Genomic DNA, 55,968 nt, shown 5'->3' with positions numbered 1-55,968 from the left:
GAAGGAGGAAGGGCCCGTGCAGCAACAGCACGCCACCGGTCGGGAGTCGGACGTAGGGGCTGCGGGTGGCCCGGTCGGCGGCCGGGTCCCACAGGTCCGGCAGGACGCGGCCGTCGCCGCCGGCTTCGAGGGGGCCGAACACCTCGCGCCACAGGGCGTTGGTGTCGTACCAGCCGCTGTAATAAGACTCCACGTCCTGGTGGCCGTGCTCCAGTCGCACGGAGGCGGGGCGCAGAAAGCCCTCCGTGCCCACGACGAGCGAGGAGCGGCCGCGTATGCGCAGTGCCTCGGAGACACGCCGGGCGAGGTCTCCCGGGCGGGCGGCCGGGGCGCCGTCGAAGGCGATGCGCGGCCAGGGACTGCCGTCGGCGGGCTTCAGGTCGAGCAGGCGCTCGGCGAGCAGGTCGCCGAGCCGGTCCCAGGTGATCGCTTCCAGTCGCACACGGCCCATGATGCGCCAGGCCACGACAGGACGTGTCATGCCCGCGAGCGCCGCAGACACCGGGCAGGAGGCGGTAGAACGACAGGTGCCGCGATCGCCGGGGTCTCCTCCGGCGGATGCGGTGCGCGCCGCCGTCAGCGGGAATGAACCCTCCATGGTCCATGAACCCCCTGTGGTCCCGGGACCCCGTATGGTCCCGCGCGCGACGCTTCCGCCCCACACCGGACTTCTCGTCTTCCAGCCCCTCAAGCGGCGGCACTGCGCCGAGTGCCGGCGAGGGCCGCTGCCGCTGCTCGTCCTCGAGGACGGCGCCCCGCGCTGCCTCGACTGTGCCGACCTCGGGCATCTGGTGTTCCTGCCGAGCGGCGACACCGCGCTGACGCGCAGATCGCGGGAGGAGAGCGCGCTGTCGGCGGTGGTGGTGCGGTTCAACCGGCGCAAGAGCCGGTACGAGCGGCAGGGCGTTCTCGTCGAGGAGGCGGCGCTCGCGCGGGCCGAGCAGCGGTGTCTCGCGGACGCCGAGGCGCGACAGCGGCGCCGGGTGCGGGACGCGCGGCGCCGGGCGGCTCAGGACGCCCTGGTCGCCCAGGTGTTCGCGGCGGAGATACAGCGGCTGTTTCCCGGATGTCCGGCCGACCGTGCGCGGGCCATCGCCGCGCACGCCTCGGAGCGGGGCAGCGGGCGGGTGGGCCGCAGTGCGGCCGGGCGGGCGCTGGCGGAGGGGGCGGTGACCTCGGCGGTCGTGGCGTCCGTACGGCATCTGGACACGCCGTACGACCGGCTGCTGATGAGCGGGGTGCCGCGGCACGAGGCGCGGCGGCGGATCGCGGCGGCGGTGGAGACGGTGCTGAGGGGGTGGACCGAGGCGGGGCTCGGTTCCGCCGGGTGACCGGTCGGGGGCCACGACAGCGCGGCCGGGCGGGCGTACGCCGTTCGGCCGTGGTCACTGTGCTCGTACGGGATTTCACTTGTGGTGAGGAAGGGTGCCGGGGCAGGATGCCGGCTCGACGGGCGGGAGAGGCTTACATGATCGACGGACCGTACTTCGTGCTGACGGTGCTGGGTGTGCTCGGGACCGGCCTGGTGGCCGGGGTGTTCTGTGGCTTCTCGACCTTCGTCATGCGGGGCCTGGCCACGCTGCCGCCCGCGCATGGGGCAGCCGCGATGAACGCGATCAACGTGGCCGCGGTGACACCGCCCTTCATGATCGTGTTCCTCGGGTCGGCCGTACTGTGCGCGGTGATCGCCGTGGTGACGTTCGTACTGTGGCCGGACGAGGGGACGGTGGAGCTGCTGGTGGGCAGCGCGCTGTACCTGTTCGGCTCGTTCGGGGTCACCATAGTCGCGAACGTGCCGCGCAACGACGCGCTGCTGAAGCTCGACCCGGGCACCTCTCAGGCGGCCGCGTACTGGCCGGCGTATGTGCGCGAGTGGACCATGTGGAACCACGTCCGCACGGTTGCCTCGGCCGGGGCGGCGGTGGCGTACGTGCTGGCCCTCACCTGAGCACTCCGGCAGGTGCTGTCCCGTCCCCTGCGGGTGCGCCGCCGCGGACGTATCGTGGCCGGAAGGAGTGCCGCCCGACGACGCACGGCCTGTCACACGCGCACGCAAGGAAGACGGCCATGGCCGACCCCAAGGGTTTCATGACCACCCCCCGCCAGGACTGGCCGCGCAGGCCCGTCGAGGAGCGGGTCCGGGACTGGGACGAGGTCTACGTCCCCGGCGCCCTGCTGCCGATCATCAGCAAGCAGGCCGACCGCTGCATGGACTGCGGCATCCCCTTCTGCCACGAGGCCTGCCCGCTGGGCAACCTGATCCCCGAGTGGAACGACCTGGTGTCGAGGGAGGACTGGCGGGCGGCCGCCGACCGGCTGCACGCCACGAACAACTTCCCGGAGTTCACCGGCCGGTTGTGCCCGGCGCCGTGCGAGGCGGGATGCGTTCTGGCGATCAACCAGCCTGCCGTCACCATCAAGAATGTCGAGTGCGCCATCGCCGACCGGGCGTGGGAGGAGGGCTTCGCGCCGTCGAGGCCGCCGGAGCGGCTGTCCGGCAAGACGGTCGCGGTGATCGGTTCGGGACCCACCGGGCTGGCCGCGGCCCAGCAGCTGACCCGGGCCGGGCACACGGTCGCCGTGTACGAGAGGGACGACCGGCTCGGCGGGCTGATGCGGTACGGCATCCCCGCGTTCAAGATGGAGAAGCAGCATCTGGAGCGGCGGCTGGAGCAGATGCGGGCCGAGGGGACCAAGTTCCGTACGTCGACGGCGGTCGGGCGGGACATCAGGGCCGATGAGCTGCGGACTCGCTACGACGCCGTGGTGCTCGCCACGGGGGCGACCGCGTGGCGCGAACTCGACGTGCCGGGGCGTGACCTGACGGGCATTCACCAGGCGATGGAGTATCTCCCGCTGGCCAACCGGGTGTGCGAGGGCGATCTGGAGACGTCCCCGCTGTCGACCGCCGGGAAGCACGTCGTCATCGTCGGCGGCGGCGACACCGGGGCCGACTGCCTGGGCACGGCCGTCCGGGAGGGCGCCGCGTCCGTGACCCAGCTGGACATCTACGCGCTGCCGGACACCGAGCGCGACGAGGACACCGAGCCCTGGCCGACGTATCCGGTGCGGGTCTACCGGCTGTCAGCCGCGCACGAGGAGGCCCGTGACCTGCGGACGGCTCGGGTGGCCGACGCGGACGCGCGGCTGTTCGCGGCGTCCACGCTGCGCTTCGACGGTGATGCGGCGGGCCGTGTGCGGTCGCTGCACCTGGTCGAGGTGGACGCGCGGCGCCGCCCGGTGGAGGGCAGCGGGCGGACGCTCCCGGCCGACCTCGTGCTGCTCGCCCTCGGCTTCTCCGGGCCCGACCGGAAGGACGGGCTCGTCGACCAGCTGGGGCTGGAACTGGAGCCCCGCGGCACGATCGCGCGTGACGCCGGTTTCGCCACGAACGTGCCCGGCGTGTTCGCCGCGGGGGACGCCGCCCGGGGCCAGTCGCTCATCGTCTGGGCGATCGCCGAGGGGCGGGCCGTGGCGGCGGCGGTCGACCGCCATCTGACGGGTAGTTCGACCCTCCCGTCGCCGATCGGACCGTACGACAGGCCCATGGCGGTGTAGGAGTGGCCACTTCCCGGATCACGTCGGGGTCGTACGACCGGCATGTACGGCGTATGCGGCAGCGGTACCGCGGCTGCCGCCCGGCACCGAGGCGTCCACGGTCAAGGCCGCCGACCGGCTGGTCATCGCCCTCGGCGCGTTCCGGCGCTCGGAGAGCTATGCCTTGCGTCCCACCGCTCCGTATCCCGGAATCACCCCGTCGTCCTGCCCGGGTACGGGCTCGCCCAGGTCGGGGTGCCAGCGGTGGGGCATCTCGACGCCGGGCTCGACGAGGTCGAGGCCGTCGAAGAAGCGGGTGAACTCCTCGCGGGAGCGCAGGGCCAGGGTGACACCGGCGGCGCGGAGCTTCTCGGTGGCCGCCTTCGACTCCTCCGGCGTGAAGTCGGCCGTGGCGTGGGTGATGACCAGGTAGCTGCCGGAGGGCAGTTCGGCGAGCAGCCGGCGGACCAGATCGTGTGCGCCGTCCTCGTCGGAGACGAAGTGCAGCAGCGCGATGAGCGACAGCGCGACGGGCCGGGTGAGGTCCAGGACCTTCCTCGCGCCCTCCAGGATGGCGTCCGGGTCGCGCACGTCGGCCTGGAGGTACTCGCTCGCCCCCTCGTCCGTGCCGCGCAGCAGGGCCGCCGCGTGGGCCAGCACGATGGGGTCGTTGTCGCAGTAGACGATCCGGGCGTCGGGGGCGGTCTCCTGGGCGACCTGGTGGAGGTTGGGCTCGGTCGGGATGCCGGTGCCGACGTCCAGGAACTGCCGTACGCCGTTGCGGGCCAGCCAGCGCGTGGCCCGGTGCATGAACGCGCGGTTGACGCGCGCCATGACCGGAACCCTCGGGTCGAGGGTGAGCATCTGCCGGCCCATCTCCTCGTCGACCGGGTAGTTGTCCTTGCCACCGAGGTACCAGTCGTACATCCGCGCCGGATGCGGTCTGCTCGTGTCGATCGCGACGGCCGAGGTGGGGTCCTGCCCGGTCATGAGGCACTCCATAAGACACAAGGGGTGATCAATTCAGCACCAGCGTAAGGAAGTTGAGCAACACAAACGGCGGAAGGCGAGAATGGCCATCACATCAGGACAGCAGGAAGTCCGCCTCCCCCGCCTTCGCCCCTTCGATGAAGGCCGTCATCTCGTCCGTGGTATAGATCAGCGCCGGACCGTCCGGGTCGGTGGACTGCCGCACGGCGATCCGGCCGTCGGCGAGCTTCATCGCCTCCAGGCAGTTCCCGCCGTTCCCGCCGCTCCACGGCTTGTGCCAGCCTTCGCTGCCCAAGTCGCGCGCGGGCATGCCGTTGTAGACGTGTTTGCGCGGCTTGATGCGATCCATTCACAGCTCCTTGCGGAGATCCCTGAGGATCTCCTTCGTGCGATGTGCCGTAGCGGCCTGCGCCGCCATGCGGTCCATGACCTCGAGGTGGGTCGCCACCTCGGCGCGCGCGTCGAGGTAGACCGCGCCGGTCAGGTACTCGCTGTAGACCATGTCCGGCAGTTCGGGCATGGCAAATCGGAACAGCACGAACGGCCCGTACGTGCCCGGGTGCGGCCCGCCGGCGAACGGGGCGACCTGCAACGTCACGTTGGGCAGCTTCGTGGCCTCGAGCAGTTTGTCGATCTGGGCACGCATCACCTCCGGCCCGCCGACCGGGCGCCGCAGCACGGTCTCGTCCATCACGACCCACAGCCGGGGCGCGTCCTCGCGGGTGAGCAGTTCCTGCCGCTGCATCCGCAGGGCGACATGGCGCTCGATGTCGTCGGGCCGGGTCTGGCCGATGGCGCCCGCCCGGAGCACTCCGCGCGCGTAGTCCTCGGTCTGCAACAGCCCGGGGACGAAATGGGGCTCGTAACTGCGGATGACCCCGGCCGCGCCCTCCAGGCTCACGTACATCGAGAACCAGCCGGGCAGGATGTCGTGGAAACGCTGCCACCAGCCGGGTTTGTTCGCTTCCTCGGCCAGTTGGACGAAGGCGTCGGCCTCCTCGTCGGAGATTCCGTAGGCCTTCAGGAGCAGTTGCAGATACGGGATTTTGAGCGCGACCTCGGCCATCTCCATACGGCGGACCGTGGCGGGGGCGACGCGGAGGATGCGGGCGGCCTCCTCGCGCTTCATCCCGGCGCGTTCCCGCAGGTCCAGCAGGCGCCGACCGATGACGACCTGGCCCACCGTCGGCGCGGACCGCGGTTCGCTCACGCTCCACCTCCACGAAGAGTTCTGACGAGCCGGCCACAAAAGAACGCTGACAGCCCGGCGGCGCCATTCGAAGACCTTTTCGAAGAGCCGGATATCCGAACAATCGTTCCGAACAGAGCTTCGACGATCTCAACTGGCGCCGCGCGAGGTGCTGTTGCGAGCAGTGTGCCACGGCCTTCCAGACCGTCACACAGCACTCTGCAATTTTCAGAGTGACACTTGCCAAGTGTTCACGGCGGGGCGATAGTGGCAAGCGTGATTCCGTCCGCGCCCTTAGGAACAGCCGCCGCCGCAGGCCCTCTCGGCCTGGGTGCCACCTCGGAAGCGAGCCCCGTCGGGGCCACTGCCGAGCGCCGGTTCCGTTTCGAGCTGGCCGCACATCCGGGTTCTCCCGCACAGGCCAGACGCCTGACGCGGGCCCGGCTGACCGGCTGGTCGGTGTGCGAGGACACGTGCGACAGCGCGGCCCTGGTGGTTTCCGAGCTGGTCACCAACGCCATCGTGCACACGGCGAGCACACACATAGTGTGCGAGCTGCACGACGGCGACGACCAGGTGCGGATAGCCGTGCGTGACGAGGGCTGCGCCCCGGGCCAGCCCCACGCGGCCGGCCGCACCCGGCCCGAGGAGGAGCACGGGAGGGGACTGCTTCTCGTCGACGCCCTCTGCGACGCCTGGGGTGCCCATGAGCACGGCCCCGGGCTGCTGGTCTGGGCCGAGCTGCCGCGCACGGCGGACACCGCACGCGACCCGGCGCAGCCCCGGAACGACCTGGGCTGGGGCGCCCGGCCGAAGCCGGGGCCGTCCGACGAGCCGGGCGACGGGGACGAAGCACACCGGGCACGCCATGCGAAGACCGCTCAGGATGTTCCCCCGCAGGAACGACGCCGAGAGCGGGGACCGGCATGAGCCCCGGGCGCGGCGGCCGCGTCCTGAACCTGGACACCCTGGCCCGGCTCCGGCGCGGGCTGCGGACGACGGGCCCGGCTCTGCGGCTGCCCGTCCCCGACGGCATGACCGCCCCGCTCGGCTGCGACGCGGTCGCGATACCCGCCCGTTTCGGCCGGCTGGTGATGCCCCGGCTGCCCCGCGTGGGCTGCGTCTACGCCGATCAGACGCACTGGTGGTGGCTGGTGCCGTCCGACTCCGACCACGCCCTGGAATGGCCTGCCCCGGCGCACTACGCCACCGGAGCGGTCGTCCCGGACCTCCCTGAGCTGCCCGAGCTGATCCACCGCCCGGACGGCAAGCTGCCGTACACCCCGCCGATACCGCTGTATCTGGCCCTGTGCCGCGTGACGGGGACCGCTCCGGCCTGGTCGCGGCCGGTCAGCGCATAGAGCTCGTCGAACTCGCCGGACACGCTCGGCCGGGGCACACGCACCACCCCTGCGACTCCGCGCCGTCCCACGCCTCCGACGGCCGGGTCGTGCGCCCGCGCGCCTCCGGCGCCCCGGGCTGCGCCCTGCCCCGGCGGGCTCCGCCCCGCAATAGTGACCGTTCGTCCACGAGCGGGGCACGAAATGGGAGGTCGGTCGACGGTGGGGAAGAAGCGGACCGCGCCTGAAGTGTCCGAGTCGGAGCGGCTGCTCTTCGGCGGGCCGCTGCGTTACGACATGGGCTGGAACCAGCACGCCGACGCGTTCCTGGAGCTGAACTTCCGCGCCATGATCACCAGGCTGCCGTCCCTGCTGGCGTCCAGCCTCCGGCTCGCCCGGCAGGCCGACCGGGGCGCCGCGCGGGTCGTGCTGGCCGCCGAGGCGGGCCGGGGCGTGGCGCAGGCGGTGGCACTGCTCGCCGTCAACAGCGCGCTGGCACGGCTGATGGGCGGCGGCCCGATCGAGGACCGGCTGCGCGGCGCCGTCCCCGCGCTGGTCACGGTGGCCGTCGTGATGCTGCTCGCGGCGCTGCTGCGGGCCACGAGCACCTACGCCACCGGACGGCTGGAGCCCAAGGTGGAGCGGGTGGCGACCGAGCAGTACCTGGAGCGGGCCGCGGCCGTCGAACTGGCCGCGATCGAGGACCACGCCTTCCACAAGCTGCTCGACACCGCGCAGTACGGAGCCGCCTCCGCCCGCCGGATGATCATGTACGGGACGCGGGTGATCAACGCGATGATCTCGCTGGTCGCGGCGGCCGGTGTCCTGACCGTGCTGCACCCGGCGCTCCTGCCGCTTCTGGTGACGATGACGCTGCCGAGCGCCTGGAGCGCGCTGACCGTGGCCCGGCGGCGCTACGAGTCCTTCCACGCCTGGGTGCAGCACGCCCGCGCGGGCCGGCTGCTCGGCAATCTGCTGATCGAGCCCGAGGCGGCCCCCGAGATCCGGGTGCACGGGGTGGGCGCGTTCCTGCTGCGGCACTTCCGCGCGATGTCGGAGACGGCGGAGGCCGAGCAGGCCCGGCTGGCCCGGCTCGCCGCCCGTACCGGCCTGATCGCGGCGGCCTGGACGGGCCTGGCGACGGTGGCGACGTACGCGACGCTCGGCGGGCTGCTGCTGGCCGGGGCGATGGCCCTGTCGGTGGCGGGTACGGCGGTGATCGCGATCCGGACCGGCTCGCAGAGCCTCGACACGCTCGTCGTGGAGGTCAACGCGCTGCACGAGGAGGCCCTCTTCGTCGGCGACCTGGAACGGCTGTACACCGAGGCGGCACAGCGGGCGATCCCGGTGGGCGGCCGGCCGCTGCCGGAGGACCCGCGCGAGATCCGCTTCGAGAACGTCACGTTCCGCTATCCGGGCGACTCCGCCCGCCCCGCCCTCGACGACGTGTCGCTCGCCCTCCCGCTGGGCCGGATCGTGGCGCTGGTCGGCGAGAACGGCTCCGGCAAGACGACCCTGGTCAAGCTGCTCGCCGGGCTGTACACGCCGGAGAAGGGGCGCATCCTCTGGGACGGCGTGGACGCGGCGACCGCCGACCGGCACCGGCTGGCCGAGCGGATCGCGATGGTGGCGCAGGACTTCAAGCGGTGGCCGTTCACGGCCCGGGTGAACGTCGCCCTGGGGCGCACGTCGCAGCCGGTGTGCGAGCAGCGGCTGGCCGCGTCGATCGCCGAGGCCGGGGCCGAGACGGTGATCGCGGACCTGCCGCGCGGGCTGGACACGCTGCTCGCCCGCAACTTCAGCGGCGGGCACGAACTGTCGGGCGGCCAGTGGCAGCGGCTGGGCATCGCCCGGGCGGCCTACCGCAGGGGCCGCATCCTGATCGTGGACGAGCCGACGGCGGCCCTGGACGCCCGGGCCGAGCTGGAGGTCTTCGAGCGGATCCGCGCCCTGGCCGACAGCGGCCAGACGGTCGTACTGATCACGCACCGGCTGGCGTCCGTGCGCCACGCGGATCTGGTGCACGTCCTGGACCAGGGCCGGCTTGTGGAGTCCGGGACTCCGGACGAGCTGCTGGCGACCGGCGGTCTCTACGCCGAGCTGTACGCGCTCCAGGCGGAGCAGTTCGCGCCATCACCCACGGCGGCCCCGGATCCCACCACGGTCCCGCCGGTCGCCCCGGTCCCGAAGGTGCCGGCGCCGAAGGCGGGCTGAGCCACGCCGGACTCGGGGCACGCGTCAGGCCGCGGCGTCGGCACCGTCCCCGCTGCGCACGATCACCAGGAACATGTCCGTGGCGAGGTCCATGACGACCTCGGCAGGCAGGCCCTCCAGACGCCGCGCCTGCGCGAACTCCTCCGCCGGCCAGGAGCCACGCGGCCCACCGGCGGGAAAGCTCTCGAGCACCGTTCGCCCGTTCACCCTGCACCTCCATGTCGCGCTGTACTCGTAGAGTTAAACGCCAACCATGGGGTGAACGGCTCACGAAGTGACGGTTCTGAGACGTAGTTGACACTCGTTCACCGCCGAGTGTGACGAACCTCTCAGCCTCTTGGCCTATCTGTTCACTTTCCGTATCGGTCGTCGTACTCGTCGTGATAGCGGAAGCGGTCACTTCCCGCAGGTGCCCCAAGGGCCGACGCGCGCCCCTTGGGTTCCTCCCACTCCTCCTGGATGCCCAGTGCGGGAGGTCCAGCAGGCTGGTTCGCCGAGCGGAGGCAGCCCATCCGTGCCTTGAACGGCAGGACCTTCGGGTACGGGGTCCTTGGAACGTCAGGTGTCGTAGTCCTGGATGCGCCGGCCGTGGCTGCGGTCGACGAGGGCGGGCAGGCGCTCCTCCAGTTCCCGTACCACCGCCGGGACGTCGATCGTCAGAAGCACACGGTCACGCATCAGGATCCGTCCGTCGACGATCGTGGTGCGCACGTCGGCGGAGCGGGCGCTGTGCACGAGGGTGGCGGCGAGGTCGTGGACGGGCTGGGTGTGCGGTCCGGTCAGGTCGACCAGGACGATGTCCGCCCGGCGCCCCGGCGCGATGCTGCCGACGCTGTCCCCCAGTCCCACGGCACGGGCGCTCTGGAGGGTGGCGTGGTGCAGGGCTTGGCGGGAGGTCAGCCAGCGGGGGTCGCCCTCGGAGGACTTCTGGACCAGGGAGGTGAGGGCCATCGACTCCCACACGTCGAGGGAGTTGTTGGAGGCGGCGCCGTCGGTGGCGAGCCCGATGTCGACGCCGATGTCGCGCAGGGCGCGGAGCGGCGTGGTGTCGGGCCAGGCGAACTTGAGGTAGCCGCGGGGCGCGGTGGCGACGGCCGTACGACCGGCCGCCCGCTCCAGGACGGGCAGGTCGCGGTCGACGATGCCGGTGCCGTGGGCGAGGAGCACGTCCGTGTCGAGGATGCCGGTGCGTTCCAGTACCTCGATCGGGGTGACGCCGTGGCGGGCGAGGCTGGTCTCGGTCTGCTCGCGGTTCTCGGCGGCGTGGAGGTGCACGGGCAGGCCGTGTTCGCCGGCGAGCCGGGCGGTGGCGGCGAGGTCGGTGTCGTCGACCGTGTAAGGGGAGTGCGGGGCGAGGGCGGTGGTGATGCGGCCGTCGGCAAAGCCGCGGTGCCGGAGCGCGAACTCCAGTGACCGCTCTTGACCTTCGGGGCCCGGCGAGGAGAAGTAGGCCTCACCCAGCAGCGCCCGCATGCCGCATTCCGCGACCACTTGTGCCACCGCGTCCATGGCGAAGTAGTGGTCGGCGAAGCAGGTGACGCGGCGGCGCGGATCATCTCGGCGCAGGCGAGCCGCGCCCCCAACTCGACGTCCCTTTCCGTGAGGTTGGACTCCACGGGCCAGACGACGTCGTTGAACCACTCCTGCGTGGGCAGGTCCTCGGCGAGGCCGCGCAGCGCGACCATCGGCGCGTGCGTGTGACAGTTGATCAGACCGGGCAGGGCGACCTGGCCCCGGGCGTCGAGGCGCTCGGCGGCGGCCAGGTCCGCGGCCCCGGCGGTGGTCGTCACCGCCTCGACGACGCCGTTCCGTACGACGATCGCGGCGTCCTCCTCGAACCCGATGCGCTCTTGATCGTCGTGCACGAGGACGGTACATGCGCTGATGATGAGGTCGGCGGGACTGTCCGCGGCAGAAGGCGTCATCGCGCCAACGTACGACGAGGTCGTAGGGAGGCATGAGCCGAACCTCACATCCCGTCGCGGCTCTGTCGCGGGGCGGGCCGGGCGAGCACCCTGGCCCCACCACCCCGTCTGTCGGCTTCTGAAAGGAGCCCGGCATGCTCCTCGGCACCTGGAACCTGGAGAACCTCTACCGGCCCGGCGGCCCGTACGGCCCGAAGGACGAGGCCGCGTACGGGGCGAAGCTCGCCGCGCTCGCCGCCGTGATCACGGAACTCGACCCGGCCCTGCTCGGCGTGCAGGAAGTAGGGGACCCCGAGGCCCTGAAGGACCTGGCCGGGATGCTCGACGACGACTGGCATCTCGCCCTGTCCGAGCATCCGGACAGCCGGGGCATACGGGTCGGGTTCCTGAGCCGTACGGCCCTGACGGTGCTGGCCGACACGACGGCGTTCCCGGCGGAGCTGCGTCCCGTGCAGGTGGACGACTCGGGGGTGACGGTGGCGCGGGCGGGGCGGGGCTTTCTCGCCGTCGAGGTCGAGGACGGGCCGCTGCGGGTGGCCGTCTGTCACCTGAAGTCCAAGCTGCTGTCGTACCCGAACGGCCGGTTCCAGCCGCGCGGCGAGGGCGAACGGGCCCGGTACGGCGCCTATGCCCTGTACCGCAGGGCCGCCGAGGCGACGGCCCTGCGCGCCCTCGCGGACGAGCTCCTGGACGGCGACGGGCGGGCCAGGGACGTGGCCGTACTGGGCGACCTGAACGACGAGGTGCAGGCGGCGACCACACAGATCCTGCTCGGCCCGCCCGGCTCGGAGATCGGCACGCCGGGGTTCGAGAGGGCCGACGAGGGCGATGCGGCCCGGCTGTGGGACGTGGCCCCGCTCATCCCGCCCGGACAGCGCTACTCCCGCGTGAACTCCGGGCGGCGCGAGCTGATCGACCATGTGCTGGTGAGCCACCGCCTGGTGCACCGGGTGACGGCGGCGGGCACGGGCCTGCCCGGCGAGGGCCCGCCCGGTCTGCCGTCGGTCGGCCCCGACCCGGCGCAGCGGCGGGGCGCGCCCGGGTCGGACCACGCGCCGGTGTGGATACGGGTCGGGGGCTGAGCATCATCGACGTCCCGGAGCGCCTGACCTGGGCGGTGCAGGTCCTCGACCCGGCACCCGGCGACCGGGTGCTGGAGATCGGCTGCGGCCGGGGCGTCGCCGTCGCGCTGATCCGCGACCGCCTCGTCACGGGCACCGTCACCGGCATCGACCGCTCCGCCAAGGCGATCGATGCGGCAAGCCGCCGCAACAGCGACGCGCTCGCCACCGGACGGGCCGCCTTCCACACGCGGGCGCTGGAGGACGCCGACTTCGCCACCGGCTCCTTCGACAGGATCCTGGCGGTCGATGTGAACCTCTTCCGGACCCGCCAAGCGGACCGGGAACTGGCCGCGCTGAGGCGCTGGCTCGCGCCGGGAGGCCTGCTGTGCCTGTGCTGGGAACCGCCGGACGGGAAGCGGGCCGGGGAGATCGCCGCGAAGGTGGAGCCGGCGGTCGCGGGGCACGGGTTCGCGACCGAGGTGCGCCGGGCGGCGACCGCGCGGGGCGCCGGCCTGGTGGGGGTGTTGGGCGTGGCGGTCGTGCCGGGGCGGCTATCCGGCGAGGGGCGTCCCGGGAGGTCGTAGCCCCACCCGCTCCACCGGTCCGGCGAGTTCGTCGAGGAGGGCGTGGAGGCGCTCGGTGTGCTCGGGGCCGATCCGTCCGGTGTCGTCGAGGTGAACGGCGCAGGCGGTGGTGGTGTCGACGAGGCGTTCGAGGAGGCCGGCCACCTCGTCGGCGCCCTCGGTGTGCCGGGCGAGGGCGGGCAGTTCGTGCGCGGACAGGGAGATGGCCGTCCGGGCCTCGGCGAGGGTGCGGTAGGCCTCGCGGCGCAGGGTCCAGCGGGTGGCGCGGTGGGCGGTGGGGGTGACGGGGTGGTCGTGGGTGCCGCGCCGGGAGGGCGTGCCGGACGTACCGATGCGCGGGGCGTCGGTCTCGTCGAGGACGTGAGTGAGGTAGGCGTACGCGGCCTCGCTCGCCGCGGCGAGCCGGGCGCGCACTCCCCCGCCCCGCTGTCCGGGCATCGGCAGGTGCCCGACGATCAGCACGATCGCGCAGGCCAGCAACGTCTCGCCGATCCGCCCCATGGAGGCCTGCGGCTCGCCGCCGACCATGACCAGGGCGAGGACGAGGACGGTGACGACGGCGGTCTGGGCGGCGAAGTGCCGGGTGGCGACGGGGATGAGCGCTCCGCTGAGGGCGACGAGCGCGATGAGCCCTTCGGGCCGGGGCAGGACGGCGGCGAATCCGGCGAAGACGACGGCGCCGAGCACGGTCCCGGCGGCCCGGTTCAGCACCCGCGAGGCCAGCGGCCCCAGGTCGGGCTTGACGAGGAAGACGGCGGTGGCCGGCAGCCAGTACCAGTGCTCGTGCTGCCCGTACCACTGGCCCTGGTGCAGGGCCTGGGCGGCTGCCGAACTGGCCCCGAAACAGAGGGCGACACGCAGCCCGTACTCGCGTCCGGCGCTGCCGAAGGCGGCGCGCAGCCGGTCCCTGGGCGTACGGGGCCGGGTGTGCAGATCGCCGCCCCTGCCCTGGTCGAACACCTCGGCGGCGTGCAGGAGGGCGTCGTCGAGGGCGCGCAGGGCGGGCGCCGAGCGGGAGGGGGCGGGCAGGGGCCCGGTGTGGCTGTTGCCGCGTACGGCGGCGGCGAGCCGCCGGGGCCCTTCGGAGGCCCGCTCGGCGACGGCCTCTCCGTCCCACGCCAGCGCGGTGGCGGCCTCGGCGAGGGGCAGGGCGGCGGCGTACTGCGCGTGCAGCCGCCGCTCGGCGAAGGAGGAGGCGTACCGCCGCAGCCGGGGCCCGGCGAGGGCGTCCTGCGCGTGGTCGAGAGCGGCGGTGAGCGCGGCCCGGCGACGCATGGCCTCGGGCCCGCCGACGGCGTCGAGCAGCTCGGCGACGGCGTCGTACACGGCGGCGACGGCCTTCCGCTCCCCGTCGAACCGGAAGTCCCCGGCGAGGGAGCCGGGGGTGGGCAGCACGAGCCGGAGCACCAGCAGCCACCCGGCACCCGCGACGTAGGCGAGCGCACGCTCCCACCCCGGCTCCGGCAGGGGCATCCCGGCCCCGATCGCCGAGGCGACGAGCAACTGCGTCCCGACGGCGGACGCGACGGGCCCGATCGCGCTGATGCTCCCGGCGAGGAGCCCGATGAACGTGAGGATCACGGTCAGCACGACCGCGCCGGTCTGCTGCCCGGCGTACGTCCCGGCCACCAGCCCCAGGGCACCGCCCAGCGCGGGCACCCCGATCCGCTTGACCGAAACCCGCCGGCTCCCGGGCCGGTCGTTGATCCCGGCGAGCATGGCGGCGATGGCGGCGACGACCCCGAGCGAGGTGCGCCCGACCTGCACGGCCACCAGCAACAGCGGCCCCGCGGACAAGGCCCCCCGCGTCACGGCACTCCAGGGCACCGGCCCCCGCTGAGCGCGCAGGGCGTGCGCGAGCCAGGGCGGCAACTTGAGAGGGACACGGCGGGAGGGGGACACAGGGCTCCTGTCGACTCGTCGAGGGCAGGGGTGGGCCTTCGGGCGACGGTGGCCGGGCTGGGGTGTGGGTGCCCACAGTAGGCGGGGTTCCTGGAGGGAAGGTTGCCGGAACGTGACGGAGTACGGGAAAGCCGGGTTCTTTATGAACGCAATCGGCGACGGCGGTGCCCGGTCAGCTGCGCGCCGCCTCCACGGCCCGGTTCAGGAGCGTCTCCACGTCGGTGACCTTCTGCTGGAGCTCGTCCGGAGCGCCGGTGAGGGTGCCCAGGATCGCGTCCACTTCGCGCAGGCCCGCCCGCGCGACGAGGCCCTTCTCGTTCGTGACCCACTCCCCCCGCGCCGCCAGCACCGCATGCGCCGTCTGTGTCGCGGCGAGGGCGATCGCGCCCGCGGCCTGGGTGAGGGCGCCCTTCGGCGCATGGCCCGCCTCCGCCACCTCGTGTTCGACGACGTCGAGATCGCGGTAGTGCACGTCCACGCGCCGGCCGTCGATGGTCAGCCAGGCGCCGCCGTTGAAGACGCCGCCGCCCCACGCGCCGAGCTCGCAGACCTCGCCCTCCCAGCCGACCGCACGCAGGTCGTCCGGGTCGAATTCGCCCCGGTAGTAGACCGCCAGGTCCCAGTCGCTGTCCGGGCGTTCGGTGCCCTGGGCGCGGGAGCCGCCGAGGGTGACGGCCCGGACGCCGGGGAGGGCGGCGAGGCGGTCGGCGGTGGTGTCGAGGAAGGTTCGGTCCGGGAGGGTGGTGGGCACGGGCACGGCTCCTCGGCGGGCGGGGCGGGCTCTGGTTGAAGCGTAGGGGACGGCTCGGTCGGGGTGAACCGAAATACGGGTGCGTCCGCGCGCCGGAGCCCGCATGATCGGCGGGTTGCCCTTGGCTGCCGCCCGTAGATCGGAGACCCCCTGTGATCCAGCGAGTGACTGTCCCGAGCCTGTTTCCGCCGCCCACCTACTCCCACGCATCCGTCGTCGAGGCCGGCACGCGGCTGGCGTTCCTCGCCGGGTCCGTCCCTCTGGACGCCGACGGCGAGCTCGTCGGTCCCGGAGATCCCGCGCGGCAGGCCGAGCAGGTGATCGCCAATCTGCGGGAGCAACTGGCCGCGGTGGGCAGCGACCTGGCGCACGTCGTGGCGACCGACGTGTACGTCGTGAGCGGCGAGCCGGCCGTGCTGTCGGCCGTCTGGGACGTCGTCGAGGCGTCCGGGCTCAGCGCCGGTCCGCACTCGTCGACCCTCATCGGCGTGGCGTGCCTCGGGTACACGGGGCAGCTGGTGGAGATTACGGCGACAGCGGTCGTGCCCGGCGAGCCGCCGGCCTGAGGCCTGAGGAGAACGCCATGTTGATCGAGCACCGAGGGCGGCGCCCCGTCGTCCCCGAGTCCGCGTACGTCGCCCCGACGGCCGTCCTGTGCGGGGCCGTCGTCCTCGGTGAGCGCAGCCGGGTGCTGCACGGGGCCGTGCTCACCGCCGAGGACGGGGAGGTGCGGGTGGGCTCGGACGTCGTCGTCATGGAGAACGCTCTGGTGCGGGGGCGGGCCAAGCACCCCGCGGTGATCGGTGACGCCGTGCTCGTCGGCCCGCACGCCCATGTCAACGGGGCGACCCTTGAGGACGAGGTCTTCGTGGCCACCGGCGCCTGCGTTTTCCCGGGCGCTGTCGCGAGCACCGGATCCGAGCTGCGGATCCACAGCGTGCTGCACGTCAACTCCGTGCTGCCGCCCGGCACCGTCCTGCCCATCGGCTGGATCGCGGCGGGGGCGCCCCGGGCCCGGCTCTTCGCCCCCGGCGAGCACGACGAGCTGTGGCAGGTGCAGGAGGCGTTGGACTTCCCCGGCACGGTGTACGGCATCCCGCGCGGCACCTCGATGCGGGAGGTCATGGCCCGGCAGGTGCGGTTCTACGGGGCCCATCGCGACGACGTCACTCTCGACGGCCCGTCATGAGCCAGTGCCCTTCGGGCGTCCCCACACCCTCCGTTTCGCCAGCGGCTCGGCGTAGCTCCCCACCCGGCTCGTCGTCAGCCCCAGCGCCACCAGCGACTCCGCCAGTTTGACCGCCGCGCCGACCCCGTCCACGACCGGCAGCCCCAGCTTCTCCCCGACCACCCGCTGCAACCCCGTCATGCCGGCGCAGCCCAGCACCAGTACCTCGGCCCCGGCCGCGCAGGCCCGCTCGGCGGCGGCCAGGAACGCCGTCTCGGTGCGCTCGTCGTCGCCGAGGTCGAGCACGTTCAGGCCCGTGCCGACGATCGCGGCGCAGTTGCGGGCCACACCCGCCGTCTCCAGGCTGTCCTCGATCTGGCCGACGGACCTCTCCAGCGTGGTGACGACGCCGTAGCGGCGGCCCAGCAGACAGGCCAGATGTGCCGCCGCCTCGGTGATGTCGACGACCGGTACGCCCACCAGTTCCCGGACGCCCTCGCGCCCGTGCTCCCCGAAACCGGCCATGACGACGGCGTCGTAAGGCGGTCCGTCGTACGTCCGCAGCGTGTCCAGGACGGCCGCGGCGGACAGGTAGCTGTCGAGCCAGCCCTCCGCGGACTCCGGCCCCCATGCGGGGGTCAGTCCGGTCACGGTGGTGCCCGGACCTGCGGCGGCCCGGGCACCTCGTACGATCTCCTCGGTCATCTCCTGCGTGGTGTTGCAGTTGGTGACGACGATCCGCACGTCTCTCAGACCTCCACGGCCACGCGCTCGGCGGCACGTTCGCTGCGGCACAGCACCGCGTACAGCCCGGCCGCGAGGGCCGTGCCGATGAACCAGGAGTACGGCGCCACGTCGCTGAAGTCCTTCACCAGCGCGAGCACCGCCGCGACAGCCGCCGCCGGCAGGAACGCCCACAGTGCCTTGGGGTTGACGCCCTTGCGGTAGTGGTAGCGGGAGCCGGGGGTGGCGTCGAAGAGTTCGTCCACGTTCACTCGGCCGCGCTTGACCCAGTAGTAGTCGAGCATGATCACGCCGAACAGCGGGCCGAGGAAGGCACCGAGGCCACCGAGGAAGTAGTTCACGACGGTCGGGTTGGAGAAGAGGTTCCACGGCGTGACGAGCAGGGCCGCGACCGTGCTGATCATGCCGCCGACCTTGAAGGTGATCTTCTGCGGCCAGACGTTGGCGAGGTCGTACGCCGGCGAGACGAAGTTGGCGACGATGTTGACGCCCATGGTGGCGATGGCGAAGGTCAGCGCGCCCAGCACCAGCACCCAGGTGTTGCCGATCTCGGCGACGAGGTAGGCCGGGTCGGTGATCTCCTTGCCGAACACCTCGTAGGCGCCCGCGGTGACGATGACCGACACGATCACGAAGGCCGTGGAGTTGATGGGCAGGCCCCAGAAGTTGCCGCGCTTGACCGACTTGTAGTCGGGCGAGAAGCGGGAGAAGTCGCAGAAGTTGAGCATCAGGGTGCCGTACGTGGCGAGGACCAGGCCGATCGCGCCGAACCACTGGCGCCACTGCTCGCCGACGGAGACCGGGTGCGGGGTCGAGGTGAGCGAGATCGTCCAGCCCGCCTTGGCGAGGATCCACACGGCCAGCACGATCATCACGAGCCAGATCGCCGGACCGCAGAAGTCCTGGAACTTCCGGACCGATTCCATGCCCCGGCTGATGATCGCCGCCTGGACCAGCCACAGCGCGATGAAGGAGACCCAGCCGAGCGCGTCCAGCCCGAGGAACGAGTTGTGCGTCCACGACTCCAGGCTCGGCCAGGCCGCGAGCAGCATCACGTTGACGGCGACGGAGGCCAGGTAGGTCTGGATGCCGTACCACATGATGGCGATCACGGCCCTGATCAGCGCCGGGATGTTGGCGCCCCAGACGCCGAAGGCGATCCGGCTGACGACCGGGAAGGGGACGCCGTGGCGCTGCCCGATCTTCCCCATCCAGTTCATGCCGATGTAGATGATCACGAAGCCGACCAGCAGGGACGTGAAGATCTGCCAGACGTTCATGCCCAGGAAGAGCAGCCCGGCGGCGAAGGTGTAGTTGCCGAGGTTGTGGACGTCGGACATCCACATGGCGAAGAGGTCGAAGACCTTCCAGTTGCGCTTCTTCGCGGGCGCGAGGTCTTCGTTTGTGAGCCGGGGATCGGGGACGAACGCTGGTGTGCCGGTGGCTTCGGCACGGTCGGCGAGGGACACGGGGGCCTCCATGAGCAAGGGGACGAAGGAGGACTGCTCTGTGAGGGGTTTGGTATACCAAACTGCGCACATGGTCTCCCCGTCAACCGTTCTGACCGATGTCGCTCTTGTTAACGCCGCGTAAAAGACACCTCGCGTCGGCGAGGATGGGCTTCATGACGAAGATCGAACCCCTCGGAGCGGTGCGCGAACGCGTCACGGCCGACCTGCGGCAGGAGATCATCGCGGGCAGCCTCCGTCCCGGCGATCGCCTGGTCGAACGCGAGCTGGCGGAGCGTTTCGGGGTCTCGCGCGTCCCGGTCCGGGAGGCGATCCGCGCACTGGTCGCCGAGGGCTTCGTCCACTTCGAGACGCCCCGCCGCACGGTCGTACGCCGTCTCACCCCGAACGACGTCAAGGAACTGTTCGAACTGCGCGAGGCTCTGGAGGTCTACGCCGCCGGACTCGCCGCGTCCCGCGCGACGCCGGGGGACCTGGCCGAGGTCCAGGAGCTCCTCGACCGCGCGGCCGCCGCCACCGAGGTCGGGGACGCCGAGCTGATCACGGACCTCAACAGCCGCCTGCACGACCGCATCGTGGCGATGGCCGGCAACAGCCTGCTGACCGAGGCCCTGGAACCGGTCGCCGGCCGGCTGCGCTGGATGACCCGGCGCAACGAGGAGTGGCCCCAGCTCCTCGTGGAGCACCGCGAGCTGTACGAGGCGATCGCCTCGGGCGACCCGGAGCGGGCCCGCGCGCACGCCCTCGCGCATGTACGGACCAACTACCGCTCCACGGTGCGGCATCTGTTCGGGGAGGGGGAAGCGCGCTAATCCTCTTCAGCCGGCGGTCGTCGGCAGTCCCGCCGTCCGCGCGGCCGTCCGCAGGACGTCGCGCAGCATCGCCGGGGTGAGCCGGCCGGTGAAGGTGTTGCGCTGGCTGACATGGAAGCAGCCGAAGAGCTCCAAGCCGTCCAGGCCGAACCGGGCCCCGTGGCCGAAGGCGGGCCGTGGCCGGGGCACGGACCAGCCCGCCTCGGCGAACGCGGGCAGCGCGGCCTGCCAGCCGAAGGCGCCCAGCACGACCACGGCCCGCAACGTCGGTCGCAGCAGCCGCAGCTCCTGAACGAGCCAGGGGCGGCAGGTGTCCCGCTCCTGAGGGGTGGGCTTGTTCGCGGGCGGGGCGCATCGCACGGGCGAGGTGACGCGTACGCCGTACAGCTCCAGGCCGTCTTGGGCGTGCACGGCGGTGGGCTGGGAGGCGAGGCCGACGTCGTACAGCGCCTTGTACAGGACGTCCCCCGAGCGGTCGCCGGTGAACATCCGGCCGGTGCGGTTGCCGCCGTGGGCGGCGGGGGCGAGTCCGACGATCAGCAGCCGGGCGTCCGCCGGCCCGAACCCGGGCACCGGCCGCCCCCAGTACATCCAGTCCGCATAGGCGGCTCGCTTGACCCGGGCCACCTCCTCACGCCAGGAGACCAGCCGCGGGCAGGCCCGGCAGTCCGTGATGCGCCGGTCGAGGAGAGGAAGACCGCTGGCGTCCATCACTCCACCGTAGGCGCAGGTGAGGGCGCGGTGGTCGCGGGGGCCATGGTCCTTGAGGCAGTCCGGACGCGCCGGTACGCCGGGCTCAGACACCGGCGACCCGCGCGGCTCGTTCGCCGGCGCGGCGGCGCCAGAGCAGGGCTCCGGACAGCAGCACGGTACTCGTCAGCAGCCAGGGCAGCGGGCCCGGCCGCAGTGCCCCGGCTACCAGGCCGGTGACCGCGGCTGCCAGTTGCAGGGCGAGGGATTGGACGGACAGGGCGGTGGCGCGCTGCGTGCTGGGGACCCGGCGGTGGAGCAGGTCCTTCTCGTTCGGGGAAGCCGCACCGATGCCGAGGTAGAACAGGCAGAAGCCGACGACCGCGAGGGCCGTGGCGAGCAGGTGTGTGGTGGATGCGGTGACACCGAGCAGCAGCACGCCGCCCGCACAGCCCCCGAGACAGACCAGCATGGCCCGTTCACCGCTGCCCGCCACCCGGGCGGCGAGCGGCGCGAGGTGACTGCCGACACCGCCGCAGACGAAGCCCGCACAGGAGAGTGCGGCATAGGCCATCGCGCCGGAGCCGCTCGCCCCGGTCAGCGCCACGGTTCGGCCCGGCATGAGCAGTTCGATGACGGCCAGGGCACTGCCGACGGCCGCGGCGGTGAGCAGGACCCGCCGGACCAGCGCGTCACGTCCGCCCAGCCGCAGTCCGCCCAGGACGGTGACCGGAACGCCGCGCAGCACGGAACGCAGGGTGGCCGGAGGTCGCGGCGGCTCCCGCAGGGCGGTCAGCACGTAGCAGACGAAGACGACCCTGACCGCGGCTCCCAGCAGCACGGGAACGGACAAGGGCAGCATCGCCCCGGACGTCGCCTCGCTCAGCCGGGCACCGAGACCGGTCCCTGTGCCGAACAGCCAGGGCAGGGCACCGCCGAGCAGGAGGCCGGCCGCGAGTGCGGCGGAGGTCGCGGAGCCGCCTCGCGCCAGGCCCGTCCGCAGCTCGGCGTCCGGGCCGGAATGCGCCTGGACGGTGTCGACGTACCAGGCCTCGGCGGTACCGCTGGCCAGGGCGCGGGCGGCGCCCATGAGCACCGTGCCGGCGGTGAGTACCCAGGCGGTGGTGCCGAGGCCGACCAGGGCGAAGGCGACCACGCTGAGCGCACCGGCCATGGCCAGAACCGGCCGGCGCCCGAGGACGTCGGAGAGCCCTCCCGTGGGCAGTTCCAGTGCGGCCACGGTCAGCGAGTGAGCGGCGAAGAGCCCCGCCACCGCGGCGAGGGACATGCCGCGCTCGCTGAACAGGAGGACCATCGAGGCCATGCCGAGGCCCGGCGGCAGCCATAACAGCGCGCAGACGGTGACGTACCGACGGCGAGCGGTCCATATCCCGGGCGCCTCCGGCGGCTCTCGCAGCTCTGTCATGAGGCGCTCTCGCCATCCGTGTCCTCACGGTCGTGCGGGGCGAGCGGCAGGCCGGCGGTGAGGAGCATGACGTGCTCGGCGCGCGGGTCCTGCGCGTCCCGGGCGGTCAGTTCCTCCAGCTTCCGGGCGACCGTGTCCCAGAGCTCGGTGAGCGATTCGGCCGTCAGCCGGGGCATGAGGTCGCTGATCCCGGACGGCTCCACCCACTCCTGGCCGAACCGCCCGGCGGCCATCTCCGCCTCGTGCCGGGCGAGGGACATCTCCAGGTGCTCCAGCTGCCGCCGCCGGGCCAGGCTGACGAAGGCACGGCCCGCCTCGGAGGACTCCATCGCCTCGTTGCTCCAGGACGTCACGGCGTGCCGGGCCCGCCAGCGCCGCTCCCGCCCGTCGCGGTGCTCGGCCTCGGTGATGAACGCGTACTTCGCCAACACCCGCAGGTGGTAACTGGTCGACGCCGACGACTCCCCCGTCCGCGCGGCGAGCTCACTGGCCGTGGCGGGCCCGTCCTGCCGCAGGAGCCCGAGCAGCTGGATGCGCAGGGGGTGGGTGAGGGCCTTCAGAGCGTGCGTGTCGTGCTCGGGGTCGAGTACGCGCTTGTGCTCGTCGCTGTCCATGCCGGCAGGGTAGGCGGCTATCGACATTCGACAAAAGACTTTTTGCAAAACTTGTTTTGCAGAACTGCCTGGGGGACGATTCCTTGCCCGGACGGCCCGAAATCAGGTGACTCGAAGGACTAAGGTCGGGGACATGGCTTCCGAAGGCGCGGAGAACGACGGGACGGGCGACACGAAGGCCGTGGACCCGAAGGTCGCGGCGGCGATCGCCGCCGCCGAGGCGGCCGGGCCCCAGAGCGGCGAGACCGTCCGCGTCGACAGCTGGATCTGGGCCGTTCGCCTCGTCAAGACCCGTTCTCTGGGCGCCACCGCATGCCGGGGTGGACACGTCCGCGTCAACGGCGAGCGTGTGAAGCCCGCCCACGCCGTACGCGTCGGCGACGAGGTGCGCCTGCGGCACGACGGGCGGGAGCGGGTCGTCATCGTCAAAAGGCTGATCCGCAAGCGGGTCGGCGCCCCCGTGGCCGCCCAGTGCTACATCGACAACTCCCCGCCGCCCCCGCCCCGCGAGGCCATCGCCCCGGCCGGAATCCGCGACCGCGGCGCGGGCCGCCCGACGAAGCGGGACCGCCGCGAAATGGAACGCCTACGCGGCTTGGCCGGCCCGGGCGCGGGCCCAGGCAGCGGCTTCGGTCCCGGCCCCGGTGGAGGGTTGGGCAAACCGAGGCCGTGAGCAGCGCCCGCGGCATGGTCACGCCCGGAGCCGCAGCAGGCGCAGCAGTTCCGCGTTGTGCCCCCGCCGTGCCCAGGCGATGAGGGCGAGCGGCACGATCAGGATGAGCGGCGTTGCCGCGTACTGCCCGTCGAAGACGGCGATCTGGACGACGAACGCGCCCACCATCAGCGCGCCCAACGCCATCGCCGCCACCGACTGGAGCACCGGTATCAACAGGGCGACCGCTCCGGCCAGTTCGAGCGCACCGATGGTGTACATCCCCGCTCTGCCCCAGCCGAGCTCATCGAACGACTCGGCAGCCGACGAGTGCGCGATCAGCTTGGGCAGAGCGCTCGCGATCCCGTAGAAGAGGGCGAGCAGCACCTGGAGACCGCGCAGCGCGATCCGGGCACGCCGCCCGCGAGCGGCCGCGGACTCGGTGACGACGACACCGGCCGGGGCGGAGGGGGCGGCGGTGACGGGAGCGGTGGTCTCGGGCATGGAGGTCTCTGTGGGACGCGGTCCGTGGTGATGTCGCAGGGGTAGACCGCCCCTCGCCCTCGAACTCATCGCCGCCCGGCAGATTTCCACCCCTGCCTCGGCCCGGACCTGCCCCGTCACGGGCAGAGCCGCCGGAGTCTTTCCAACGGGTACGGAGCTGTCCTGCTCACCTCCTGGATCGTTCGGTAGAAGTCCGTCATCACGGCCGCGACCGGCGCATTGCGGGTGAGGATCGCCGCCGTCCCGGGCGGCACCCCGTTGGGCTGTTGTCCTTCGGCCCATGCCCGTATCAGTTCTCCACGTATCTCCCAGTCCGCGCCATGCAGGGCGGTGACCAGCCAGTTCACTAGGTAACTGGCCCTGTAGCAGCGGTCGTAGGTGGCGTGCCGGTCGTAGAAGTCGGTCTCAGCGGGTGAGAGGTCGAAGCGGCTGGACAGGGCGAGGCCGTAGTCGGCGAAGTACAGGCGCCGGCCGTCGGTCAGGACGTTCTCGAAGTGGGCGTCGAAGTGGAGCAGCCCCCGGCTGTTCATGAAGGACGTGCCGGCCCGCAGTTCCCTCTCCACCAGCGAGCACGCCCGGTCGAGAGCCTCGCCGCCCGTTCGTACCCGCGCCGTGAGCCACGCGTGCAACGTCTGGGGTATGTACTCCAGGAACAGCGCTACGCTCGCCGAGGACTGCCGCAGCGCCTCGATACGACGCCGCACTTCCGCGCTGCCTTCCCAGTAGGCCACCGCCCGTTCCACATCGGCCAGTTCCTCCGCCAGCGTGGGCGCCTCGTCCGGCAGAACGCGCCAGTGGTACATCAGCGGAAAGCCCTGGAACTGCCCCGAGAGCACCCAGTTCGTCGTCATCGTGTGGACGGCGACCTCGCGCCACGCCCCGAACCCGGGCCCGCCGACGCCGTACTGGCAGAAGGTGGGGAGCCCGAACACGTTGGCCGTGGACCGGAGGTGTTCCGGCCGCCGCTCCAGGTCCGTCAGGGGCACCCGCTTCACGAAGACCGGCGAGCCGGCCACGTCCATCCGGGCCGACTTCCCGCCAATGCCCGTCCCCAACGGCACGGCCGCGTCCACCAGCTCGCGCAGCTCGGCATCCCCGCACAGCGCCAGGGACGTCGAAACAGTGTCGTAGCCGGTCAGTCGCCCGGCCTCCCTCTCCCCGTGCGGCCCCTCAAGCACCCCGCCCGCCCGGGCCGTCGGGCACCGCCCTCACCCAGACCCGATCCTCCGTCAGGTACTGGTCCACCCTCAGGCCCGTCTCCTCCAGCGCTTCCTCGAACTGTTCCCTGGTCAGCGGTCGTGCCCGGAACGTCTGGGTCCAGACCGCGTCCGGGAACTCGTACTCCGCGCGCACCGAGTCGACCCCGTCGCCGACCGGCTCCGACGACACGATCCGCACGGTGAAGCCGCTGGGGTCCACCCGCTCGCGCGGCACGTTCGTGTGGTAGTCCTCGCCCTCCCGCTGGATCAGCACGGAGCCGCCCTCCGCGACATGCCGCACGCACGTGCGCAGCAGGCCCCGCCGCACCTCGGCGTCCCCGGCGTGCACGAGGAACGACGCGAGCAGCACGACGTCGAACTTCTCGCCCAGGTCCAGGTCCTCGATCGGGCTGCATATCGTCCGCGCCCCGCGTACGCGCTCCAGCATCTCGGCGGACTCGTCCACCGCCGTGACCTTGAACCCGCGCTCCAGCAGCGCATGGGTCATGCGCCCGACCCCGCTGCCCAGCTCCAGGATGCGCGCGCCCGTCGGCGCCGCTGCCGCGATGACGTCCGGTTCGTCCCCCACGGGCAGCCGCGAGTAGAGCTCCACCGCGCAGCCGTCCGGAGTGATGGCCCCGGGTCCGGTCCCCTCGTACCCCTCACGCATTTTCAGCTCCATGCCCTCCCAACGGGCCACAACCGCACGCCCGTTCCCGCCCCCGGCCGCCTTCACCCGACCGAGTGAAGGGGCCACCGGCTTCCGCGAGCCGAGGGCCACGGGTGCCTACAGCGGAACCCAGACGCCTACAGCGGGAACCAGCCGTGCCCCACGTACCAGTGATCGCCCGCCCGCAGGTGATCCCCCACCGCCCGCTCCACCGACGTCCGCCTCGGCAGGCTCGCCACCGGCAGGTCCGGGTCGCCGAAGACGAACCGGACGGGCTCGGTGTCCGCCGGTTCCGGCTCTTCGCCGGGGTCGCGGCCGGCCTCGAAGCGTCCCTGGAAGCGGACGATGTTGGAGTCCGGGTCGAGGTACCGCTTCAACTGCGGGTCAAGCAGCCAGGAGTGGCACACCGCGACCTGGTACCGCTCCTGCGGAAAGTGGCGGGCGAAGAACTCCCGCGCCAGCTCCAGGGAACGGCCGCAGGCCGCCGGGGACAGCGGCCCGTGGAAGTCCGGGATGTGCAGGTTCAGACAGGGCTCCCCCGGCGTCACGTCCAGCCCGGCCGCCGCCACCGCCCGCCCCGTCCGCTGCCCGAGGCGCGCCCGCTCGAACTGAAGCCGCCCCAGCTGGTACAGCTCACCTCGGAAGTGGTGCGTGAGCCACTGGGGGACCTTCACCCCTCCCCTGCCGTGCTGCCGTCGATGGTGTGCCATGTTCCGCCCGAGGTCGGCGAGCGTGCGGCGGCTGACGTCGGCGGTGACACCCCGCTCCTGGTGGTATGCGCGCGTGTACGGCAGCGCCGCGACGAACACGTACACGGCGAAGTACGGGCCCACCGCCGCCGGGGCCTCCTCGACCCGCTCAGCGAGCGGTACCGCGGCCCCGATCTCCCCGATGTCCCGCACCAGGTCGTCGACGCACTCCTCCAGGAACCTCATGGCCCCGGTGTCCGCGGTGAGCGTCCGCCGTAGAGCGACCAGGTCGTTGATGTCCTCGTGCGGCACCGCGAGGTCGAGCAGGATCTCGGGGAACGCGTCGGCGTCCGGCAGCATGCACGGCCCCCTCTGCCTGCCTTGGTGAACTCTCGCCACGAAGAGTACGTTGCAACCAGGAGTGGTGATCGAGCGATGCGTACAGGCAGTGAACCGAGGACTGCGCGCAGTGCCCTGCGGGCGCGCTTCTGGCTGAGCGTGTGGGGGCTTGTCTGGGCGCTCTTCGGCACGGTCGCTTTCACGCTCGCCGGGCGGACCGGCTGGGCCATCGCCTGTGGCGTGCTGCTGCTGGTCGTCGCGATCGACCTCGTCGTCGTCCTCAGGCACATCCGCCAGGGCCCGCACTACCAGCCGGGCCCCGACATCCCGCCCTACCGTCCACCGGACGATCACCCCTGAGGCGGGCGGATCACCCCTGAGGCAGACAGGGACGGCCTCTCACGAGTCGAAGCGCGCCGCCTTCAGAAACCGCGGGTTCGGGTCCAGCGCGGCGGCCAGACGGAAGTGGCGCTTGGCCTGGTCGGGGCGGCCCTGCCGCTCAAACGTGCGGGCGAGCGCGAAGTGCGCGAACGCGTTGTCCGGCTCGCGCTCCAGGACGATCGAGAACTCGAGCTCCGCCGGCCTCAGCTGCGCCGCCGCGAAGAAGGCACGCGCCCGCAGCAGCCGCGCGGCCGTGTTCTCCGGGTGTGCGGCGATGACTTCGTCGAGCAGCTTCACCGCGCCCCGCGGGTCCCGCGCCGCGAGCAGCTGCTCGGCGGCACGGAAGTCGATGACGTGCGTCTCCGGAGTACGTCCGGTCGAACCGCTGGTCTCGGGCACGGCAGAGTCCTTCCCTCACTGCGAGGGTTCAACGCCCCCGCGAGATGCCGCTATTCCTGAGGGGACGGCCGGGACGCGTGCGACCTGCGTTCCAGCTCGGCCCACACGTCCTTCACGCGGCGCTCCAGGTCCTCCAGCGGGACGTCGTTGTCGATGACGATGTCCGCGATCTCCCGGCGCTGCTCGCGTGTCGCCTGGGCGGCCATCCGCGCGCGGGCGTCCTCCGCGGTCATGCCGCGCAGCCGTACGAGCCGGTCGAGCTGGGTCTTCGGGCTCGCGTCGACGACGATCACGACGTCGTACAGCGGCGCCAGGCCGTTCTCCGTGAGGAGCGGGACGTCGTGCACGACGACCGCGTCCTCGGCTGCGGCCTCTTCGAGTTCACGGGAGCGGGCGCCCACGAGGGGGTGCACGATCGAGTTGAGCGTGGCGAGCTTCGCCGCGTCGGCGAAGACGATGGAGCCGAGCCTGGGCCGGTCCAGGCCGCCGTCGGCCGCGAGCACCTCCTCGCCGAAGGCCTCCACGACCGCGGCGAGCCCCGGGGTCCCCGGTGCGACGACCTCCCGCGCGATGCGGTCCGCGTCGATCAGCACGGCACCGCACTCGACGAGCAGCCGTGACACCTCACTCTTGCCGGCACCGATACCGCCGGTCAGGCCCACCTTCAGCATGAGCCGAGCCTAGACGCTCCGCTTGGGGATGCCAGGCAGAGGGTGCGGGCCGGTGAGGGCTGGTCGCGCGGTTCCCCGCGCCCCTGTCGCGGCGCGACCCCACCCGTCAGCTGTCGCCTTCCCTCTCCGCCAGGAACTTCTCGAACTCCCGGCCGATCTCGTCCGCCGACGGGATGTCCACCGGCTCGGCGAGCATGTTGCCCCGGGTCTCGGCGCCCGCGACGGCGTCGTACTGGTGCTCCAGGCCCTCGACGAGCGCGGTGAGGTCCTCGTCGCCCTCGCGGATCTGCCGGTCGATCTCCGTCTGAGTACGGTGGGCGTCCGAGCGCAGGGCGTGGGCGACGCCGGGCAGCACCAGTCCGGTCGCCGCCGTGATGGCCTCCAGGACCGTCAGGGCCGCGTCCGGGTACGGGGAGCGGGCGATGTAGTGCGGGACGTGGGCGGCGACGCCCAGGACGTCGTGCCCGGCCTGGAGCAGGCGGTACTCGACCAGGGACTCGGCGCTGCCGGGCACCTGCGCCTCCTCGAACGGGCTGCGGTGGCCCGGGACGAGGTCGGTGCGGTTGCCGTGCGGGGTCAGGCCGACGGGCCGGGTGTGCGGGACGCCCATGGGGATGCCGTGGAAGTTCACCGAAAGACGGACGCCGAGCCGCTCCACGATCTGCTTCACGGCCGCGGCGAAGCGCTCCCACTCCACGTCCGGCTCGGGGCCGGACAGCAGCAGGAACGGCGCTCCGGTGGCGTCCTGCACCAGCCGCACCTCGATGGCGGGCTCCTCGTAGTCGCTCCAGCGGTCGCGCTTGAACGTCAGCAGCGGGCGGCGGGCGCGGTAGTCCACGAGCCGGTCGTGGTCGAAGCGGGCGACGACCTGGTGGGGCAGCGAGTCGAGCAGCCGGTCGACGATCTGGTCGCCTGTCTCGCCCGCGTCGATGTATCCGTCGAAGTGGTAGAGCATGACAAGTCCGGCCGACTCCTGGGCGAGCGCCATGTCGACGACGGCCAGGCCCTTCGGCTCCCATGCGTACAAACCCTGCGGATCAAGCACAGTGACCGCTCCTCCTCGTGTCCGTACTGCACAACGCCCTTGCGGGCGTGGGCATTCCCGGAGAAGGAGTACATGATCTTTCCGTGGGCAACTCCGTGGGCAGCGCTGAGGGGCCGCACCTCGAAAGGCACGGCCCCTCAGTCAGGAGCTACTGCTCAGCGGGCGTCAGCTCTGGCCGCCGGCCAGCTTCTCGCGAAGCGCGGCAAGCGCCTCGTCCGAGGCCAGCGCACCGGAGTTGTCCGGGCCCTCGGAGGAGTACGAACCGCCACCGCCGGACGCGGCCGGAGCGGCGGCCTCGCCACCCTCGGCAGCGGCCTTCTCGTCCGCCTCACGCGACTTGATGACCTGCGCCTGGTGCTGCTCGAAGCGCTGCTGCGCCTCGGCGTACTGGGTCTCCCAGGCCTCGCGCTGGGTCTCGTAGCCCTCGAGCCAGTCGTTGGTCTCGGGGTCGAAGCCCTCGGGGTAGATGTAGTTGCCCTGGTCGTCGTACGACGCGGCCATGCCGTACAGGGTCGGGTCGAACTCGACCGACGCCGGGTCGGCGCCGAAGGCCTCGTTGGCCTGCTTCAGCGAGAGGCTGATGCGACGGCGCTCGAGGTCGATGTCGATGACCTTGACGAAGATCTCGTCGTTGACCTGGACGACCTGCTCCGGGATCTCCACGTGGCGCTCGGCCAGCTCGGAGATGTGGACCAGACCCTCGATGCCCTCGTCCACGCGGACGAACGCACCGAACGGAACCAGCTTCGTGACCTTGCCGGGCACGACCTGGCCGATCTGGTGGGTGCGGGCGAACTGCTGCCACGGGTCTTCCTGGGTCGCCTTCAGCGACAGGGAGACGCGCTCGCGGTCCATGTCGACGTCGAGGACCTCGACGGTGACCTCCTGGCCGACCTCGACGACCTCGGAGGGGTGGTCGATGTGCTTCCAGGAAAGCTCGGAGACGTGGACCAGGCCGTCGACGCCGCCCAGGTCCACGAAGGCACCGAAGTTGACGATCGAGGAGACGACGCCGGAACGGACCTGACCCTTCTGCAGGGTCGTGAGGAACGTCTGGCGGACCTCGGACTGGGTCTGCTCGAGCCAGGCGCGGCGGGACAGGACCACGTTGTTGCGGTTCTTGTCCAGCTCGATGATCTTGGCCTCGAGCTCCTTGCCCACGTAGGGCTGGAGGTCACGGACGCGGCGCATCTCGACCAGGGAGGCCGGGAGGAAGCCACGGAGGCCGATGTCGAGGATGAGACCACCCTTGACGACCTCGATGACGGTACCGGTGACGATCCCGTCCTCTTCCTTGATCTTCTCGATGGTGCCCCAGGCACGCTCGTACTGGGCGCGCTTCTTCGAGAGGATCAGGCGGCCTTCCTTGTCCTCCTTCTGGAGAACAAGGGCCTCGATCTCGTCACCGACGGCGACGACCTCGTTGGGGTCGACGTCGTGCTTGATCGAGAGCTCGCGGCTCGGGATCACACCTTCGGTCTTGTAACCGATGTCGAGCAGGACCTCGTCCCGGTCGACCTTCACGATGACGCCGTCGACGATGTCGCCGTCGTTGAAGTACTTGATCGTCTCGTCGATCGCGGCGAGGAAGGCTTCCTCGTTACCGATGTCGTTGACCGCTACCTGCGGGGTGGTGGCGGTGGTCTCGGTGCTGCTCGTCATGTGGGAAAGGGCTCCGGTACGGACATTGAAGTCGTAGGTACTGCTACGCCGGGAGCCCGTTTCGCTCTGCAGAAGCCGGACAGCCAAGGAAGCGCCACACGAAATTGGTGGCGCCTCGACAACCGAGGGGACATACATACAGATGCGAGCGCAGCCTGCTACGTCTGAGGTGCGCAAGCCCGCAGCGCAACTTGTAGCATACGGGGGCAGCCGGGCAGGGTCAATGCGCGAAGCCGCCCACCCGGGGCGGAACACCGCATACCCGGCACAAGTCGTGTCGTCCGAGGCCACGTAGGGCGTGTGACGTCCCCTTCGGGACACCTCCGGGACCGGCTGGACGGAAGAGTACGACGAGGGAGCCGATCATCCAAGAGCCCGAAGCGTCCGAACCCGAGGCCACCCGGCGTACCGCCGGAGTCACGGAGAGCTCCCGGGCCAACCGGGGCTGGTGGGACCGCAACGCCGACGAGTACCAGACCGAACACGGCACGTTCCTCGGCGACGACCGTTTCGTGTGGGGCCCCGAGGGTCTGGACGAGGTGGAGGCCGAGCTGCTCGGCCCGCCGGAGGAGCTGAAGGGCAAGGACGTCCTGGAGATCGGCGCGGGCGCGGCGCAGTGCTCGCGCTGGCTGGCCGGCCAGGGTGCCCGCCCGGTGGCCCTGGACATCTCGCACCGGCAGTTGCAGCACGCGCTGCGCATCGGCGGACCGTTCCCCCTGGTGTGCGCCGACGCCGGGGCGCTGCCCTTCGCGGACGGCTCGTTCGACCTGGCCTGCTCGGCGTACGGGGCGCTGCCCTTCGTCGCCGATCCGCGCCTGGTGCTGCGGGAGGTGCGCCGGGTGCTGCGGCCCGGGGGCCGTCTGGTCTTCTCGGTGACGCACCCGATCCGCTGGGCCTTCCCGGACGAGCCGGGGCCGGAGGGGCTGTCGGTGTCGGGGTCGTATTTCGACCGCACGCCCTACGTCGAGCAGGACGAGGAGGGCCGCGCGGTCTACGTCGAGCACCACCGCACGCTCGGCGACCGCGTCCGGGACGTCGTGGCCTCGGGCTTGCGGCTGGTGGACCTGGTGGAGCCGGAGTGGCCGGCCTGGAACACCTCCGAGTGGGGCGGCTGGTCGCCGCTGCGCGGGAACCTGATCCCGGGGACGGCGATCTTCGTGTGCGTACGAGACTGAGTGCGTGATCCGTTACGACGCCCTGGACGCCCTGCCCGTACGCGGTGCCCTGCCCGCCCTGGACGACGCCCTGGAGGGGCACGGCACCGCCGTCCTCGTGGCGCCGCCCGGCACCGGGAAGACGACCCTGGTGCCCCTGGCCCTGGCGGGGCTGCTCGGGGAGGGGCCCCGGCGGCGGGTGATCGTCGCCGAGCCGCGGCGGATCGCGGCCCGGGCGGCGGCGCGGCGGATGGCGTGGCTGCTGGGCGAGAAGGTGGGCGCGAGCGTCGGCTACACCGTGCGCGGGGAACGCGTCGTCGGGCGGCACACGCGCGTGGAGGTCGTCACGACCGGTGTGCTGGTGCAGCGGGTTCAGCGGGACCAGGAGCTGGCCGGTACGGACGTGGTGGTGCTCGACGAGTGCCACGAGCGGCATCTGGACGCGGACACGGCGGCGGCGTTCCTGTGGGACGTACGGCAGACGCTGCGCCCGGAGCTGCGGCTGGTGGCCGCCTCCGCGACGACCGACGCGCAGGGGTGGGCCACGCTGCTGGGCGGCGCCCCGGTGGTCGAGGCCCGGGGGGCGGCGTATCCGGTGGAGGTCGTGTGGGCGCCGCCGGTACGGCCCGTACGGCCGCCGCACGGGATGCGTGTCGATCCGGCGCTGCTGGCGCATGTGGCGTCGGTGGTGCGGCGGGCACTGGCCGAGCGGGACGGGGACGTGCTGTGCTTCCTGCCGGGCGTGGGCGAGATCGCCCGGGTGGCCGGGCAGCTCGCCGAGCTCGGGGACGTCGAGGTGCTTCAGGTGCACGGGCGGGCGCCCGCGGCCGTCCAGGACGCCGTGCTGGCCGGCGGGGAGCGGCGCCGGGTGGTGCTGGCCACGTCGGTGGCGGAGTCGTCGCTGACGGTTCCCGGGGTGCGTGTGGTCGTCGACTCCGGGCTGGCGCGGGAGCCGCGCGTCGACCACGCGCGCGGGTTGAGCGCGCTGACGACGGTGCGGGCGTCGCAGGCGGCCGGGCGGCAGCGGGCGGGGCGGGCCGGGCGTGAGGCGCCGGGGGCGGTGTACCGGTGCTGGGCGGAGGCCGAGGACGCGCGTCTGCCGCGTTTTCCCTCACCGGAGATCAAGGTGGCCGACCTGACGGCGTTCGCGCTTCAGGTGGCGTGCTGGGGGGATCCGGAGGCGTCCGGGCTGGCGTTGCTGGATCCGCCGCCGGGTGGGGCGATGGCGGCGGCGCGGGAGGTGTTGGCGGCGGTCGGGGCCGTCGACTCCGTCGGGCGGGCCACGGAGCGGGGAGTCGCGCTGGCTCGGCTGGGGTTGCATCCCCGGTTGGGGCGGGCGTTGCTGGATGGGTCCGGCTTGGCCGGGGCGGAGAGGGCCGCTGAGGTCATCGCGTTGCTCAGTGAGGAGGCTCCGCGGGAGTACGGGGATGATCTGGCGGGTGCGTTGCGTCGTGCTCGGCGTGGGGGTGACGCCTATTCCGGACGGTGGCGGGCGGAGGTTCGGCGGCTGCGGGCCGTCGTTTCAGGCGTGTCCCACCCGCCCGCCCGTGTCTCGCCTCCAGAGGCACGGGCGGGCGGGTGGGCGAACTCCTCGGAAGAACGCCAGGTCGGGCTCGTCGCCGCTCTCGCCTTTCCCGAGCGTGTCGCCGAGGTCGACGGTGGGTCGTACCTCATGGCGTCCGGAACCCGTGCCGAGGCCGGGGACGGGAGCACGCTGCGCGGTTCCCCCTGGATTGCTGTCGCCATGGCCGACCGGCCCGTCGGCAAGGGGCACGCGCGCGTGCGCTTGGGGGCCGTGATCGACGAAGGGGTCGCCCGGCTCGCCGCGGGGGCGCTGCTTCAGGAGCGGGACGAGGTGTGCTGGGACGGTGGGGACGTCGTGGCGCGGCGGGTGGAGCGGCTGGGAGCCGTGGAGTTGGCGGTGCGGCCGCTGAAGGACGCCGACCCCGGGCTCGTACGCGGTGCGCTGCTGGACGGGCTGCGGCGGGAGGGGTTCGGGATGCTGCGGTGGTCACCGGAGGCCGGCGTTCTGCGGCAGCGGCTCGCGTTTGTGCGGCTGCACCTCGGCGAACCGTGGCCCGACGTCTGCGACGACGCGCTGCACGCGCGCGTGGAGGAGTGGCTGGAGCCGGAGCTGAGCCGGGCCCGGCGTCGGGCCGACCTGGCGCGGATCGACGCCGGGGAGGCGCTCGCGCGGCTGCTGCCCTGGGCCGGTGGGCAGGCCGGGCGGCTCGACGAGCTCGCCCCGGAGCGGATCACCGTGCCGAGCGGGTCGAGGATCCGCGTCGACTACACCCGGCCCGAGCAGCCTGTGCTGGCGGTGAAGCTGCAGGAGATGTTCGGGCTCCAGGAGTCGCCGCGGGTCGCGGGGGTGCCGCTGCTCGTCCATCTGCTGTCCCCGGCCGGGCGGCCGGCCGCCGTCACCGCCGATCTCGCCTCGTTCTGGAAGGACGGCTACCAGGGCGTACGGGCGGAGCTGCGCGGGCGGTATCCGAAGCATCCGTGGCCCGAGGACCCGGCCGGGGCCGAGCCGACCCGGCACACCAACGCCCGGCTCAGGCGCTGACCACCGCCCGGCTCAGGCGCTGACCGGTGACGGCTCCTCGGTCGCCGTGGGAGCCGGGCCGGACGGGCGGCGGCCGCGGGCCTCCAGGTACAGCGCGAGGGCCAGCAGGAGGACGCCGAGGGTCAGGGAGCCCCACGGCAGGTAGGACGTCATCAGCAGGATGAGCAGGCGCTGGGACTTCACCAGGTCGACCGTGTGGGTGATGTAGTCCTCGCGCATCTTCACGTGCCCGGCGAACGCGGTCACCCTGTCACGGTCGCCGAGGAGGGTGCCGCCGCGCAGTTCCTCCTTGTGGCGTTCCTCGCCGTAGACGGGGGCGCCGGTGAGGGGTTCGACCCAGAACTTGCGGACCGTGGTGTACCAGCGGGTGGTGCCGGTCTCGGCGACCGACTCGGGGGTGAGGCCGTCCACGGGCAGGGTCTTCGGGATCCTCACCTCGGTCCAGGGGATGGTCTGCTCGAAGTAGTAGACCTCCAGGCCGCGGAAGTCCTGTGTGCCCTTGTAGTGGATGGGGGCGGTGACGCGGGCCTGGGCGTCGAAGTACTCGTAGTCCCGTTTCTCCGTGAGGAACGGCCACTTGAACTCGATGCCCTCGCGGCGCACCGGGTCGCCGTCGACCATCTCGCCGGTGGCGTGGACGGGTTCCTGGGTGTGCGCGTCGAAGATGTAGCGCTCGGGGATCTTCGACACCATCTCGTCGTCGGGCCCGACGACGTAGGACAGGCCGTCCCAGACGACCACGTCGCGGCCCGCCGACTCCTCGATCCGCTCGGAGGCCTCGACGTTGCCCTTGAGGGTCTGCACGATCGTGACCTTGGGGACCGTGCGGGCCCGCATCGTGCCGTAGTCGAGGAGGGTGGCGTTCTCCGCCTCCAGGACCATGTCCTGGTACTGGTGCGCGGGGACCTTGGCCAGGCGCGGGAAGGCGTACCAGCGCAGCAGCGGGGACAGGGCCGCGAAGAACACGGCGAGGGCGAGCAGGACCAGGCCGGCCTTGCGGCGCATCTCGGCCTCCCTCCCGGGCGGGCGGTCAGGGGTGTGCGGGCACCGTCGTCAGCAGCGGCTTCGGGGACGTCCCGCCCGAGGGGGTGCCGAGGGCGGTCAGCGTCAGGACCACGGCGAACGCGACGGCGAGACCGGTGGCGGCGGCGACGAGGGCGCGCATACGGGGCCTCCCCACGAGTCGAGCTGATACACCGTCAGGTTTCTCGGCACCGTAGCAACGGGCGGCGGAGATGAGAACACGTTGCACACACAACGACGCCCCCTCATGAAAAACGACGCCCCTCTTGAAAGAGGGGCGTCGTTCGTCGTACCCGAGAGCTACGCGCTCGGACTGGGCGAGGGGCTCGGTGAGGTCGTCTCGGCAGCCGCCACGGTCAGTTCGACGGTGAGGGTCGCTCCGCCCTCGGTGTCGATGCGGAGCAGGAACGTGCCGGTGGTGTCGTCCGCGTAGAGCTTCGGCAGCTTCAGCAGGCCCTTCGCGTCCGTCTTCAGGCCCGTCAGGGTGCGTACGGCCTTGCCGTCGGCGTCCTTGAAGTAGGGGCCCTTGTCGTTGGCGGTCGGATCGTCCGCCGACTTGATCAGCGTGGCGGTGGCCGCGACGCCGTCCGCGACGGCGCCCTTGTAGGTGGCCTTCACCTCGACCTGGTTCGCGAACTCGCCGCCCGGGGTGCAGGTCAGCGCGGCGTCACCGGTGCGGGCGAGGGCGTCGGCGGCGCGCTCGGTGACGGTGGCCGTGTAGTCGAGGCCCGCGACGATACGGCCCACGACGGTGGCCCGGACGGTGACGTCGCCCGTCTTCTCCCCCGCCTGGAGCGCGGGTGCGACGGCCACTCCGGAGCTGTTGGTGGCGACCGTCGCCACGCTCTCGCCGCCCGTGAACGTGGTGTCGGTGTCGCCGATGATCGTGAAGCGGATCCTGACCTTACTGACGGCCTGGCCGGCCTTCGTCTCGGCGCGGGTGCTGATCCGCTTGGTGAACGCGTCGCCCGCCATCGCGGTGAGCTTCGCGGTCCCGGCGTCTTCCAGGTGGTGCACCGTGTCGGTGGGCGTGGGAGAGGTCGAGGGCGGTGTGCTCGGGGGGTCCGGCGGCGTGGTGGGCGGCTTCGGGGGCGTCGTGCCGCCCCCGCCGGGCTTTTGGGGCTTGGGGGTGGGCTTGGGCTTGGGGCCGCCCGCAGCCGGCGTGCCGGGCGTGCTCGGCGTGGAGGGGCTGGGGCTCGCCCCGGCCCCGTCGTCGCTGCGGTTGTCGGGCAGCGTGCCGGTGCCGTCGGGGATCTCGTGCGTGCCCTTGCGGTAGTACTCCAGCCACCGCATGACCAGGTTGAGGTACTCCCGCGAGTTGTTGTAGCTGAGGATCGCGCGGTCGAGGTCGTTCTGGTCCGACAGGTCCCAGTTGTTGCGGCACAGGTAGTGGCCGGCGGCGAGCGCGGCGTCGTAGATGTTGTTGGGGTCCTTCTTGCCGTCGCCGTTGGCGTCGCGGCCCGCCCAGGCCCAGGTGGACGGGATGAACTGCATGGGGCCGACGGCCTGGTCGTACGTGCTGTTGCCGTCGTAGGCGCCGTTGTCGGTGTCCTTGATGAGAGCGAAGCCGTTGCCGTCGAGCTGCGGGCCGAGGATCGGCGAGATGGTGGTGCCCTCGGCATCGACGCGGCCGCCGCGGGCCTGGCCCGACTCCACCCGGCCGATGGCCGCGAGGAGTTGCCAGGGCAGGTTGCAGCCGGGCTTGGCGTCGCGCAGCGCGGCCTCGGCCTTCTTGTAGGCGTCGAGGACGGTCGCGGGGATGCCTGCCTCGGAGGTGCCGGTGGTGGGTCCCGGCCCGGTGCTCGGTGACGGGCTCGGGCTGTTGAGCGGCGGCAGGTCCGTGTAGTAGGGCGAGTTGCCGGTGGCGCTGCCGTCGGAGGCACTCGCGTCGGGTGAGGGTGTGGCGTCCGCGGAGGTCTGTCTGCCGTGGTCGTTCACGCCCGGAGCCTGGGAGGCGGACAGGGCCGCGACCGCTACCGCGGCCACGGCGGTGGTTGCCGCCCCCTTGCGCAGCCTCCTGCCGAATTGCGCCGCCATAGAGTGAACCCCTCCCGTGGACGCCCGAGCGCCCGTCTCTGTCTGTCGCGCTCTTGTGTTGCGAACGCGTACTTCTGTTGCGTTCGCTCTGTTGTGACGATCGACCGGCCCGAGTGGTTGCCCTCCGACAGGCCTGTCTCCTGCCACCGGCACGGTGACCCTGGCGACCCTACGACAACTTGCTTTGCTCGGGCACCCGTTCGTGCCCGTTTTTCACCGGTTGGTCATGCGGCGAGCGGGGTGGGCGGCCGCGGTTCGGCATCCCGCATACTGAGCCCTTCCGATCACGCTGCCAACGACCGTCACGAGGAGCCGAGTTGCCGTTCACGCTGAGCCACGCGGCAGCCGTACTGCCCGCCGTACGCACCGACGGCACCGGCCGGGGCCCGCTGGCCCCCGCCGTGCTCGTGGCGGGTTCCTTCGCGCCCGACATGACCTATTACGCGGCGAGTGTGGTGTCCGGGGCGATGCAGTTCGGTGACGTCACGCACTCGTTCCCGGGTGTGTTCACGGTCGATGTGCTCCTCGCCTGGGCGCTGGTGTGGCTGTGGCTGCTGGTGCGCGAACCGCTGGTGGCGCTGCTGCCGCGGGCCCGGCAGGGGCGGGTGTCCGCGCTGGTGCGGTGCGGGGCACCCCGCGCGCGTGTGCGGCCGTCCCTGGTGCTGCGGTGGTATGTGTCCGCGGTGCTCGGCGCGTTGACGCACGTCGTGTGGGACGCGTTCACGCATCTCGACCGGTGGGGGATGCGGCTGTTTCCGGTACTGGGCCGGGAGGTGGCGGGCTCGCCGCTGTACTGGTACCTGCAGTACGGCGGTTCGGCGGTGGCCGCGGTCGTGATCGCCGTGTTCGTGGCGCAGGCCGTGCGGCGGGCGCCTGTGCGCGTGCCGGTGGGCGTCCCGGCGCTGTCGGTGCGGGACCGGTGGCTGGCCGGTGCGGTGATCGGCGGCTTCGCGCTGGTGGGGGCGGTGCAGCGGGCGTCGCGGTGGTGGGCCTACTGGGGCGCGAGCGCGAAACCGTGGGAGATCATTCCGACGGTGTGCTTCGGGGCGGGCGCGGGGCTCGTCCCGGCGCTGTTGCTGTACGCCGTGGCGGTCAGGGTGCGGCGTCCGGTTCCGGGCCCGACCCGGGCCCCGGACGGTCCTGGCCGCGTCGATGACGCGGAGCCGAGCCGGTCGGCCGCTCGCTGAGGGGCTCGGTGGTCGCGATGTACACGGTGATGGTGGTGTGCGCGGGGCGGGGCCGTGGCAGCAGGGTGAGGACGAGCGTCAGGTAGCTGCGGGCCAGGTCCGCCCAGGGGCGGGAGGCCCTGTCGGGGCGATCGGTATTGCCTGGGTGCTGGGCCGTAGTGGCTGTGCCGCTGGTGAGACCGAGGATGGCGGACACGTCGGCTGGGCTGGTGAGGCCCGCGGCGGACACGTCGCCGGCGCCGGCGGGACGCTGGACGGCCATCACCTCACCGCCGCCTGTGCGACCAGTCGCGGCGGACACGTCGCCGAGGGCGGTGGGATCGGGCGGCCGCCATCCGTGGGCCAGGCGCTGCCGGAGGTCCGCCGTCGTGTGGCGCAGGGCTGTGGTGAGGGCGGCGGGGACGCGGACCGAGCTTGCGGCTGCCGCAAAGGGCGGGACCGGCGGGAGTGCCACGCCTGGGGCCGTGCGGCAAAGGAGCGTGCGTATACCCATGCCCGCATCTTTGCGACCGCCGGGGGCGGTGGCCCTTTGTCGGGGGCCACGCGAGTGACGTTTTCCCACGGGGTGGGGGTGGCGGGCGCCCCCGGCTCAGCGCTCGGCCGAGGGCATACCCGTGTCAACAACGCTCCCGGTCAATACGCCTAGTGCGCCGCCGACTCCCAGTCCGAGCCCGCGCCCACCGAGACGCCCAGGGGCACGCGGAGGTGGACGGCGTTCGCCATCTCGCGGCGGACGAGTTCCTCGGCGGCCGCCCGCTCCCCGGGGGCGATCTCCAGCACGATTTCGTCGTGGACCTGGAGCAGCATGCGGGAGGCGAGCCCGGCGTCCTTCAGTGCGCCGTCCACCTTGAGCATGGCGATCTTGACGATGTCGGCCGCCGTGCCCTGGATGGGGGCGTTGAGGGCCATCCGCTCGGCCGCCTCGCGACGCTGGCGGTTGTCGCTGTTGAGGTCGGGCAGGTAGCGGCGGCGTCCGAAGAGCGTCGCCGTGTAGCCCGTCGCCCGGGCCTCGTCGACCGCCCGGCGCAGATAGTCCCGTACGCCGCCGAACCGCTCGAAGTACGCGTCCATCAGGGCGCGGGCCTCCGCCGCCTCGATGTTCAGCTGCTGGGAGAGGCCGAAGGCGGACAGACCGTAGGCCAGGCCGTACGACATGGCCTTGATCTTGCGGCGCATCTCGGCGTCCACCGCGGTCGGCTCGACGGCGAAGACCTGGGAGGCGGCCGTGGTGTGCAGGTCCTCGCCGGAGGTGAACGCCTCGATCAGGCCCTCGTCCTCGGAGAGGTGCGCCATCACGCGCAGCTCGATCTGGCTGTAGTCGGCCGTCATCAGGGACTCGAAGCCCTCGCCGACGACGAAGCCGCGGCGGATCGCGCGGCCCTCGTCGGTGCGGACCGGGATGTTCTGGAGGTTCGGGTCGGTCGAGGACAGGCGGCCGGTGGCGGCGACGGTCTGGTTGAACGTGGTGTGGATACGCCCGTCCGCGGCGATCGTCTTGATCAGGCCCTCGACGGTGACGCGGAGCTTGGCCTGCTCGCGGTGGCGGAGCATGATCACCGGAAGCTCGTTGTCCGTCTGGCCGGCGAGCCAGGCCAGCGCGTCGGCGTCCGTGGTGTAGCCGGTCTTGGTCCGCTTGGTCTTGGGCAGGGCCAGCTCGCCGAAGAGGACCTCCTGGAGCTGCTTGGGCGAGCCCAGGTTGAACTCGTGCCCTGCTGCCGCGTGGGCCTCCTTCACCGCCTGCTGGACGGCGCCGGCGAACATCTGCTCCATGGCCTCCAGGTGGGGCCGGTCGGCCGCGATGCCGTGCCGCTCCATGCGGGCGAGCAGCGCGGACGTGGGCAGCTCCATGTCGCGCAGCAGGTCGGCGGCGCCGACCTCCTCCAGGCGGCTGGCGAAGGCCTCGCCCAGGTCGAGGACGGCGCGGGCCTGAATCATCAGGGCCTCGGCCTCGGCGCCCTCGTCCGCGCCGAAGGCGAGCTGGCCGTCGGCCGCGGCGGCGGGGGCCAGCTCGCGGTGCAGGTACTCCAGGGACAGCGCGTCCAGGTCGAAGGAGCGGCGGCCCGGCTTGACCAGGTAGGCGGCGAGCGCGGTGTCCATGGTCACGCCCTCGACGCTCCAGCCGTGCTCGGCGAAGACACGCATGGCGCCCTTGGTGTTGTGGAAGATCTTGGGCCGGGCGGCGTCGGCTAGCCAGGCCGCGAAGGCCGTCTCGTCGGCCTCGTCCAGCTGGGAGGGGTCGAACCAGGCGGCTGCTCCGCCGGGCGCGGCGAGGGCGACCTCGGCGACCGAGCCGGTGCCGAGCGCCCAGGCGTCGACCGTGGCGACGCCGATGGGCTGGGTGGCGTGCTCGGTGAGCCAGCCGGCCAGCTCGCCGGTGCCGAGCACCGTGCCGTCCAGCTGCACGCCGTCCGTGCTGATCGGGGTGGTCTCGGCCTCCTCGGCGCCGGGGTCGACGGCGAAGAGCCGCTCGCGCAGGGAGGGGTTGCGGATCTCCAGGGTGTCCAGGACCATCGCGACGGCAGTGCGGTCGTAGGCGGCCCGCTCCAGGTCGGTGACGCCCTTGGGGAGCTCGACCTGGCGCTCCAGCTCCGTGAGCCGGCGGTTGAGCTTGACCGCCTCCAGGTGGTCGCGGAGGTTCTGCCCGGCCTTGCCCTTGACCTCGTCGACGCGCTCGACGAGCTGCGCGAAGGAACCGAACTGGTTGATCCACTTCGCGGCGGTCTTCTCGCCGACGCCGGGGATGCCGGGGAGGTTGTCGGACGGGTCGCCGCGCAGGGCCGCGAAGTCGGGGTACTGCGCGGGCGTCAGCCCGTACTTCTCGATTACCTTCTCGGGGGTGAAGCGGGTCAGCTCGGAGACGCCCTTGGTGGGGTACAGCACCGTGGTGTGCTCGCTGACCAGCTGGAAGGAGTCCCGGTCGCCGGTGACGATCAGCACCTCGAAGCCCTCGGCCTCGGCCTGTGTGGCGAGCGTGGCGATGACGTCGTCCGCCTCGAACCCGTCCACCGCGAAGCGGACGGCGCCCATCGCGTCGAGGAGCTCGCCGATCAGCTCGACCTGGCCCTTGAACTCGCCGGGGGTCTTGGAGCGGTTGGCCTTGTACTCCGTGAACTCCTGCGACCGCCAGGTCTTGCGGGAGACGTCGAAGGCGACCGCGAAGTGCGTGGGCGCCTCGTCGCGCAGCGTGTTGGCCAGCATCGACGCGAAGCCGTAGATCGCGTTCGTCGGCTGGCCCGTCGCGGTGGTGAAGTTCTCCGCGGGCAGCGCGAAGAACGCTCGGTAGGCCAGCGAGTGCCCGTCCATGAGCATCAGTCGCGGGCGGCTGCCGCCGGAGGTCTTGTCGGTCGTCTTCGATGCTGTCTCTGCCACGCCCCCGATCCTGCCACGCCCCGCTGACACTCGGCCCCGGCCCCGGCCGCGCGGGCGCCGGGGCAGGGCCCTCGCCCCGGCCCGCCCCCACTCGATGTCACCGCCGCGTGCGAGGATCGGAGACGTACCTCACAGCGCAGTCGAAGGGGAGCGTGCGATGGCGACGAAGCCGCCCAAGAGTGATCCGGTTCAGGACGCGCCGCAGGTCGCCGGTCCGAAGCACGCGGCAGCGGGCCTCCCCGCGATCGGGCACACGCTGCGCGTCGCCCAGCAGCAGATGGGCGTGAAGCGCACCGCGCTGACGCTGCTGAGCGTGAACCAGAAGGACGGCTTCGACTGCCCGGGCTGTGCCTGGCCGGAGCCGGAGCACCGGCACAAGGCGGAGTTCTGCGAGAACGGCGCGAAGGCCGTCGCCGAGGAGGCCACGCTGCGCCGGGTCACGCCCGAGTTCTTCGCCGCGCACCCGGTCGCCGACCTGGCCGGCCGCAGCGGCTACTGGCTGGGACAGCAGGGGCGCCTCACCCACCCCGTGTATCTCCCCGAGGGCGGCTCGCACTACGAGCCGGTCACCTGGGAGCGCGCCTTCGACATCATCGCCGAGGAGATCGCCGCCCTCGGCTCCCCGGACGAGGCCGTCTTCTACACCTCCGGCCGCACCAGCAACGAGGCCGCGTTCCTCTACCAGCTATTCGCCCGCGAGCTCGGCACGAACAACCTGCCCGACTGCTCGAACATGTGCCACGAGTCGTCCGGTTCGGCCCTGTCGGAGACGATCGGCATCGGCAAGGGCAGCGTCCTGCTGGAGGATCTGTACAAGGCCGACCTGATCATCGTCGCCGGCCAGAACCCGGGGACGAACCACCCGCGCATGCTGTCCGCCCTGGAGAAGGCCAAGGACAACGGGGCCGAGATCATCAGCGTCAACCCGCTGCCCGAGGCGGGCCTGGAGCGCTTCAAGAACCCGCAGACCCCGCAGGGCATGTTCAAGGGCGCCGCGCTGACCGACCTGTTCCTCCAGATCCGCATCGGCGGCGACCAGGCCCTGTTCCGGCTCCTCAACAAGCTGATCCTCGAGCGGGAGGGCGCAGTCGACGAGGCGTTCGTCCGGGAGCACACGCACGGCTTCGAGGAGTTCGCGGAGGCCGCCCGCGCCGCCGACTGGGACGAGACGCTCAGGGCGACCGGCCTGACCCAGGAGGACATCGAGAAGGCCCTCGGCATGGTCCTGGCCTCCGAGCGGACCATCGTGTGCTGGGCGATGGGCCTCACCCAGCACAAGCACTCCGTCCCCACGATCAGGGAAGTGGTCAACTTCCTTCTCCTGCGCGGGAACATCGGCCGCCCGGGCGCGGGCGTGTGCCCGGTCCGCGGCCACTCGAACGTGCAGGGCGACCGCACGATGGGCATCTTCGAGCGCCCCGCCCCGGCGTTCCTGGACGCCCTGGAGAAGGAGTTCGGCTTCGCCCCGCCGCGCGAGCACGGCTACGACGTCGTACGGGCCATCCGCGCGCTGCGCGACGGTGAGGCGAAGGTCTTCTTCGCCATGGGCGGCAACTTCGTCTCCGCGTCCCCGGACACGGAGGTCACCGAAGCTGCCATGCGGCGGGCCCGGCTGACCGTGCACGTGTCGACGAAGCTGAACCGCTCGCACGCGGTCACGGGCGCGCGTGCCCTGATCCTCCCGACGCTCGGCCGTACCGAGCGCGATCTCCAGGGGAGCGGGGAGCAGTTCGTGACGGTCGAGGACTCGATGGGCATGGTGCACGCCTCCCGGGGCCGGCTGGAGCCCGCGAGCCGGCACCTGCTGTCCGAGCCGGCCATCGTCTGCCGCCTGGCCCGCCGCGTGCTGGGCGAGAACAGCGCCACGCCCTGGGAGGAGTTCGAGAAGGACTACGCGACCGTCCGGGACCGTATCGCGCGCGTGATCCCCGGCTTCGAGGACTTCAACGCGCGCGTGGCCCGCCCAGGCGGCTTCACGCTCCCGCACGCCCCACGCGACGAACGCCGCTTCCCCACGGCCACCGGCAAGGCCAACTTCACCGCCGCGCCCGTGGAGTACCCCAAGCTGCCCGAGGGCCGCCTGCTGCTCCAGACGCTGCGCTCGCACGACCAGTACAACACCACGGTCTACGGTCTCGACGACCGTTACCGGGGCATCAGGAACGGCCGCCGGGTGGTGCTGGTCAACCCCGAGGACGCGCGTGCCCTGAAGCTGGCGGACGGTTCGTACGTGGACCTGGTCAGTGAGTGGAAGGACGGCGTGGAGCGCAGGGCGCCCGGTTTCCGGGTCGTGCACTACCCGACGGCCCGGGGCTGCGCCGCCGCGTACTACCCGGAGACCAACGTGCTGGTGCCGCTGGACGCCACGGCGGACACCAGTAACACCCCGGCCAGCAAGTCCGTCGTGGTGCGTCTGGAACAATCGGCGACCGACTGAGCGTTTGCTCAGCCGCAGAGGTAACCGCATGATCTGGACGAACGGAGACCGGGCCCCATGGGTGAACAGCAGCATGTGAAGTTCCCGCAAGAGGTCATCGACGAGTACGCCGCTCTCGGTGTGGACCTCTTGGCCCTGTTCTCCGCAGGCCACCTCGGGACTCGGATGGGCGTCCAGATCGTCGAGGCGTCCGCGGACCGGGTCGTCGGGACGATGCCGGTCGAGGGCAACACCCAGCCCTACGGACTGCTGCACGGCGGGGCCTCCGCGGTGCTGGCCGAGACGCTCGGCTCGGTCGGCTCGATGCTGCACGGCGGCAGCTCCAAGATCGCCGTGGGCGTCGACCTGAACTGCACCCACCACCGCGGGGTGCGCTCCGGCCTCGTCACCGGCGTGGCCACGCCCGTGCACCGGGGGCGCTCGACTGCCACGTACGAGATCGTCATAACCGACGAACGCGACAAAAGGGTATGCACGGCCCGACTGACCTGCCTGCTGCGCGATGTGAACCCGGGCGACGAGGAGCTCATCCGCGCCGCGAGCTGACGGACGCCGGTCGACCGATGCCGAGCCGACCGACGTCGAGCCGACCGGCGCGGAGCCGACAGACGTAGGGAAAACCCTGGAGGGGCGGGCGCGCTCTTGTCGCGGCCGCCCCCGGGCGCTTCACTGACGACGCCCCACCCCCCGCAGGAGAAGACCCGTCCCACCCCTAGAAGGGTTTCTCTTGACCTCCGTACGCGCCCTCGCCGTCACCGCCGCGGCCGGTGCCGCCGTGCTCGCCACCGCGCTGCCGTCGTCCGCCATCAACTCCTACAACGCCACGCCCGCACCCGAACGCACCGAGGTCGGCGCGCTCGTGGCCACCTGGGACGACGACGGCAACCCCGCGACCCCCGACCGGGTCGACTGGGTCTGCTCCGGCACCATGATCGACGCGGACACTTTCCTGACCGCCGCGCACTGCACCACCGACTGGCCCGACAACGTGCGGTTCTACGTCTCCCTCGACCAGGACGTGCAGTCCGGCCTCGACGCGGCGGCGAAGAAGCACCCGGGCGACCCGGCCGCGCAGGCCGCCGCCGTCGCCGTCCAGGGCACCGCCCACTCGCACCCCGACTACCCGGGGCCCGCCTCCGACACCCACGACATCTCGGTGGTCGAACTGCCCGCCGCCCAGGTCAAAGCCCGCTGGAGCTTCACCCCGGCCACCCTGCCCACCGCGAACCAGCTCGGCAGGCTCGGCCCACAGGGCCTGAACACCACCGACTGGCTCGTCGCCGGCTACGGCACCCAGGAAGCCGTCAACGGCCCCGGCGGCCAGACCCACCCCGGCGGCGGCGTCCGCATGAAGGCACCCGTCACCTTCAACGCCCTCAACGACTCCTGGGCCCGTCTGGCGATGACCGCCCCGCAGGGCAACGGAGGCGCCTGCTACGGCGACTCGGGCGGTCCCAACTTCGCCGTCATCGGCGGGCGGAACATCCTCGCCGCCACCACCATCACCGGCGACACCCCCTGCTACGCGACCAACGTGACGTACCGCCTGGACACCCCCGGCGCCCGCGCCTTCCTGGCGCCGTTCGTGAAGCTCCCGTAACCCGGGGCGGCCCCAGCCGCCCCGGCACGAGCGACCGCCCCGCCGCATCGCGCACCGCGCGGAGCGGCGGGGCACCGCCCGCCTCCCCCTCCTGCCCCACTGTTGCCCCCTGAGGCTGGGGCCATGAGCGGCACCGGGACCGTCGAACCCGTCAACTGGTCGCAGGCCAACCCGAGTTACGATGCCATCGGACCGACGCGCCACGCCTGACCGACCGGATCACGCTCCGTGCGAGCCGACGCCCGCGCCCTGGCCCGCCAACGTCGCCACCTTGCACCGGCACGACCTCGCCGGCCCCTCGACTCCTCCGCGAAAACCCGAGGCGTCACCGTTGGAATAGCCGTTTCCGATTGTTCGGAACTTCCCCTGGACGCGGTTTACCCCTTCCGTTCCGTAACGCTCCGTAACACGCGTGCAATACAACGCCACAGTTTCATCTCCGGCCGCGCCCACTCCCGGGACCTTTCCGATCCGGTCCGCGCCGCCCGCACCCCGGCAACCACGAGATCCCAGCCGCGGCCAACCGGAAGTGCGCGTTCTCAGAATGCGGACTTCGGAGAAAGCCGGCCAAACCCACTGAGAGGGCCTGCCACCGAAGCCGGGCATCCACCGCGTCATAACAAGAAAGTCACAAGCCAGCCCACGCCGCTGACCCTGCCTCCACACGGGCTTAGAGTCACGGCCAGTCACCGCTCCATCGGGAGTTCGGTACCAGCGCGGCACTCACCCCCCGACCAGGGCGGGCCTGCCTGTGAAAGGACTGATTGTGCGACAGCGTTCCTTGGTGATTCTTACCTCCGTTCTCACGACCGGAGCTCTGACTCTCACCGCCTGCGGCTCCCGAGACGACAGCGGTGACAAGGGCGGAGACGGCGGGAGCGGCACCACTCTGACCATCGGCGTCGACGCCCCCCTCTCCGGTGAGAACTCCACCACCGGCCTCGGCATCCAGTACGGCGCCCAGATAGCCGTCGACGACGCCAACAAGAACAACTGGGTCCCGGGCGTGAAATTCAAGCTCAAGGCCCTGGACGACAAGGCACAGCCCGCCACCGGCCAGTCCAACGCCACCAGCCTCACCGGCGACAAGACCGTCGTCGGCGCCGTCGGCCCGCTGAACTCCGGTGTCGCCCAGACGATGCAGCAGGTGTTCGCCTCGGCCAACATGGTCCAGATCTCCCCGGCCAACACCAACCCCGAGCTGACCCAGGGCAAGAACTGGCAGACGGACAAGAAGCGTCCCTACAAGACGTACTTCCGCACCGCCACCACCGACGAACTGCAGGGCAGCTTCGCCGCCGGCTACGCGTACAACGGCCTCAAGAAGAAGAAGGCCTTCGTCGTCGACGACAAGCAGACCTACGGCGCCGGCCTCGCGAAGATCTTCGCGGAGCAGTACAAGAAGTTCGGCGGCCAGGTCGTGGCGACCGACCACGTCAACACCGGCGACAAGGACTTCGGCTCCCTCGTCACGAAGATCAAGAACTCCGGTGCCGACCTGCTCTACTACGGCGGCCAGTACGACGAGTCCGCGCTGATCACCAAGCAGCTCAAGGACGCCGGCGTCAAGATCCCGCTGTTCGGCGGCGACGGCATGTTCGCCTCCACCTACATCGAGGCCGCCGGCAAGGCCTCCGAGGGTGACCTCGCCACCGCCATCGGTGTCCCCGCCGACACCCTGCCCGCGGCCAAGCAGTTCATCCAGACGTACAAGGACAAGGGCTACAAGGGCGACTACGGCGCCTACGGCGCCTACGCCTACGACGCCACCACCGCCATCATCAAGGCCGTCAAGGCCGCGGCCGACGCCAACGGCGGCAAGGTGCCCACCGACATCAACGACCTGCGCTCCAAGGTCGTCGACGGAGTCCAGAAGTCCGACTTCGAAGGCCTCACCGGCAAGATCTCCTTCGACCAGTACGGCGACACCACCAACAAGCAGCTGACGGTGTACCAGGTCGAGAAGGGTGCCTGGAAGGACGTCGAGACCGGCACCGCCGACCTGAAGTAGTCCCGGCCCTCACTAGCCGCACCACGGGCCGCGCGGGAGGAGGACCCCGACCGCGCGGCCCGTTGTCACACCCCCACACAGCACGCGACCACGCACGCATCCAGTGCACACGACCACCAGCGACATGGAGGCCATGCGGTGAACACCCTGCCGCAGCAGCTGGCCAACGGGCTGCTTCTCGGCTCGATGTACGGGCTGATAGCCATCGGCTACACGATGGTGTACGGCATCGTCCAGCTCATCAACTTCGCGCACGGCGAGATCTTCATGACCGGAGCGTTCGGCGCCCTCACGGTCTACTTCTACATACTCCCCGACGGCACCTCGATGGCCCTCGCCGTACCCCTGATGCTCCTCGGCGGCGCCCTCGTGGCCATTCTCATCGCCGTCGGAGCGGAACGGTTCGCCTACCGGCCACTGCGCGGAGCACCACGACTGGCACCCCTCATCACCGCGATCGGCCTCTCCCTGGCCCTCCAGGAAGTCGTCCGCAACTTCTACCCCGGCGCCGACCGCGCCCGCGCCTTCCCCGGCCTCGACACCACCCACGACATCGGCTCCGTCACCATCAAGGACGCCGACATCTTCCTCATCCTCGCCGCCGTCATCTGCATGGCCGCCCTCGCCTTCTTCGTGCGCCGCAGCCGCACCGGCCGCGCCATGCAGGCCACCGCGCAGGACCCCGACACCGCGCAGCTGATGGGCATCGACACCAACCGCATCATCGTCATCGCCTTCGCCATCGGCGGCTTCTTCGCCGCCGTCGCCGCGGTCGCCTACGGACTCAAGTACGGCAACGTCGACTACCGCATGGGCTTCCTCATGGGCCTCAAGGCGTTCACCGCGGCCGTCCTCGGCGGCATCGGCAACATCTACGGCGCGATGCTCGGCGGCGTCGTCCTCGGCATCGCCGAGACCCTCGCCTCCGCCTACATCGACGAGATCCCCGGTATGCAGCAGCTCGGCGGCCAGAGCTGGGCCAACGTGTGGGCCTTCTGCCTCCTCATCCTCGTGCTCCTCTTCAGGCCACAGGGCCTGCTCGGCGAGCGCGTCGCGGACAGGGCGTGATCACATGACCGAGACGACCAAGACCCCCGCCCCGGACGCCGTGCCCACCCCGCCCGCACCGCGCGGCCTCATACCGCTGCCCGCAGCGGCCGCCCGCGCCCTCCTGCTCGCCGGCGGCATCGCCACCGCGGCCTCCGCGTTCCTCGCCTGGACCTGGACCGACGAGTTCCCCGGCGACCTCACCATCAACGGCTACCCCGGCGGCCTGCAGTGGCTCACCTTCACCGCCGGCGTCCTCACCGCACTGTTCACCCTCGCCTCGTACGGCATCCGCGGCCTGGGCTGGCTGCTGCCCGCCCGCAACAACGCACCCCTCGTCCTCACCGCCCTCGGCGGCTTCGCCGTCACCTGGTTCACGGTCATCGCCATCAGCGCCGAACTCGGCGGTGTCGTCAACCTCGAACCCGGCGGCTGGATCGCGGCCATCGCCTCCCTCCTGCCCGTCCTCGGCGCCTTCGCCCTCCCGCAGGAACGGACCGGCGCCGACGGCACCAAGGAGGCCATCAAGGCCTACATCGCCAAGCCCGACCGCATGCCCGCCCCGCAGCCCAGCAGCGGCTGGGTCCAGCGGGCCGTGATCACCGTCGTCACGATCATCGGCCTCGGCGTCTTCACCTACGGCATCGACACCGAGTACGGCGAACTCTTCGTCGGCTACCTCTTCGTCGTCACCTTCGCCATGTGGGCGATCCACACCGCCGGCCTCCTCGACCGCTTCTCCGCACTGGTCGCCGCCAACCGCAGCTTCACGCTCGCCATGGGCTTCGCCGCGGCCATCGCCTTCCCCTTCACCCAGACCGACGACCACTACGCCAACATCGGCGTCAACATCCTCATCTTCGGAACCGTCGCCCTCGGCCTCAACATCGTCGTCGGCCTCGCCGGACTCCTCGACCTCGGATACGTCGCCTTCCTCGGCGTCGGCGCCTACACCGCCGCCCTCGTCTCCGGCTCCGAGTTCTCCACCATCTCCGGCGTCCACCTGCCGTTCTGGGCCTCCGCCCTGGCAGGCGCCGCAGCCTCCCTCGTCTTCGGCGTCCTCATCGGCGCCCCGACCCTGCGGCTGCGCGGCGACTACCTCGCCATCGTGACCCTCGGCTTCGGTGAGATCTTCCGCATCGCCGTCAACAACATGGACGGCGACTCCGGACCCGACGTCACCAACGGGCCCAACGGCATCCCGTCCATCCCCGACCTGAACATGTTCGGGTTCAACTTCGGCCAGGCCCACGACATCGGCGGATTCACCCTGGGCCGCTTCGCCAACTACTACCTGCTGATGGTCCTCATCATGGCCATCGTGGTCCTGGTCTACACGCGCGCCGCCGACTCCCGTATCGGCCGCTCCTGGATCGCCATCCGCGAGGACGAGACCGCCGCCACCGCCATGGGCATCAACGGCTTCCGCGTCAAGCTCGTCGCCTTCGCCCTCGGCGCCGCCCTCGCCGGCCTCGCCGGCACCGTCAGCGCCCACGTCACCTACAGCGTGGTCCCCACGCCGTACCAGTTCGCCGGCTCCACCCCGCCCAACTCCGCGTTCCTCCTGGCCGCGGTCGTCCTCGGCGGCATGGGCACCGTCGCAGGCCCCCTCCTCGGCGCGGCCCTGCTCTACCTGCTCCCCGAGAAGCTGGTGTTCCTCCAGGACAAGTCGCTCCTGGCCTTCGGCATCGCGCTCGTCCTGCTGATGCGCTTCCGCCCCGAAGGCATCATCGCCAACCGCCGCCGCCAGCTCGAATTCCACGAGACCGGCCAACTCGACGTACCCAAACAGACCACGCTGACCGACGAACCGGCCGTCACCAAGGCGGGGGCGTAACCATCATGACCACACCTGTACTCGAAGCACGCGACGTCACCATGCGCTTCGGCGGCCTCACCGCCGTACGCTCGGTCGACTTCACGGTCAACGCCGGCGAGATCGTCGGACTGATCGGCCCCAACGGCGCCGGCAAGACCACCTTCTTCAACTGCCTGACCGGCCTGTACGTCCCTACGGAGGGCACGGTCTCCTACAAGGGCACGGTCCTGCCGCCCAAACCCCACCTGGTCACCCAGGCCGGCATTGCCCGGACCTTCCAGAACATCCGCCTGTTCGCCAACATGACGGTCCTGGAAAACGTCCTCGTCGGCCGCCACACGCGGACCAAAGAGGGGTTGTGGTCCGCCCTCCTGCGCGGCCCCGGCTTCAAGAAGGCCGAACGCGCCAGCGAGGAACGCGCCATGGAACTCCTCGAGTTCATCGGCCTCGCCCACAAGCGCGACCACCTGGCACGCAACCTCCCCTACGGCGAACAGCGCAAGCTGGAGATCGCGCGCGCCCTGGCCAGCGAGCCCGGCCTGCTCCTGCTCGACGAGCCGACGGCCGGCATGAACCCACAGGAGACCCGGGCCACCGAGGAACTGGTCTTCGCCATCCGCGACAAGGGCGTCGCCGTCCTCCTCATCGAGCACGACATGCGCTTCGTGTTCAACCTGTGCGACCGCGTCGCCGTCCTCGTCCAGGGCGAGAAGCTCGTCGAGGGCACCTCCGAAGTCGTCCAGGCCGACGAGCGCGTCATCGCCGCCTACCTGGGAGAGCCGTTCGAAGGCGACCCCGGAGAGGCCGAAGTCGCGGAGGTCGAAGCAGCCGAGGCCGCAGCCGAAGCCGCCGACGCGCCCAGCACCGCCAGCAGCACCAAGGGAGAAGCCAAGTGACCGCACTCCTCGAGGTCGAGGACCTCCGGGTCTCCTACGGCAAGATCGAAGCCGTCAAAGGCATCTCCTTCAGCGTCGAGGCCGGCCAGGTCGTCACCCTCATCGGCACCAACGGCGCCGGCAAGACCACGACCCTGCGCACGCTGTCGGGCCTGCTGAAGCCGACGTCCGGGAAGATCCTCTTCGACGGCAAGCCGTTGAACGGGGTCCCCGCCCACAAGATCGTCGCCCTCGGCCTCGCCCACTCCCCCGAAGGCCGGCACATCTTCCCCCGCCTCACCATCGCGGAGAACCTCCAGCTCGGCGCGTTCCTCCGCAAGGACAAGGAAGGCATCGAGAAGGACATCCAGCGGGCCTACGACCTCTTCCCCATCCTCGGGGAACGCAGGAAGCAGGCCGCGGGAACCCTCTCCGGCGGCGAGCAGCAGATGCTCGCCATGGGCCGCGCCCTGATGTCCCGGCCCAAGCTCCTCATGCTCGACGAGCCCTCCATGGGCCTGTCCCCGATCATGATGCAGAAGATCATGGCGACGATCTCGGAGCTGAAGTCCCAGGGCACGACCATCCTGCTCGTCGAACAGAACGCCCAGGCGGCGCTCTCGCTCGCCGATCAGGGCCACGTCATGGAAGTCGGCAACGTCGTCCTGTCCGGCACGGGGCAGAACCTGCTGCACGACGAGTCGGTACGCAAGGCGTACCTCGGCGAGGACTGAGGTCCGGCCTGTACACGAAGAGGCCCGCCCCCTTCGAAGGGGGCGGGCCTCTCGCTCTGCTCTCAGCCCTTGTTGGCCTTCTTCTCCTCCGCGTCCTGGATGACCGCCTCCGCGACCTGCTGCATCGACATCCGCCGGTCCATCGACGTCTTCTGGATCCACCGGAACGCGGCGGGCTCGGTCAGCCCGTACTCCGTCTGGAGGATGGACTTGGCCCGGTCCACGAGCTTGCGCGTCTCCAGCCGCAGCGTGAGGTCCGCGACCTCCTTCTCCAGCTCCTTCAGCTCCGTGAAACGCGAGACGGCCATCTCGATCGCCGGCACGACGTCGGTCTTGCTGAACGGCTTCACCAGGTACGCCATGGCACCGGCGTCCCGGGCCCGCTCCACGAGGTCGCGCTGCGAGAAGGCGGTCAGCATCAGCACCGGCGCGATGCTCTCCTCGGCGATCTTCTCGGCCGCGGAGATACCGTCCAGCTTCGGCATCTTCACGTCCAGGATCACCAGGTCGGGGCGGTGCTCACGAGCCAGCTCCACGGCCTGCTCCCCGTCCCCGGCCTCACCGACGACGGTGTACCCCTCCTCCTCCAGCATCTCTTTGAGATCGAGCCGGATCAGGGCCTCGTCCTCGGCGATGACGACCCGCGTCGTCATCGGAGGCACGTGCGAGTTGTCCTCATCAGGCACGTCAACAGGCTGGGGCGACTCGGGGGCGCTCACGTGGGCTCCTTGGTACGGGGCAGGCCGGTACTGCTCCCAAGAGCGTACCTAGCTGCGGTATGGTGGTCAGGCGGAGGGTCGAGGTCAACCTTCGATTCACCGGGCCCCGGTAGCCCAATTGGCAGCAGGCAATGGATTCAAAACCCATACAGTGTCGGTTCGAGTCCGACCCGGGGCACTTTTCCTTCATTTCCAAGGTCGCTGTTTACAAGCGGATGTCCACGTTCTCGTGAACATCCGCTTCTTTCTGCGTGTCGTCGCGATCACCGTCCCACAGTGGACCCCATGTACGACGTCAGCACACGCGAGCGAGCGCTCGCCCTGGTGACGCAGGGCCGCAGCCTGAATTCCGTGAGCCTTGAGACGGGTATTTCACGGACTGCGATCCGCTCCTGGCAGAACCGCCTCGAGCCGCTGCCCCGAATCGCACCTCCAGACCCGGGGCCGCCTGCCGATCGGGGCGCGTACGCCTACTTACTGGGCCTCTATCTCGGCGATGGCTGCATCAGCGGCCACCCTCGCACCGGCTACTACCTGAGAATCGCGTGCGCGAACTCATGGCCTGGTCTGATCGACGCCTGCGAGACCGCCATGCGGGCCGTCAATCCAGCCGGGCGTTCTTATCGCACTCAAGCGCAGGGCTACGTCTCCGTGGTCGGTTACAGCAGACACTGGCCGCGCCTCTTCCCCCAGCACGGCCCCGGCAAGAAGCACGAACGGCCCATCGTCCTCGCGCCTTGGCAACAGGTCATCGTCGACGCCCACCCCTGGGAGTTCATCCGCGGACTCATCCACTCCGACGGCTGCCGGATCACGAACTGGACCACCCGTACCGTTGCCGGCGAGCGGAAGCGCTACGAGTATCCCCGGTACTTCTTCACCAACCTCTCGGCCGACATCATCCGCCTGTTCACCATGGCCCTCGACCAGGTGGGCGTCGACTGGAAGCAGGCAAACGCACGCAACATCTCCGTCGCCCGCAAAGCCTCCGTAGCCATCATGGACGCCCACGTGGGACCCAAGTACTGACGACGCCCTACTTCGGGCTGTCGTCCTCGCCGATGTGGTGGACGCGGACCATGTTCGTCGAGCCGGAGACGCCGGGCGGGGAGCCGGCCGTGATGACGACCGTGTCGCCCTTCTGGCAGCGGCCGTAGCGGAGCAACAGTTCGTCGACCTGGTCGACCATCGCGTCCGTGGAGTCGACGCACGGACCCAGGAACGTCTCCACGCCCCACGTCAGACTGAGCTGGGAGCGCGTCGCCTGGTCGGGGGTGAAGGCGAGCAGGGGGTTCGGGGAGCGGTAGCGGGAGAGGCGGCGGGCCGTGTCGCCGGACTGGGTGAAGGCGACCAGGAATCGCGCGCCCAGGAAGTCGCCCATTTCCGCCGCGGCCCGGGCTACCGCGCCGCCCTGGGTGCGGGGTTTGTTGCGTTCGTTAAGCGGCGGGAGGCCTTTGGCCAGGATGTCCTCCTCCGCCGCTTCGACGATACGGGCCATTGTCCTGACCGTTTCGATCGCGTGTTTGCCGACGCTCGTTTCGCCGGAGAGCATGACGGCGTCCGTGCCGTCGATGACCGCGTTGGCGACGTCGGAGGCTTCCGCACGTGTGGGGCGGGCGTTGTCGATCATCGAGTCGAGCATCTGGGTCGCCACAATCACCGGTTTGGCGTTGCGCTTCGCCAGTTTGATGGCGCGCTTTTGGACGATGGGGACCTGTTCCAGCGGCATTTCGACGCCGAGGTCTCCGCGCGCGACCATGATGCCGTCGAACGCCGCGACGATGTCGTCGATGTTCTCCACCGCCTGGGGTTTTTCGACCTTGGCGATGACGGGGAGCCGGCGGCCTTCCTCGTCCATGATGCGGTGGACGTCCTGGATGTCGCGGCCGGTGCGGACGAAGGAGAGGGCGATGACGTCGGCGCCGGTGCGCAGGGCCCAGCGGAGGTCGTCCTCGTCCTTCTTGGAGAGGGCGGGGACGGAGACGGCGACGCCGGGGAGGTTGAGGCCCTTGTGGTCGGAGATGACGCCGCCCTCGACGACCGTGGTGTGGACGCGGGGGCCGTCGACCTCGGTGACCTCCAGGCAGACCTTGCCGTCGTCGACGAGGATGCGTTCGCCGGTGGTGACGTCGTCCGCGAGTCCGGCGTAGGTGGTGCCGCAGATGGTGCGGTCGCCTTCTACGCCTTCTTCGACGGTGATGGTGAAGGTGTCGCCGCGTTCAAGGAGTACGGGGCCTTCGGTGAAGCGGCCGAGCCGGATTTTCGGGCCTTGAAGGTCGGCGAGGACGCCGACACTGCGGCCCGTTTCGTCGGCGGCCTTTCGCACCCGGTGGTAGCGCTCCTCGTGTTCGGCGTGTCCGCCGTGGCTGAGGTTGAAACGGGCTACGTCCATTCCGGCGTCGACCAGGGCTTTGATCTGGTCGTACGAGTCGGTGGCGGGCCCAAGGGTACAGACGATCTTTGCTCGGCGCATGGTCTGAGCCTATGAGTTACCGACTGGTAGAGAATTGGTCGAGCGTGACCACTCAACAGACTTTGAGTGAAGTGTTATTGACAAGCGTTGAATTGTGCGGCGGGGTGCTCCGATGAGCACCCCGAGGAATTCGGTCGGGTTTTCGGAATAGGCCGGCTAGGGTCTGTCGTTTGGATCAGGTCGCAGGGAAGTGACTGTTCTGCTCGGTGCCGGCGAGCGGGGTCTGGTGCGTGCCTCTGCAAGGCGGAGGAGGGCGTCGACGCGATGGGGGTCCCCCCTTGCTCGAG

General features: G+C 71.2%; 52 protein-coding genes, 1 tRNA gene and 1 pseudogene (1 of these 54 only partly in view). 26 read left to right on the top strand and 28 right to left on the bottom strand.

Features of this window, described 5'->3' with window-relative positions; all coding sequences use genetic code 11:
* A protein-coding gene (locus ACIBNA_RS11965; RefSeq protein WP_399165306.1) for a uridine kinase crosses the window boundary here: on the bottom strand, window positions 1–442 show its 5' portion. Its footprint begins 191 nt before the window's first position; the window shows 442 of its 633 coding nt (coding positions 1–442); its start codon is at window positions 440–442; its stop codon lies beyond the left edge, outside the window.
* 190 nt (window positions 443–632) lie between these two features.
* Between ACIBNA_RS11965 and ACIBNA_RS11960 the strand changes: the two genes are divergently transcribed.
* The 3 genes from ACIBNA_RS11960 (at window position 633) to ACIBNA_RS11950 (ending at window position 3,558) form a co-directional block, all read left to right on the top strand.
* The gene (locus ACIBNA_RS11960; RefSeq protein WP_399165085.1) at window positions 633–1,331 is read left to right on the top strand and encodes a DUF2293 domain-containing protein; all 699 of its coding nucleotides are present in this window, start codon (window positions 633–635) and stop codon (window positions 1,329–1,331) included.
* A gap of 137 nt (window positions 1,332–1,468) precedes the next feature.
* Window positions 1,469–1,948: a DUF1772 domain-containing protein gene (locus tag ACIBNA_RS11955; protein ID WP_399165084.1), complete on the top strand. Its 480-nt coding sequence runs from the start codon at window positions 1,469–1,471 to the stop codon at window positions 1,946–1,948.
* A gap of 119 nt (window positions 1,949–2,067) precedes the next feature.
* Window positions 2,068–3,558, top strand: a complete 1,491-nt coding sequence (locus ACIBNA_RS11950) for a glutamate synthase subunit beta (RefSeq protein ID WP_399165083.1) — start codon at window positions 2,068–2,070, stop codon at window positions 3,556–3,558.
* A gap of 156 nt (window positions 3,559–3,714) precedes the next feature.
* On the opposite strand, the gene ACIBNA_RS11945 is transcribed toward ACIBNA_RS11950, so the two are convergent.
* The 3 genes from ACIBNA_RS11945 to ACIBNA_RS11935 form a co-directional block, all read right to left on the bottom strand.
* Window positions 3,715–4,527, bottom strand: a complete 813-nt coding sequence (locus ACIBNA_RS11945; protein ID WP_399165082.1) for an SAM-dependent methyltransferase — start codon at window positions 4,525–4,527, stop codon at window positions 3,715–3,717.
* A 94-nt stretch (window positions 4,528–4,621) separates the two neighbouring features.
* Entirely contained in the window at window positions 4,622–4,876 is a 255-nt protein-coding gene (locus ACIBNA_RS11940; RefSeq protein ID WP_020277664.1) for a DUF397 domain-containing protein, read from the bottom strand.
* Entirely contained in the window at window positions 4,877–5,737 is an 861-nt protein-coding gene (locus ACIBNA_RS11935; protein WP_399165081.1) for a helix-turn-helix transcriptional regulator, read from the bottom strand.
* Window positions 5,738–5,983: 246 nt separating this feature from the next.
* Between ACIBNA_RS11935 and ACIBNA_RS11930 the strand changes: the two genes are divergently transcribed.
* The 3 genes from ACIBNA_RS11930 to ACIBNA_RS11920 all read left to right on the top strand — a co-directional run bounded on the left by ACIBNA_RS11930 (window position 5,984) and on the right by ACIBNA_RS11920 (window position 9,270).
* On the top strand, window positions 5,984–6,646 hold the full coding sequence (locus ACIBNA_RS11930; RefSeq protein WP_399165080.1) for an ATP-binding protein: 663 nt from the start codon (window positions 5,984–5,986) through the stop codon (window positions 6,644–6,646).
* The gene (locus tag ACIBNA_RS11925; protein WP_399165079.1) at window positions 6,643–7,077 is read left to right on the top strand and encodes a hypothetical protein; all 435 of its coding nucleotides are present in this window, start codon (window positions 6,643–6,645) and stop codon (window positions 7,075–7,077) included. Before ACIBNA_RS11930 ends, ACIBNA_RS11925 begins: the two co-directional genes overlap by 4 nt.
* A gap of 183 nt (window positions 7,078–7,260) precedes the next feature.
* Window positions 7,261–9,270 (top strand): ABC transporter ATP-binding protein, encoded by a 2,010-nt coding sequence (locus tag ACIBNA_RS11920; RefSeq protein WP_399165078.1) that lies wholly within the window; start codon window positions 7,261–7,263, stop codon window positions 9,268–9,270.
* 24 nt (window positions 9,271–9,294) lie between these two features.
* Here ACIBNA_RS11920 and ACIBNA_RS11915 read toward each other — a convergent pair whose 3' ends face one another.
* Window positions 9,295–9,477 (bottom strand): hypothetical protein, encoded by a 183-nt coding sequence (locus tag ACIBNA_RS11915; RefSeq protein ID WP_037674458.1) that lies wholly within the window; start codon window positions 9,475–9,477, stop codon window positions 9,295–9,297.
* A gap of 351 nt (window positions 9,478–9,828) precedes the next feature.
* Window positions 9,829–11,195, bottom strand: a pseudogene (locus ACIBNA_RS11910) (amidohydrolase).
* A 134-nt stretch (window positions 11,196–11,329) separates the two neighbouring features.
* Between ACIBNA_RS11910 and ACIBNA_RS11905 the strand changes: the two are divergent.
* Together ACIBNA_RS11905 and ACIBNA_RS11900 are read left to right on the top strand one after the other, a co-directional pair.
* Window positions 11,330–12,277, top strand: coding sequence for an endonuclease/exonuclease/phosphatase family protein (locus ACIBNA_RS11905; protein WP_399165077.1), 948 nt, complete (start codon window positions 11,330–11,332; stop codon window positions 12,275–12,277).
* Window positions 12,256–12,843 (top strand): SAM-dependent methyltransferase, encoded by a 588-nt coding sequence (locus ACIBNA_RS11900; protein WP_399165076.1) that lies wholly within the window; start codon window positions 12,256–12,258, stop codon window positions 12,841–12,843. Before ACIBNA_RS11905 ends, ACIBNA_RS11900 begins: the two co-directional genes overlap by 22 nt.
* Here ACIBNA_RS11900 and ACIBNA_RS11895 read toward each other — a convergent pair.
* Together ACIBNA_RS11895 and ACIBNA_RS11890 are read right to left on the bottom strand one after the other, a co-directional pair.
* Entirely contained in the window at window positions 12,811–14,745 is a 1,935-nt protein-coding gene (locus tag ACIBNA_RS11895) for an FUSC family protein (RefSeq protein WP_399165075.1), read from the bottom strand. The genes ACIBNA_RS11900 and ACIBNA_RS11895 overlap by 33 nt on opposite strands.
* A gap of 172 nt (window positions 14,746–14,917) precedes the next feature.
* The gene (locus ACIBNA_RS11890; RefSeq protein ID WP_399165074.1) at window positions 14,918–15,502 is read right to left on the bottom strand and encodes a nucleotidyltransferase family protein; all 585 of its coding nucleotides are present in this window, start codon (window positions 15,500–15,502) and stop codon (window positions 14,918–14,920) included.
* A gap of 146 nt (window positions 15,503–15,648) precedes the next feature.
* Here ACIBNA_RS11890 and ACIBNA_RS11885 point away from each other — a divergent pair, with 146 nt between their 5' ends.
* Together ACIBNA_RS11885 and ACIBNA_RS11880 are read left to right on the top strand one after the other, a co-directional pair.
* Entirely contained in the window at window positions 15,649–16,062 is a 414-nt protein-coding gene (locus ACIBNA_RS11885; protein WP_399165073.1) for a RidA family protein, read from the top strand.
* Window positions 16,063–16,079: 17 nt separating this feature from the next.
* Window positions 16,080–16,685, top strand: a complete 606-nt coding sequence (locus tag ACIBNA_RS11880) for a gamma carbonic anhydrase family protein (RefSeq protein WP_399165072.1) — start codon at window positions 16,080–16,082, stop codon at window positions 16,683–16,685.
* Here the strand turns inward: ACIBNA_RS11880 and ACIBNA_RS11875 are convergent.
* Together ACIBNA_RS11875 and ACIBNA_RS11870 are read right to left on the bottom strand one after the other, a co-directional pair.
* Window positions 16,680–17,408: an aspartate/glutamate racemase family protein gene (locus tag ACIBNA_RS11875; protein WP_399165071.1), complete on the bottom strand. Its 729-nt coding sequence runs from the start codon at window positions 17,406–17,408 to the stop codon at window positions 16,680–16,682. The two genes, ACIBNA_RS11880 and ACIBNA_RS11875, sit on opposite strands and share 6 nt — an antisense overlap.
* Before the next feature lie 5 nt (window positions 17,409–17,413).
* A complete protein-coding gene (locus ACIBNA_RS11870; protein ID WP_399165070.1) occupies window positions 17,414–18,877 on the bottom strand; it encodes an NCS1 family nucleobase:cation symporter-1 in 1,464 nt (487 codons plus the stop codon).
* Between the two features lie 155 nt (window positions 18,878–19,032).
* Here ACIBNA_RS11870 and ACIBNA_RS11865 point away from each other — a divergent pair, with 155 nt between their 5' ends.
* Window positions 19,033–19,689, top strand: a complete 657-nt coding sequence (locus ACIBNA_RS11865; protein ID WP_399165069.1) for a GntR family transcriptional regulator — start codon at window positions 19,033–19,035, stop codon at window positions 19,687–19,689.
* A 6-nt stretch (window positions 19,690–19,695) separates the two neighbouring features.
* Here the strand turns inward: ACIBNA_RS11865 and ACIBNA_RS11860 are convergent, their stop codons facing one another.
* The 3 genes from ACIBNA_RS11860 to ACIBNA_RS11850 form a co-directional block, all read right to left on the bottom strand.
* A complete protein-coding gene (locus tag ACIBNA_RS11860) occupies window positions 19,696–20,400 on the bottom strand; it encodes a uracil-DNA glycosylase (RefSeq protein WP_399165068.1) in 705 nt (234 codons plus the stop codon).
* Window positions 20,401–20,485: 85 nt separating this feature from the next.
* Window positions 20,486–21,805 (bottom strand): MFS transporter, encoded by a 1,320-nt coding sequence (locus ACIBNA_RS11855; protein WP_399165067.1) that lies wholly within the window; start codon window positions 21,803–21,805, stop codon window positions 20,486–20,488.
* Window positions 21,802–22,419: a helix-turn-helix domain-containing protein gene (locus ACIBNA_RS11850; protein WP_399165066.1), complete on the bottom strand. Its 618-nt coding sequence runs from the start codon at window positions 22,417–22,419 to the stop codon at window positions 21,802–21,804. Before ACIBNA_RS11850 ends, ACIBNA_RS11855 begins: the two co-directional genes overlap by 4 nt.
* A gap of 133 nt (window positions 22,420–22,552) precedes the next feature.
* On the opposite strand from ACIBNA_RS11850, the gene ACIBNA_RS11845 reads away from it, so the two are divergent.
* Entirely contained in the window at window positions 22,553–23,092 is a 540-nt protein-coding gene (locus ACIBNA_RS11845) for an RNA-binding S4 domain-containing protein (protein ID WP_399165065.1), read from the top strand.
* A gap of 18 nt (window positions 23,093–23,110) precedes the next feature.
* Here ACIBNA_RS11845 and ACIBNA_RS11840 read toward each other — a convergent pair whose 3' ends face one another.
* The 4 genes from ACIBNA_RS11840 to ACIBNA_RS11825 form a co-directional block, all read right to left on the bottom strand.
* Entirely contained in the window at window positions 23,111–23,575 is a 465-nt protein-coding gene (locus ACIBNA_RS11840) for a DoxX family protein (protein ID WP_399165064.1), read from the bottom strand.
* Window positions 23,576–23,691: 116 nt separating this feature from the next.
* Entirely contained in the window at window positions 23,692–24,753 is a 1,062-nt protein-coding gene (locus ACIBNA_RS11835; protein WP_399165063.1) for a protein kinase family protein, read from the bottom strand.
* A complete protein-coding gene (locus tag ACIBNA_RS11830) occupies window positions 24,746–25,444 on the bottom strand; it encodes a class I SAM-dependent methyltransferase (protein ID WP_399165062.1) in 699 nt (232 codons plus the stop codon). The genes ACIBNA_RS11835 and ACIBNA_RS11830 overlap by 8 nt, the downstream gene beginning before the upstream one ends.
* Before the next feature lie 137 nt (window positions 25,445–25,581).
* On the bottom strand, window positions 25,582–26,493 hold the full coding sequence (locus ACIBNA_RS11825; protein ID WP_399165061.1) for an acyltransferase domain-containing protein: 912 nt from the start codon (window positions 26,491–26,493) through the stop codon (window positions 25,582–25,584).
* Window positions 26,494–26,568: 75 nt separating this feature from the next.
* On the opposite strand from ACIBNA_RS11825, the gene ACIBNA_RS11820 reads away from it, so the two are divergent.
* Window positions 26,569–26,832 (top strand): DUF6343 family protein, encoded by a 264-nt coding sequence (locus ACIBNA_RS11820; RefSeq protein ID WP_399165060.1) that lies wholly within the window; start codon window positions 26,569–26,571, stop codon window positions 26,830–26,832.
* 39 nt (window positions 26,833–26,871) lie between these two features.
* On the opposite strand, the gene ACIBNA_RS11815 is transcribed toward ACIBNA_RS11820, so the two are convergent.
* The 4 genes from ACIBNA_RS11815 to rpsA form a co-directional block, all read right to left on the bottom strand.
* A complete protein-coding gene (locus ACIBNA_RS11815; RefSeq protein ID WP_399165059.1) occupies window positions 26,872–27,252 on the bottom strand; it encodes a tetratricopeptide repeat protein in 381 nt (126 codons plus the stop codon).
* A 50-nt stretch (window positions 27,253–27,302) separates the two neighbouring features.
* A complete protein-coding gene (coaE, locus tag ACIBNA_RS11810) occupies window positions 27,303–27,923 on the bottom strand; it encodes a dephospho-CoA kinase (protein ID WP_399165058.1) in 621 nt (206 codons plus the stop codon).
* A gap of 106 nt (window positions 27,924–28,029) precedes the next feature.
* A complete protein-coding gene (locus ACIBNA_RS11805; RefSeq protein ID WP_399165057.1) occupies window positions 28,030–28,968 on the bottom strand; it encodes a PAC2 family protein in 939 nt (312 codons plus the stop codon).
* Window positions 28,969–29,133: 165 nt separating this feature from the next.
* Entirely contained in the window at window positions 29,134–30,630 is a 1,497-nt protein-coding gene (gene rpsA / locus ACIBNA_RS11800; RefSeq protein ID WP_399165056.1) for a 30S ribosomal protein S1, read from the bottom strand.
* A 362-nt stretch (window positions 30,631–30,992) separates the two neighbouring features.
* Here rpsA and ACIBNA_RS11795 point away from each other — a divergent pair, with 362 nt between their 5' ends.
* Both ACIBNA_RS11795 and hrpB read left to right on the top strand, forming a co-directional pair.
* On the top strand, window positions 30,993–31,805 hold the full coding sequence (locus tag ACIBNA_RS11795) for a class I SAM-dependent methyltransferase (RefSeq protein WP_399165305.1): 813 nt from the start codon (window positions 30,993–30,995) through the stop codon (window positions 31,803–31,805).
* Window positions 31,806–31,809: 4 nt separating this feature from the next.
* Window positions 31,810–34,350: an ATP-dependent helicase HrpB gene (gene hrpB, locus ACIBNA_RS11790; RefSeq protein WP_399165055.1), complete on the top strand. Its 2,541-nt coding sequence runs from the start codon at window positions 31,810–31,812 to the stop codon at window positions 34,348–34,350.
* A gap of 12 nt (window positions 34,351–34,362) precedes the next feature.
* Here the strand turns inward: hrpB and ACIBNA_RS11785 are convergent, their stop codons facing one another.
* The 3 genes from ACIBNA_RS11785 to ACIBNA_RS11775 form a co-directional block, all read right to left on the bottom strand.
* Window positions 34,363–35,355, bottom strand: coding sequence for a DUF3068 domain-containing protein (locus ACIBNA_RS11785; protein WP_399165054.1), 993 nt, complete (start codon window positions 35,353–35,355; stop codon window positions 34,363–34,365).
* Between the two features lie 25 nt (window positions 35,356–35,380).
* On the bottom strand, window positions 35,381–35,515 hold the full coding sequence (locus ACIBNA_RS11780; protein ID WP_106975450.1) for an SPW_0924 family protein: 135 nt from the start codon (window positions 35,513–35,515) through the stop codon (window positions 35,381–35,383).
* 158 nt (window positions 35,516–35,673) lie between these two features.
* The gene (locus tag ACIBNA_RS11775) at window positions 35,674–37,410 is read right to left on the bottom strand and encodes a lytic transglycosylase domain-containing protein (protein WP_399165053.1); all 1,737 of its coding nucleotides are present in this window, start codon (window positions 37,408–37,410) and stop codon (window positions 35,674–35,676) included.
* Window positions 37,411–37,727: 317 nt separating this feature from the next.
* On the opposite strand from ACIBNA_RS11775, the gene ACIBNA_RS11770 reads away from it, so the two are divergent.
* Window positions 37,728–38,597: a DUF4184 family protein gene (locus ACIBNA_RS11770; protein WP_399165052.1), complete on the top strand. Its 870-nt coding sequence runs from the start codon at window positions 37,728–37,730 to the stop codon at window positions 38,595–38,597.
* Here the strand turns inward: ACIBNA_RS11770 and ACIBNA_RS11765 are convergent.
* Together ACIBNA_RS11765 and polA are read right to left on the bottom strand one after the other, a co-directional pair.
* Window positions 38,503–39,051, bottom strand: coding sequence for a hypothetical protein (locus tag ACIBNA_RS11765; protein WP_399165051.1), 549 nt, complete (start codon window positions 39,049–39,051; stop codon window positions 38,503–38,505). The two genes, ACIBNA_RS11770 and ACIBNA_RS11765, sit on opposite strands and share 95 nt — an antisense overlap.
* A 188-nt stretch (window positions 39,052–39,239) precedes the next feature.
* On the bottom strand, window positions 39,240–41,966 hold the full coding sequence (gene polA, locus ACIBNA_RS11760) for a DNA polymerase I (RefSeq protein ID WP_399165050.1): 2,727 nt from the start codon (window positions 41,964–41,966) through the stop codon (window positions 39,240–39,242).
* A gap of 157 nt (window positions 41,967–42,123) precedes the next feature.
* Between polA and ACIBNA_RS11755 the strand changes: the two genes are divergently transcribed.
* The 8 genes from ACIBNA_RS11755 (at window position 42,124) to ACIBNA_RS11720 (ending at window position 52,489) form a co-directional block, all read left to right on the top strand.
* Entirely contained in the window at window positions 42,124–44,403 is a 2,280-nt protein-coding gene (locus tag ACIBNA_RS11755) for an FdhF/YdeP family oxidoreductase (protein ID WP_399165049.1), read from the top strand.
* 57 nt (window positions 44,404–44,460) lie between these two features.
* Window positions 44,461–44,949, top strand: a complete 489-nt coding sequence (locus ACIBNA_RS11750) for a PaaI family thioesterase (protein ID WP_399165048.1) — start codon at window positions 44,461–44,463, stop codon at window positions 44,947–44,949.
* A gap of 181 nt (window positions 44,950–45,130) precedes the next feature.
* Window positions 45,131–46,003, top strand: coding sequence for a trypsin-like serine protease (locus ACIBNA_RS11745; RefSeq protein WP_399165047.1), 873 nt, complete (start codon window positions 45,131–45,133; stop codon window positions 46,001–46,003).
* Window positions 46,004–46,784: 781 nt separating this feature from the next.
* Window positions 46,785–48,014 carry a branched-chain amino acid ABC transporter substrate-binding protein gene (locus tag ACIBNA_RS11740; RefSeq protein WP_399165304.1) on the top strand — a complete coding sequence of 410 codons (1,230 nt, stop codon included), beginning with the start codon at window positions 46,785–46,787 and terminating at the stop codon, window positions 48,012–48,014.
* Between the two features lie 138 nt (window positions 48,015–48,152).
* Window positions 48,153–49,082, top strand: coding sequence for a branched-chain amino acid ABC transporter permease (locus tag ACIBNA_RS11735; protein WP_399165046.1), 930 nt, complete (start codon window positions 48,153–48,155; stop codon window positions 49,080–49,082).
* Window positions 49,083–49,086: 4 nt separating this feature from the next.
* On the top strand, window positions 49,087–50,898 hold the full coding sequence (locus ACIBNA_RS11730; RefSeq protein ID WP_399165045.1) for a branched-chain amino acid ABC transporter permease: 1,812 nt from the start codon (window positions 49,087–49,089) through the stop codon (window positions 50,896–50,898).
* Window positions 50,899–50,903: 5 nt separating this feature from the next.
* Window positions 50,904–51,776 carry an ABC transporter ATP-binding protein gene (locus ACIBNA_RS11725; RefSeq protein WP_399165044.1) on the top strand — a complete coding sequence of 291 codons (873 nt, stop codon included), beginning with the start codon at window positions 50,904–50,906 and terminating at the stop codon, window positions 51,774–51,776.
* The gene (locus tag ACIBNA_RS11720) at window positions 51,773–52,489 is read left to right on the top strand and encodes an ABC transporter ATP-binding protein (RefSeq protein WP_399165043.1); all 717 of its coding nucleotides are present in this window, start codon (window positions 51,773–51,775) and stop codon (window positions 52,487–52,489) included. The genes ACIBNA_RS11725 and ACIBNA_RS11720 overlap by 4 nt, the downstream gene beginning before the upstream one ends.
* Window positions 52,490–52,551: 62 nt before the next feature.
* Here the strand turns inward: ACIBNA_RS11720 and ACIBNA_RS11715 are convergent, their stop codons facing one another.
* Window positions 52,552–53,208 (bottom strand): ANTAR domain-containing response regulator, encoded by a 657-nt coding sequence (locus tag ACIBNA_RS11715; RefSeq protein WP_274815565.1) that lies wholly within the window; start codon window positions 53,206–53,208, stop codon window positions 52,552–52,554.
* A gap of 103 nt (window positions 53,209–53,311) precedes the next feature.
* On the opposite strand from ACIBNA_RS11715, the gene ACIBNA_RS11710 reads away from it, so the two are divergent.
* Together ACIBNA_RS11710 and ACIBNA_RS11705 are read left to right on the top strand one after the other, a co-directional pair.
* Window positions 53,312–53,386 (top strand) — tRNA-Leu (locus tag ACIBNA_RS11710).
* A gap of 107 nt (window positions 53,387–53,493) precedes the next feature.
* Window positions 53,494–54,237, top strand: a complete 744-nt coding sequence (locus ACIBNA_RS11705; protein ID WP_399165042.1) for a transcriptional regulator — start codon at window positions 53,494–53,496, stop codon at window positions 54,235–54,237.
* Between the two features lie 7 nt (window positions 54,238–54,244).
* On the opposite strand, the gene pyk is transcribed toward ACIBNA_RS11705, so the two are convergent.
* Window positions 54,245–55,681 (bottom strand): pyruvate kinase, encoded by a 1,437-nt coding sequence (gene pyk, locus ACIBNA_RS11700; RefSeq protein WP_399165041.1) that lies wholly within the window; start codon window positions 55,679–55,681, stop codon window positions 54,245–54,247.
* Between the last annotated feature and the right edge of the window lie 287 nt (window positions 55,682–55,968).

It is taken from the genome of Streptomyces sp. NPDC050164, assembly GCF_044459945.1.
In the GTDB taxonomy this organism is placed as follows: Bacteria; Actinomycetota; Actinomycetes; order Streptomycetales; family Streptomycetaceae; genus Streptomyces; species Streptomyces coeruleorubidus_A.
The sequence above is the reverse complement of the archived record's forward strand: the minus strand, read 5'-3'. Positions and strand labels throughout refer to the sequence as shown.

Excerpts from the sequence above, each read along its gene's own strand:
- ACIBNA_RS11960 (WP_399165085.1), top strand. The coding sequence starts at position 633 with ATGGTCCCGCGCGCGACGCTTCCGCCCCACACCGGACTTCTCGTCTTC.
- ACIBNA_RS11955 (WP_399165084.1), top strand. The coding sequence starts at position 1,469 with ATGATCGACGGACCGTACTTCGTGCTGACGGTGCTGGGTGTGCTCGGG.
- ACIBNA_RS11950 (WP_399165083.1), top strand. The coding sequence starts at position 2,068 with ATGGCCGACCCCAAGGGTTTCATGACCACCCCCCGCCAGGACTGGCCG.
- ACIBNA_RS11945 (WP_399165082.1), bottom strand. The coding sequence starts at position 4,527 with ATGACCGGGCAGGACCCCACCTCGGCCGTCGCGATCGACACGAGCAGA.
- ACIBNA_RS11940 (WP_020277664.1), bottom strand. The coding sequence starts at position 4,876 with ATGGATCGCATCAAGCCGCGCAAACACGTCTACAACGGCATGCCCGCG.
- ACIBNA_RS11925 (WP_399165079.1), top strand. The coding sequence starts at position 6,643 with ATGAGCCCCGGGCGCGGCGGCCGCGTCCTGAACCTGGACACCCTGGCC.
- ACIBNA_RS11920 (WP_399165078.1), top strand. The coding sequence starts at position 7,261 with ATGGGAGGTCGGTCGACGGTGGGGAAGAAGCGGACCGCGCCTGAAGTG.
- ACIBNA_RS11905 (WP_399165077.1), top strand. The coding sequence starts at position 11,330 with ATGCTCCTCGGCACCTGGAACCTGGAGAACCTCTACCGGCCCGGCGGC.
- ACIBNA_RS11880 (WP_399165072.1), top strand. The coding sequence starts at position 16,080 with ATGTTGATCGAGCACCGAGGGCGGCGCCCCGTCGTCCCCGAGTCCGCG.
- ACIBNA_RS11865 (WP_399165069.1), top strand. The coding sequence starts at position 19,033 with ATGACGAAGATCGAACCCCTCGGAGCGGTGCGCGAACGCGTCACGGCC.
- ACIBNA_RS11860 (WP_399165068.1), bottom strand. The coding sequence starts at position 20,400 with ATGGACGCCAGCGGTCTTCCTCTCCTCGACCGGCGCATCACGGACTGC.
- ACIBNA_RS11855 (WP_399165067.1), bottom strand. The coding sequence starts at position 21,805 with ATGACAGAGCTGCGAGAGCCGCCGGAGGCGCCCGGGATATGGACCGCT.
- ACIBNA_RS11850 (WP_399165066.1), bottom strand. The coding sequence starts at position 22,419 with ATGGACAGCGACGAGCACAAGCGCGTACTCGACCCCGAGCACGACACG.
- ACIBNA_RS11845 (WP_399165065.1), top strand. The coding sequence starts at position 22,553 with ATGGCTTCCGAAGGCGCGGAGAACGACGGGACGGGCGACACGAAGGCC.
- ACIBNA_RS11840 (WP_399165064.1), bottom strand. The coding sequence starts at position 23,575 with ATGCCCGAGACCACCGCTCCCGTCACCGCCGCCCCCTCCGCCCCGGCC.
- ACIBNA_RS11830 (WP_399165062.1), bottom strand. The coding sequence starts at position 25,444 with ATGCGTGAGGGGTACGAGGGGACCGGACCCGGGGCCATCACTCCGGAC.
- ACIBNA_RS11825 (WP_399165061.1), bottom strand. The coding sequence starts at position 26,493 with ATGCTGCCGGACGCCGACGCGTTCCCCGAGATCCTGCTCGACCTCGCG.
- ACIBNA_RS11820 (WP_399165060.1), top strand. The coding sequence starts at position 26,569 with ATGCGTACAGGCAGTGAACCGAGGACTGCGCGCAGTGCCCTGCGGGCG.
- coaE (WP_399165058.1), bottom strand. The coding sequence starts at position 27,923 with ATGCTGAAGGTGGGCCTGACCGGCGGTATCGGTGCCGGCAAGAGTGAG.
- rpsA (WP_399165056.1), bottom strand. The coding sequence starts at position 30,630 with ATGACGAGCAGCACCGAGACCACCGCCACCACCCCGCAGGTAGCGGTC.
- ACIBNA_RS11785 (WP_399165054.1), bottom strand. The coding sequence starts at position 35,355 with ATGCGCCGCAAGGCCGGCCTGGTCCTGCTCGCCCTCGCCGTGTTCTTC.
- ACIBNA_RS11780 (WP_106975450.1), bottom strand. The coding sequence starts at position 35,515 with ATGCGCGCCCTCGTCGCCGCCGCCACCGGTCTCGCCGTCGCGTTCGCC.
- ACIBNA_RS11775 (WP_399165053.1), bottom strand. The coding sequence starts at position 37,410 with ATGGCGGCGCAATTCGGCAGGAGGCTGCGCAAGGGGGCGGCAACCACC.
- ACIBNA_RS11755 (WP_399165049.1), top strand. The coding sequence starts at position 42,124 with ATGGCGACGAAGCCGCCCAAGAGTGATCCGGTTCAGGACGCGCCGCAG.
- ACIBNA_RS11750 (WP_399165048.1), top strand. The coding sequence starts at position 44,461 with ATGGGTGAACAGCAGCATGTGAAGTTCCCGCAAGAGGTCATCGACGAG.
- ACIBNA_RS11730 (WP_399165045.1), top strand. The coding sequence starts at position 49,087 with ATGACCGAGACGACCAAGACCCCCGCCCCGGACGCCGTGCCCACCCCG.
- ACIBNA_RS11725 (WP_399165044.1), top strand. The coding sequence starts at position 50,904 with ATGACCACACCTGTACTCGAAGCACGCGACGTCACCATGCGCTTCGGC.
- ACIBNA_RS11705 (WP_399165042.1), top strand. The coding sequence starts at position 53,494 with ATGTACGACGTCAGCACACGCGAGCGAGCGCTCGCCCTGGTGACGCAG.
- pyk (WP_399165041.1), bottom strand. The coding sequence starts at position 55,681 with ATGCGCCGAGCAAAGATCGTCTGTACCCTTGGGCCCGCCACCGACTCG.